The 57671-nt window shown below is 70.1% G+C and carries 45 protein-coding genes and 1 riboswitch (1 of these 46 running past the window's edge); of the genes, 27 read left to right on the plus strand and 18 right to left on the minus strand.

What is annotated here, in order from left to right; all coding sequences use genetic code 11:
- Positions 1-563: 563 nt before the first annotated feature.
- On the minus strand, positions 564-1463 hold the full coding sequence (locus KGQ19_RS05490) for an alpha/beta fold hydrolase (protein ID WP_212007965.1): 900 nt from the start codon (positions 1461-1463) through the stop codon (positions 564-566).
- A gap of 146 nt (positions 1464-1609) precedes the next feature.
- Between KGQ19_RS05490 and KGQ19_RS05495 the strand changes: the two genes are divergently transcribed.
- From KGQ19_RS05495 to KGQ19_RS05515, 5 genes are all read left to right on the plus strand, one after another.
- On the plus strand, positions 1610-2860 hold the full coding sequence (locus KGQ19_RS05495) for a GNAT family N-acetyltransferase (protein ID WP_212007966.1): 1251 nt from the start codon (positions 1610-1612) through the stop codon (positions 2858-2860).
- 17 nt (positions 2861-2877) lie between these two features.
- The gene (locus tag KGQ19_RS05500) at positions 2878-3732 is read left to right on the plus strand and encodes an enoyl-CoA hydratase/isomerase family protein (protein ID WP_212007967.1); all 855 of its coding nucleotides are present in this window, start codon (positions 2878-2880) and stop codon (positions 3730-3732) included.
- 185 nt (positions 3733-3917) lie between these two features.
- Positions 3918-3977: riboswitch (cobalamin riboswitch) on the plus strand.
- A 124-nt stretch (positions 3978-4101) separates the two neighbouring features.
- Positions 4102-5091, plus strand: a complete 990-nt coding sequence (locus KGQ19_RS05505; RefSeq protein ID WP_212007968.1) for an ABC transporter substrate-binding protein — start codon at positions 4102-4104, stop codon at positions 5089-5091.
- 339 nt (positions 5092-5430) lie between these two features.
- Positions 5431-6438 carry a FecCD family ABC transporter permease gene (locus KGQ19_RS05510; protein ID WP_212007969.1) on the plus strand — a complete coding sequence of 336 codons (1008 nt, stop codon included), beginning with the start codon at positions 5431-5433 and terminating at the stop codon, positions 6436-6438.
- A complete protein-coding gene (locus tag KGQ19_RS05515) occupies positions 6435-7220 on the plus strand; it encodes an ABC transporter ATP-binding protein (RefSeq protein WP_212007970.1) in 786 nt (261 codons plus the stop codon). The genes KGQ19_RS05510 and KGQ19_RS05515 overlap by 4 nt, the downstream gene beginning before the upstream one ends.
- On the opposite strand, the gene KGQ19_RS05520 is transcribed toward KGQ19_RS05515, so the two are convergent.
- The 6 genes from KGQ19_RS05520 to KGQ19_RS05545 form a co-directional block, all read right to left on the minus strand.
- The gene (locus KGQ19_RS05520) at positions 7217-8569 is read right to left on the minus strand and encodes an ABC transporter substrate-binding protein (protein WP_212007971.1); all 1353 of its coding nucleotides are present in this window, start codon (positions 8567-8569) and stop codon (positions 7217-7219) included. The genes KGQ19_RS05515 and KGQ19_RS05520 overlap by 4 nt on opposite strands.
- 89 nt (positions 8570-8658) lie before the next feature.
- Positions 8659-9021, minus strand: coding sequence for a hypothetical protein (locus KGQ19_RS05525; RefSeq protein WP_212007972.1), 363 nt, complete (start codon positions 9019-9021; stop codon positions 8659-8661).
- A 35-nt stretch (positions 9022-9056) separates the two neighbouring features.
- Positions 9057-9551: a SigE family RNA polymerase sigma factor gene (locus KGQ19_RS05530; RefSeq protein ID WP_212007973.1), complete on the minus strand. Its 495-nt coding sequence runs from the start codon at positions 9549-9551 to the stop codon at positions 9057-9059.
- Positions 9552-9679: 128 nt separating this feature from the next.
- A complete protein-coding gene (locus KGQ19_RS05535; protein ID WP_212007974.1) occupies positions 9680-10585 on the minus strand; it encodes a hypothetical protein in 906 nt (301 codons plus the stop codon).
- A gap of 114 nt (positions 10586-10699) precedes the next feature.
- The gene (locus KGQ19_RS05540) at positions 10700-12325 is read right to left on the minus strand and encodes a long-chain fatty acid--CoA ligase (RefSeq protein ID WP_212007975.1); all 1626 of its coding nucleotides are present in this window, start codon (positions 12323-12325) and stop codon (positions 10700-10702) included.
- 42 nt (positions 12326-12367) lie between these two features.
- Positions 12368-12940: a SigE family RNA polymerase sigma factor gene (locus KGQ19_RS05545; protein WP_212007976.1), complete on the minus strand. Its 573-nt coding sequence runs from the start codon at positions 12938-12940 to the stop codon at positions 12368-12370.
- 314 nt (positions 12941-13254) lie between these two features.
- On the opposite strand from KGQ19_RS05545, the gene KGQ19_RS05550 reads away from it, so the two are divergent.
- A complete protein-coding gene (locus KGQ19_RS05550) occupies positions 13255-15000 on the plus strand; it encodes a hypothetical protein (RefSeq protein WP_212007977.1) in 1746 nt (581 codons plus the stop codon).
- 122 nt (positions 15001-15122) lie between these two features.
- Here KGQ19_RS05550 and KGQ19_RS05555 read toward each other — a convergent pair whose 3' ends face one another.
- Positions 15123-16238, minus strand: coding sequence for a DUF1906 domain-containing protein (locus tag KGQ19_RS05555; protein WP_212007978.1), 1116 nt, complete (start codon positions 16236-16238; stop codon positions 15123-15125).
- Between the two features lie 158 nt (positions 16239-16396).
- Here KGQ19_RS05555 and KGQ19_RS05560 point away from each other — a divergent pair, with 158 nt between their 5' ends.
- A complete protein-coding gene (locus KGQ19_RS05560; protein ID WP_212007979.1) occupies positions 16397-18688 on the plus strand; it encodes a heavy metal translocating P-type ATPase in 2292 nt (763 codons plus the stop codon).
- 152 nt (positions 18689-18840) lie between these two features.
- On the opposite strand, the gene KGQ19_RS05565 is transcribed toward KGQ19_RS05560, so the two are convergent.
- Positions 18841-20775 carry a cell wall-binding repeat-containing protein gene (locus KGQ19_RS05565; protein ID WP_212007980.1) on the minus strand — a complete coding sequence of 645 codons (1935 nt, stop codon included), beginning with the start codon at positions 20773-20775 and terminating at the stop codon, positions 18841-18843.
- Between the two features lie 240 nt (positions 20776-21015).
- Here KGQ19_RS05565 and KGQ19_RS05570 point away from each other — a divergent pair, with 240 nt between their 5' ends.
- From KGQ19_RS05570 to KGQ19_RS05580, 3 genes are read left to right on the plus strand one after another with little or no spacing between them, the layout of a single operon-like run.
- Positions 21016-22104 carry a glycosyltransferase family 2 protein gene (locus KGQ19_RS05570; RefSeq protein ID WP_212007981.1) on the plus strand — a complete coding sequence of 363 codons (1089 nt, stop codon included), beginning with the start codon at positions 21016-21018 and terminating at the stop codon, positions 22102-22104.
- On the plus strand, positions 22101-25058 hold the full coding sequence (locus KGQ19_RS05575) for a YfhO family protein (protein ID WP_212007982.1): 2958 nt from the start codon (positions 22101-22103) through the stop codon (positions 25056-25058). Before KGQ19_RS05570 ends, KGQ19_RS05575 begins: the two co-directional genes overlap by 4 nt.
- Entirely contained in the window at positions 25058-25564 is a 507-nt protein-coding gene (locus KGQ19_RS05580; RefSeq protein WP_212007983.1) for a GtrA family protein, read from the plus strand. The genes KGQ19_RS05575 and KGQ19_RS05580 overlap by 1 nt, the downstream gene beginning before the upstream one ends.
- Positions 25565-25570: 6 nt before the next feature.
- On the opposite strand, the gene KGQ19_RS05585 is transcribed toward KGQ19_RS05580, so the two are convergent.
- The 3 genes from KGQ19_RS05585 to KGQ19_RS05595 all read right to left on the minus strand — a co-directional run bounded on the left by KGQ19_RS05585 (position 25571) and on the right by KGQ19_RS05595 (position 30334).
- Positions 25571-26170 carry a dihydrofolate reductase family protein gene (locus KGQ19_RS05585; RefSeq protein ID WP_212007984.1) on the minus strand — a complete coding sequence of 200 codons (600 nt, stop codon included), beginning with the start codon at positions 26168-26170 and terminating at the stop codon, positions 25571-25573.
- Positions 26171-26308: 138 nt separating this feature from the next.
- Positions 26309-28204 (minus strand): glycoside hydrolase domain-containing protein, encoded by a 1896-nt coding sequence (locus tag KGQ19_RS05590; protein WP_212007985.1) that lies wholly within the window; start codon positions 28202-28204, stop codon positions 26309-26311.
- Positions 28205-28300: 96 nt separating this feature from the next.
- Positions 28301-30334, minus strand: a complete 2034-nt coding sequence (locus KGQ19_RS05595; RefSeq protein WP_212007986.1) for a cell wall-binding repeat-containing protein — start codon at positions 30332-30334, stop codon at positions 28301-28303.
- Between the two features lie 233 nt (positions 30335-30567).
- Between KGQ19_RS05595 and KGQ19_RS05600 the strand changes: the two genes are divergently transcribed.
- Positions 30568-32958 carry an HAD-IC family P-type ATPase gene (locus tag KGQ19_RS05600; RefSeq protein WP_212007987.1) on the plus strand — a complete coding sequence of 797 codons (2391 nt, stop codon included), beginning with the start codon at positions 30568-30570 and terminating at the stop codon, positions 32956-32958.
- 121 nt (positions 32959-33079) lie between these two features.
- Here KGQ19_RS05600 and KGQ19_RS05605 read toward each other — a convergent pair whose 3' ends face one another.
- Positions 33080-33679, minus strand: coding sequence for an MTB12 C-terminal domain-containing protein (locus KGQ19_RS05605; RefSeq protein ID WP_212007988.1), 600 nt, complete (start codon positions 33677-33679; stop codon positions 33080-33082).
- A gap of 117 nt (positions 33680-33796) precedes the next feature.
- Here KGQ19_RS05605 and KGQ19_RS05610 point away from each other — a divergent pair, with 117 nt between their 5' ends.
- The 6 genes from KGQ19_RS05610 (at position 33797) to KGQ19_RS05635 (ending at position 38719) form a co-directional block, all read left to right on the plus strand.
- Complete coding sequence (locus tag KGQ19_RS05610) at positions 33797-34159, plus strand: hypothetical protein (RefSeq protein ID WP_212007989.1); 363 nt, start codon at positions 33797-33799, stop codon at positions 34157-34159.
- A 5-nt stretch (positions 34160-34164) separates the two neighbouring features.
- Positions 34165-36090: a branched-chain amino acid ABC transporter permease gene (locus KGQ19_RS05615; protein ID WP_212007990.1), complete on the plus strand. Its 1926-nt coding sequence runs from the start codon at positions 34165-34167 to the stop codon at positions 36088-36090.
- Between the two features lie 59 nt (positions 36091-36149).
- Entirely contained in the window at positions 36150-36875 is a 726-nt protein-coding gene (locus tag KGQ19_RS05620; RefSeq protein ID WP_307856349.1) for an ABC transporter ATP-binding protein, read from the plus strand.
- The gene (locus tag KGQ19_RS05625) at positions 36875-37537 is read left to right on the plus strand and encodes an ABC transporter ATP-binding protein (protein WP_212007992.1); all 663 of its coding nucleotides are present in this window, start codon (positions 36875-36877) and stop codon (positions 37535-37537) included. Before KGQ19_RS05620 ends, KGQ19_RS05625 begins: the two co-directional genes overlap by 1 nt.
- 2 nt (positions 37538-37539) lie before the next feature.
- On the plus strand, positions 37540-37944 hold the full coding sequence (locus tag KGQ19_RS05630) for a thioredoxin family protein (RefSeq protein ID WP_212007993.1): 405 nt from the start codon (positions 37540-37542) through the stop codon (positions 37942-37944).
- 109 nt (positions 37945-38053) lie between these two features.
- Positions 38054-38719 carry a Uma2 family endonuclease gene (locus KGQ19_RS05635; RefSeq protein ID WP_212007994.1) on the plus strand — a complete coding sequence of 222 codons (666 nt, stop codon included), beginning with the start codon at positions 38054-38056 and terminating at the stop codon, positions 38717-38719.
- Positions 38720-38734: 15 nt separating this feature from the next.
- Here KGQ19_RS05635 and KGQ19_RS05640 read toward each other — a convergent pair whose 3' ends face one another.
- Positions 38735-39136: an SseB family protein gene (locus KGQ19_RS05640; RefSeq protein WP_194899327.1), complete on the minus strand. Its 402-nt coding sequence runs from the start codon at positions 39134-39136 to the stop codon at positions 38735-38737.
- Between the two features lie 201 nt (positions 39137-39337).
- On the opposite strand from KGQ19_RS05640, the gene KGQ19_RS05645 reads away from it, so the two are divergent.
- The 6 genes from KGQ19_RS05645 to KGQ19_RS05670 all read left to right on the plus strand — a co-directional run bounded on the left by KGQ19_RS05645 (position 39338) and on the right by KGQ19_RS05670 (position 47074).
- Complete coding sequence (locus KGQ19_RS05645; RefSeq protein ID WP_212007995.1) at positions 39338-41167, plus strand: acyl-CoA dehydrogenase; 1830 nt, start codon at positions 39338-39340, stop codon at positions 41165-41167.
- A 105-nt stretch (positions 41168-41272) separates the two neighbouring features.
- Complete coding sequence (locus tag KGQ19_RS05650) at positions 41273-41977, plus strand: class E sortase (protein ID WP_212007996.1); 705 nt, start codon at positions 41273-41275, stop codon at positions 41975-41977.
- 77 nt (positions 41978-42054) lie between these two features.
- Positions 42055-42948: a hypothetical protein gene (locus KGQ19_RS05655; RefSeq protein ID WP_212007997.1), complete on the plus strand. Its 894-nt coding sequence runs from the start codon at positions 42055-42057 to the stop codon at positions 42946-42948.
- A gap of 378 nt (positions 42949-43326) precedes the next feature.
- Positions 43327-44964, plus strand: a complete 1638-nt coding sequence (locus KGQ19_RS05660; protein ID WP_212007998.1) for a hypothetical protein — start codon at positions 43327-43329, stop codon at positions 44962-44964.
- A 119-nt stretch (positions 44965-45083) separates the two neighbouring features.
- Positions 45084-46136, plus strand: coding sequence for a hypothetical protein (locus tag KGQ19_RS05665; protein WP_212007999.1), 1053 nt, complete (start codon positions 45084-45086; stop codon positions 46134-46136).
- Positions 46136-47074 (plus strand): hypothetical protein, encoded by a 939-nt coding sequence (locus KGQ19_RS05670; RefSeq protein WP_212008000.1) that lies wholly within the window; start codon positions 46136-46138, stop codon positions 47072-47074. Before KGQ19_RS05665 ends, KGQ19_RS05670 begins: the two co-directional genes overlap by 1 nt.
- A 20-nt stretch (positions 47075-47094) precedes the next feature.
- Here the strand turns inward: KGQ19_RS05670 and KGQ19_RS05675 are convergent, their stop codons facing one another.
- Both KGQ19_RS05675 and KGQ19_RS05680 read right to left on the minus strand, forming a co-directional pair.
- Positions 47095-47994, minus strand: coding sequence for a fructosamine kinase family protein (locus KGQ19_RS05675; RefSeq protein ID WP_194894200.1), 900 nt, complete (start codon positions 47992-47994; stop codon positions 47095-47097).
- Positions 47995-48069: 75 nt separating this feature from the next.
- Entirely contained in the window at positions 48070-48468 is a 399-nt protein-coding gene (locus KGQ19_RS05680) for a phage holin family protein (RefSeq protein WP_212008001.1), read from the minus strand.
- 393 nt (positions 48469-48861) lie between these two features.
- Between KGQ19_RS05680 and KGQ19_RS05685 the strand changes: the two genes are divergently transcribed.
- Positions 48862-49479, plus strand: coding sequence for a MarR family winged helix-turn-helix transcriptional regulator (locus KGQ19_RS05685; RefSeq protein WP_212008002.1), 618 nt, complete (start codon positions 48862-48864; stop codon positions 49477-49479).
- 411 nt (positions 49480-49890) lie between these two features.
- Positions 49891-50115, plus strand: a complete 225-nt coding sequence (locus tag KGQ19_RS05690; RefSeq protein ID WP_194894198.1) for a DUF5326 family protein — start codon at positions 49891-49893, stop codon at positions 50113-50115.
- Positions 50116-50294: 179 nt separating this feature from the next.
- Here the strand turns inward: KGQ19_RS05690 and KGQ19_RS05695 are convergent, their stop codons facing one another.
- Positions 50295-52145, minus strand: a complete 1851-nt coding sequence (locus tag KGQ19_RS05695) for an arabinofuranosyltransferase AftB family protein (protein ID WP_212008003.1) — start codon at positions 52143-52145, stop codon at positions 50295-50297.
- Between the two features lie 29 nt (positions 52146-52174).
- Positions 52175-54337, minus strand: coding sequence for a PIG-L family deacetylase (locus tag KGQ19_RS05700; RefSeq protein ID WP_212008004.1), 2163 nt, complete (start codon positions 54335-54337; stop codon positions 52175-52177).
- A 351-nt stretch (positions 54338-54688) separates the two neighbouring features.
- On the opposite strand from KGQ19_RS05700, the gene KGQ19_RS05705 reads away from it, so the two are divergent.
- Positions 54689-57493: a YfhO family protein gene (locus KGQ19_RS05705; RefSeq protein WP_212008005.1), complete on the plus strand. Its 2805-nt coding sequence runs from the start codon at positions 54689-54691 to the stop codon at positions 57491-57493.
- A protein-coding gene (locus KGQ19_RS05710) for a DUF2079 domain-containing protein (protein ID WP_212008006.1) crosses the window boundary here: on the plus strand, positions 57490-57671 show its 5' end (the start). 1495 nt of this gene lie beyond the right edge of the window; 182 of the gene's 1677 nt are visible here — the first part of the coding sequence; the start codon lies at positions 57490-57492; its stop codon lies off the right edge, out of view. Before KGQ19_RS05705 ends, KGQ19_RS05710 begins: the two co-directional genes overlap by 4 nt.

The raw sequence follows: 57671 nt of genomic DNA on the forward strand, positions 1-57671 counted from the left end.
GGAACGGACCGCACCACCTCACAAACCGCAGCCGCTGAGACTCACCCGGCCACCCGAGGGAACCGCGCTAGTTTCCCTGAGGTTGCCGAGGCCCGCCGGAGGCCCGGCTCTTCATCACAGTTTTTGATCTTGATCTTGACCTTCAGCTCTTGATCTTGCCTGTGCTGTTGATCTTGCTTTTGATCTGGCTTGTGTCCTTGCTCTGACTTGCTGGAGTTGAAGAGGCCTGAGGTGGGGCGGGGTTGTGAACGCGAAAACCGGCAGCCGACAAGCAAACCCGCCGCCCCGAACCCCGAACCGGCACAACTATGACCGAAGGCCGTAAAAAGCTTTACAACCACAGCTCAACCGCAACCCGGCCCTCTACTGCATCCAGCCAGCAATCCAGCGAAACCGCCACGCCGACGACCTCCGCCCAGGCCAAATCATCACCAGACCAAATCATCACCAGGGCGACCGTTGCCTGATACGGCACTAGCCATCGGTTGTCGGCTTCTGGCTTGCCGACTACCGACTACCGACTACCGCCTCGCCAATTCGCTGCTCGCGACCGCCACCGGCCGTCAGCTCTTCAGCCAGTCGAGCAGTTCATTCGTGAAACGCATCGGCGCCTCCTCGTGCGGGAAGTGGCCGATGCCCTCCAGCAGCCGCCAGCGGTAGGCGGCGGTGACGTAGCGCCCCGAGCCCCGGGCGACGTGCGGTAGCAGGGCGTTGTCGAGCTCGCCCTGCATGTGCAGTACCGGAACCCGCACCTCGGTGCGCATCCGCTGCGCGAACCGCATCCCGTCCGGGCGGACCAGGGACCTGATGAGCCAGCGGTAGTACTCCAGCGAGGAGTGTGCGGCGCCGGGGACGAGCATTGCGTCGCGGTAGCGCTGCGCCACGTCCAGCTCCGGCCATCCGGTCGCGCCCCATTCCGCGAGCAGCTGCTCGACCAGCATGGCCGCGTCGCGGGTCAGGGCTTTCTCCGGGGCCCACGGTCGCTGGGCGGACCACATGAAACGGGCCGCGGAGATCTGCTTGGGGTCGCTCAGCAGGCTCTGGCGCAGTCGGCGCGGATGGGCCGAACCGGTGACCGCCAGGCGGTTCACGGCTGCCGGTCGGAAGACCGCCGCGGTCCAGCCGATGAAGGCGCCCCATTCGTGGCCGACGAGTGTGGCGTTGGACTGGCCGAGTGCCCGGATCACCCCGGTGACGTCCATGGTCAGGGTGAGTGGGTCGTAGCCGCGCGGGGTCTTGTCGCTGCCGCCGTAGCCGCGCAGGTCCATCGCCACGGCGCGGTAGCCGGCGTCGGCGACCGCTGGGAGCTGGTGCCGCCAGGACCACCAGAATTCCGGGAAGCCGTGCAGGAACAGCACCAGCGGGCCCTCGCCCATCTCGGCGACGTGGAACCGGGCGCCGTTCGCGGAGATGTCGCGGTGCGTCCACGGGCCGGCCAGGCGGATCGGATCGGAATCCTGCATGGGTTCAGCCTCCCACGTGGCGCACGCTCTAGGTTGCCTCCTCCGCCGGTGCGTACGGGTGGCCGGTGGGCACGGCAGGCCGGGATCGGCGGCGGGTCGGGCGGAAATCGGCTCGCTCAGACGGGGCGGTGATGTTGCCATGGAGTATGAGCACAAACGCTGCGGCCTACCCGGTTCGTCCCATCACCAAGGGCGAGACCGAGGACTTCTACGCGCAACTCAACTTCGCCTTCCATGAGGAACCGCCGGAGGAAATGCAGGATCTGTGGCTGCGCCTGGTGTCCCGGGAGCGGACGGTCGCCGCGTTCGACGGCGACGAACTGATCGGCACCGGGGGCGACATCCCCTTCGAGCTGACGGTGCCCGGCGGGGTCACGGTGCCGACGGCCGGCGTCACGATGATCACCGTGAAGGCCACCCACCGCCGGCGCGGCATCCTGACCGGGATGATGCGGCACCAGATGACCGGCTGGCACGAGCGCGGCGACGCGGCGGTCGCGACCCTGTTCTCCTCCGAGCCCGCGATCTACGGCCGTTTCGGCTATGGGGTGGGCACGCATGCGCTCGCGCTCACCATCCCGCGGGGCGGTGAAGGGCTGTCGGCGGTGCCCGGCAGCGACGGGTTCCAGATGCGGATGGTGGATCCGCGCAAGGCGTACGACCGCTGTCAGGCGGTGTTCGACGCGGTCCGGCTGGGCCGTCCGGGCATGGTCGCCCGCATCGGCAAGGGCTGGGGCGACGTGGCGACGCTCGACAACGAGTTCACCCGGGACGACGCCGGCCCGCTGCGCTGCGTGGTCGCCGAGGACGCCGCGGGCCAGGTGGCCGGCTACGCCCGGTACCAGGTCGAGGCCGACTTCGACAATCCGGCGCGGCCCGACGGCAAGGTGCAGGTCCGGGAGGTCCACGGCCGCGACCTCGCCTCCTACATCGCCGTGTGGCGCTTCCTGACCGACATCGACCTGACCCTCGAGGTCCACGCCGAGGTGCCGACCGACGACCCGCTGATGTTCCTGCTCGCCGACCCCCGGCAGTCGGTGCCCCGGGTGGAGGACGTGCTGTATGTGCGGCTCGTGGATGTGGACCGGGCACTCGCCGGGCGGCGTTACGCGGCGCCGGTGGATGTGGTGTTCGAGCTCGCGGACCCGTTCTGCCCGTGGAACACCGGCCGGTGGCGGCTGAGCGGCGACGCCGACGGCGCGGTGTGCACGCCGACCACGGACCCGGCCGATCTGGTGCTGGGGCCGCGCGAACTCGGCACGGCCTACCTCGGTGGCCTCTCGCTCAGCGCGCTGGGCCGGGCCGGGCGGGTCGAGGAACTGCGGCCGGGCGCGCTGGCGGCGGCGTCGCGGGGATTTGTGAGCGAGGTCGCGCCGTTCGCGCCCTTCGAATTCTGATCGGTATGTTGGCGGCCATGAGCGACATTACCGAGAAGGATGCTGTGTCTGAACGGCCTTACGGCGGGGGCGGCGTACTCCTGCGGCGGCACCCGGCATCGGGCAACGGCGTGGTCGCGGAGATCGTGCTGAACCGGGTCGGGGCGATGAACGCGATCTCCACCGGGATGGCCGCGGCGATCCGGGACGTCGCGCCGGAGCTGGCCGAGGACCCGACGGTCCGCGCGGTGGTGGTGTCCTCGGCACCGCCCGCGGTCGAGGGGAAGAACCACGCGTTCTGCGTCGGCGTGGACCTGAAGGAACGCAACGAGATGAGCGACGCCGAACTGGTCGCCACCCGCCCGGCGTTCCGCCGCACCTGGGGCGCCTTCGGCTCGCTCCCGATGCCGGTCATCGCCGCGGTCTCCGGCTACGCCCTGGGCGGCGGCTGCGAGCTGGCCCTGGGCTGCGACCTCATCGTGGCCGACGACGGCGCGGTCTTCGGCCTGCCCGAGGTCTCGGTCGGCGTGATCCCCGGCGGCGGCGGCACCCAGACCCTGGTCCGCCGGGTCGGCATGAACCGCGCCGCCGACCTGATCTTCACCGCCCGCCGGATCGACGCCGACGAGGCCGACCGCTTCGGCATGGTCGACCGGCGGGTGCCGGGCACGTCGACGGCGCGCGCGGCGGCTCTGGAGCTGGCGCAGCAGATCGCGAAGAACTCGCCGATCGGCGTGCGGAACGCCAAGCACGCGCTGAAGACCGGCGCCGACCTGCCGCTGGCCGCCGGGTTGGATGTGGAGGACGGCGCGTGGCGGGCCACGGCGTTCTCGGCGGACCGGGCCGAGGGCGTGCGGGCGTTCGTGGAGAAGCGTTCTCCGGTCTGGCCGTAGCGAGCGGTGAAGGTATGCGGGTGTCTGGCTGAGTTGTCCAGATTGTCAGGCCGAGTTATACCGATTGTTCGGCTGCGTTATACAGATCACGGGTCCCGCGGCGGCTCAGGGTTAGTCGCGGGGCCCGGCGCTTGCTAGCGTCTTGGGTGACGGCGGTTCGCGCCGTCCACATCGTGTGCAGCGAAGCCGGTGGGAATCCGGCGCTGTCCCGCAACTGTGAGCTCCCCGGCGGGGAGCAAGCCAGGTCGCCTCACGCGCTGTGCCAACGTTCGGCCCTCGCGGTTCGGGGCGGTCCGGCTGTGCGCAACCACGGTCACCTGGGCCGACGCGTGCCGTGCGGGTCGCGGATCAGCCGGAGGAGCTGACCTCGTGCACTCTCGTCCGCACGCCCTGACCCGGCGGATAGCCGTCGGTGTCGTCGCGGCCTCGGCGCTGTTGGCCGCCGGCTGTTCGTCCTCGAAGTCGACGCCGGCCGGGTCCGGGTCCTCGACCATCCCGGCCACGTCCACCAGTGCCGGCGCCGCGGTGTTCCCGACCACCATCACCGCCAAGAACGGCCCGGTGAAGCTGGCGGCCGAGCCCAAGAAGATCGTGTCGTTGTCGCCCTCGGCCACCGAGGACCTGTTCCAGATCGGCGCCGGCTCCCAGGTGATCGCCGTCGACGACCAGTCGAACTACCCCGCCAACGCGCCGAAGACGACCCTGTCCGGCTACAAGCCGAACGCCGAGGCGATCGCCAAGTACAACCCGGACCTGGTCGTGGTCGCCGACGACAGCTCGCAGATCGTGGAGCAGCTGGGCAAGCTGAACGTGCCGGTCCTGTGGTTCGACGCCGCGAACAACCTCGACGACGCCTACAACCAGATCACCGAACTCGGCGCCGCCACCGGCCACGCGACCCAGGCCGCGACCGAGGTCGGCACCATGAAGCAGCAGATCAACGCGGCGATCGCCGGCGCCAAGAAGCCGGCCAGTCCGCTCAAGTACTACTACGAGGTCGGCACCCCGGGGAACTACAGCGCCACCTCCAAGACCTTCATCGGCTCGATCTTCGCCCAGTTCGGCCTCACCGACATCGCCGACCCGGCGGATAAGACCGGCGGCGGCTACCCGCAGCTGTCCGACGAGTACCTGGTCACCTCGGCCCCGGACCTGATCTTCCTGGCCGACACCAAGTGCTGCCAGCAGACGGCGGCCACCGTCGCCGCCCGCCCCGGCTGGTCGGCGATCCCCGCGGTCAAGAACGCGGCCAAGGGCACCGTGGTCGGCCTCGACGACGACATCGCCTCCCGCTGGGGCCCCCGCCTGGTGCAGCTGGTGCAGCAGATCTCGAAGGCCGTGAACCAGGCCCAGGGCTGAGCCACGACGATGGGGCGCGGAGCGGACTCGGAGACGACGCCGGGCGTGGGCGGCACCGATGCCGCGCGCCCGGGCGCCGGTCCGCTGGCGATGGCAGGTGCGGGTGAAGACGGCCTTGCCGAGATGAACGCTTCGGTGCCGAGCCCGACAGGTGCCCTGGCTGTTGATCACTCGGCGACCGATGACCTGGTGCCGGAATCGGCTGGCATCGGCGAGTCGAACAGCGATCTGTCTGCGAGTCCTGATCGTTCAGCGATCGATGGCCGGGCGACCACCATCACCAGCGCCACCTCCGCTCCACACCGTTCCCGTCGCCCGGCCCGCCCCACCATCGCGCTCTTGGCGGCGACCGCAGTCCTCCTGCTCGCGGTCCTCGTCTCCAGCCTCGGCGGCGCCGCGGGTCTGCCGGTGCTCGGCACCACCGAGGCGTTGCTCGACAAGCTCCCCTTCGTCGACATCCACACCGGGCTCGGGCCGGTGCAGCTGAGTGTGCTCAACGAGATCCGGCTGCCGCGCGTGTTGTTGGCGACGTTGGTCGGTGCGCTGCTCGCGCAGGCCGGGGCCGCGTATCAGGGCGTGTTCCGCAATCCGCTGTCCGATTCCGGGACCATCGGTGCGTCGGCCGGTGCCGGTATGGCCGCGACGCTCGTCATCGTCTACGGCGGCGGGCCCGAGCACACCGTGGCGGGCATCGGTGCGGTGCCGCTGGCTGCCTTCGTGGGGGCGCTCGGCGGAGTGCTGGCCAGCTACGTGCTCGGCACGCTCGTGGGGCGCGGGGGCACTGCCTCGCTGATCCTCGCCGGCGTCGCGGTCAGTTCGTTCGTGGGGGCGGTGCAGACCTTCGTCATGCAGCGCAGCACCGCGGATGTGCGGCAGGTGTACTCGTGGCTGTTCGGGAGCTTCGCCGCGTCCGACTGGTCCCTGGTGCGGCTGGCCCTGCCCTACGCTGTCATCAGCGTCCTGATCGTCAGTGTGCACGCCAGGCACCTGGACGTTCTGGCCCTCGGCGACGACGAGGCGGCCACGCTCGGCCTGCACCCGGTGCGCACGCGGCTGATCGTCCTGGCCGCCGCCTCGCTGGCCACCGCCACGGCCGTCGCGGTGAGCGGCATCATCGGCTTCGTCGGCCTGGTGGTGCCGCACGTCGTGCGGCGCGTCGCGGGCCCGGGCCACCGGCTGCTGCTGCCGATGAGCCTGCTGGTGGGCGGGGCGTTCCTGGTGCTGGCCGACCTGCTGGCCCGCACCGTGCTGGCCCCGGCCGAGCTGCCGATCGGCGTGGTCACCTCGTTCGTCGGCGCGCCGTTCTTCCTGGTCATCCTGCGCGCGACCCGGGAGCGCGACCGGTGAGCGCGGTCAAGGCCGCCGGGGTGCGGGTGACGCTGGACCGCAAGTCGATCCTGCGCGGCGTGGACCTCGCCGTGGCCTCCGGTTCGTGGCACGCGGTCCTCGGCCCGAACGGCGCGGGGAAGTCCACGCTGCTCAAGGCGATCGTGGGGATCCTGCCCTACCAAGGCGAGATCCAGGTCGGCGGCGAGGCGGTCGCGAAGCTGGCGGCGAAGGCCCGGGCCCGGTTGATCGCCTACGTCCCGCAGCAGCCGCAGCTCCCCGCAGACATGACCGTCGCCGAGTACGTCCTGCTCGGCCGCACCCCGCACCTGGGCTACCTCGGCGTCGAGTCCCGCACGGACCGTGCGGTCGCGGACGGCGCGCTGGAGCGCCTGGACCTCGCCGGATTCGCCGGCCGCCGGCTCGGCGCGATGTCCGGCGGCGAACGCCAGCGCGTGGTCCTGGCCCGGGCCCTGGCTCAGCAGGCCGGGGTGCTGTTGCTGGACGAGCCGACCACCGCGCTGGACCTCGGACACCAGCAACAGGTCCTGGATCTGGTCGACGAACTCCGTTCCACCGAGGGCCTGACCGTCATCAGTACCCTGCATGATCTCAGCCTCGCCGCGCAGTACGCGGATGACCTCACCCTGCTGGTCGACGGTGCGGTCGTCGCCCACGGCACGGCCCGCGAAGTCCTTACCGAGCAACGGATCGCCGAGCACTACGGAGCTCGCGTGCGAGTCTTCGACGACGGCGCGGGACGCCCCGTCATCCACCTGGTCCGCGACCGCCGACCCGGCTAAGGCGAATAAGAAACCTGAGGCACGTCATAGCAGTTCGTGTCCATATCGGGCACCCGGGTCACCCAACCGCCCTGCCCGCCGTTCGCAGAGTCCTGCCATTGCGCGACGTCGAAGCACGCGTGCGTCGTCCCGGTCGGTGCCTTCACGTCGAACTGCGCCGGCGTGATGATCCCGTGCGCGTCATAAGGCTTCCCGGAGTTCATGAACTTCTCGACGCACACCCGCGTCACATCCGCCCCGCACGAAGCCACCGCGTCGGTGAGCCACTGCGCCGAGGCCCAGCCGTCGATCTCCCACTCCGACAGCTTCCCCTGCCGATCCGGGAAGTACTTCGCCATCGCATCCCGGAACGCCTTCACCGCCGGGTTCGACGTGTCCTCGTAGTTGGCGTCGGAGGAGTTCGCGTACAACAGGTTCCGGCACTTCGGCGCGTCCTTGTACGTCGTGGCGACCGTGGCGTCCCAACTCTGCACGGTCGTGAACTTCGCCTTGATCGGCACCCCGGCGTCCTCGATCGCCTTGCACAGCCGGGCGTTCCCGTCGGTGTCGATGGTGTCGAAGACGACGTCCACACCCTTGTTCTTCATGTCCAGGGCCGCGGAGTCGAAGTCGGCCAACGCGATGTCCAGCTGCTCCGGGACGACCGTGAACCCCTCCTTGCGCAACGCCTCGGCCTCATAGGAGGCGTACCGTGCCGAGTCGGCCTGGTTGTACGAAACGAGCCCGGCGACGTGCGCGCCCAACACGGTCTTCGCATAGTGCTCGGCCTCAGTGGACGAATACAGCTTCCCCTGCCAGCCGATGGTCTTGCCGTCACGCGGATAGTCGCTGCCGTAGATCGAGTACAGGTGCGGGTACTGGTCGTACGCGTTGCTGATCGGCTCGCCGCCGATGTCCGGCACGTCCTTGGCCGAGACGTAGGACGCACCGTCGTACTGGAAGATCGAGTTCCCGGCGAACGCGAACACCTTGTCCTGGTCGATCAGCGTGTGCGCGCAGGACACGTCGGTCCCGCCGACCCCCTGGTCGTCACAGGTGACGAAGCTGATCTGCCGGCCGTTGATCCCGCCGGCCGCGTTCAGCGCCTTGAAGAACGCCTGCGCCCCGTACATCGGGCCGGAGAAGGTGTCCGGGCCGAGCAGCGAGTCCACCGAATCGATCATCCCGATCTTGATCGAGGTCGGGGTGACGCCGATATCGCCGGCCGCGTTCGCCGAGGCGGCAGCGGTCGAGCCCGTGCCCGGTGCCGCGGGGTTCTGGGAAGTGAACGCCGAATCCGGCAACCGCGTGCCGCACGCCGCGGTTCCGAGCAGCGTCAGACCCGCTCCGAGCACGAAGATCCGCCGCATCGGTCCTCCCGCGAGGTGGTACCGGACTGCCGAACCGCGTGTATCAGGACTCGATATCCCTACCGGGCCCGCGAAAAGCCTAGCTCGCCTCAGGGATCCACGCTCGTGGTCCCGGCACTGGTCCCGCTGCTGTCCACGCCGCCGCTCCCGGTCGACACCGAGGCCGCCGGCGGGGGCTGGCCGCCGCTGCCGCCGCCGCCCGGGAGCACCACGGTGCCGCTGGAGTGCGCGACCGCCGCGATCCCGGCGACCATGCCGAAGCCCGCGACGCACAGCGCCCCGGCCGCCAGGCCGGTGCGCACCCGCTGCCGGTGCCGGATGCGACCGCCGAGGACCTCCACGGTCGCGATCACATCGTCCACGTCCGGCAGCCCGGGTTCCCCGGCGGCGAAGGCGGTCCCGATCAGACCGCGCATCGCGTCCTCGCCCGCGGACGCGTCCACCGCGTTCATCCGTGTCCTCCCTTCGCCGACTCCGTGCCCATCGCTCAGACCGCCTGGTGTACAGACGAGTCGAGAAGTCCTTTGAGTTTCGCCAACGCCCGCGCGGTGTCCGACTTCACAGTGTTGGCCTTCATCCCGAGTGCCTCGGCCGTCGCCTCGACGCTCATATCGTCCCAGAACCGCAGCGCCACGACCGCCCTTTGCCGCGGCGAGAGCTGCTTGAGCGCCGCCATCAGCGCCAGCCGGGTCTCGATCTCCGGTTCCTCGGTGCCGGAGTCGGGTATCTCGGCGATGGCGACCTCGTGGTTGCGGCGCTTGCGTGACTCGTCGATGTAGGTGCGCACCAGGACCTGGCGCGCGTAGGAGTCGACGGCCTCCACCGCGCGGACCCGGGACCAGGCCACGAACAGCTTGGCGAGGGTCTGCTGCGTCAGGTCCTGTGCCTGGTGCCAGTCGCCGCACAGCAGATAGGCGGTTCGCCGCAGGGCACCCTGGCGGGCGCTGACGAACTCACGGAAGTCGTCTGTTCCCGACCGCATCCTTAATCAGTGGCCTTCACAAATGTCGGCGGCGTGCTGGGACTGCTCAGTGCCTGGACTGCTCAGGTGGTGCTGCGTCGTGCCGGTGGCGCTGATCAGACAGAAGCGAGTGCTCGGCGGCGGGTCGGTCAGTTGCCCACGAGCGAGGCGGTCAGCAGGCCGAGCACCGCCGTGGCGGCGTCGGCCGCCGGGCCGGTGTCCGGACCGGTTTCCAAGTCGTAATACCCGGCGTCGTCCTTGGCATACCCGCGAGTGTAGGTGAGCACGACATACCGGCCGCGGCGCTGTGCCACGACGGCGATCGTGGTCCCGCTGCCGGTGTCCGTATAGACGAAGACACCCTGCGAGTTGTCCCAGGACGGCGCGACCTCGCCGATGCCGCCGCCGACGATCGGCTTCTTGTCAGCGGGCCCGCCGCAGTTCGCCGCGCTCGGGTCGATCGTCCCCATGGCGTTCACGGCGGTCTGGGCGGCGTCCGCGCTCTGATAGGCGATCGCGGTGCTGACCACCCAGTGCGCGGGGTTGCCGTCGCCGGCCGGAGTGGAGTTCGAGCCGGACGGACTCGACGTCGAGGACGAGCCCTTGTGGCTGGAGCTGTGGCCGGTCGCGGGGGCCGAAGGCGTCGACGGTGCCGTCGGCGTCCCGGCCGCGCCGCCGGTCAGCTGGTCGGCCCGGAAGTAGCTGGTGACCGGCTGCAGCGTGGTCTGCTTGGTGTCGATGATGTTCTTCGTGCAGGCCCACGCCTGCTTGAGCAGCAGCTTCGACGGGTCGGCGCCGGTCCACGCCGACCAGCTGCTGTCGGTGGCGAACGAGCTGTCCAGCTCCTGCGAGGTGAGCTGCAGAGAGTTCAGGACCTGGACGTCGTTCTCGTTGGCATTGGCGTTGGCGTCCGCCTGGGACTGCGACGCCGCCGCGTTCGCCGCCGCGGACCCGCTTCCCGAGGAGGAACCGGAGCACGCTGTCATCGAGACCGCGGCCATTATCGAGGCCGCGCCCGCGGCGGCGCAGCGCGAAAACCGCCGAGATATCCGCATGTCCGCGGTGCCTCCCCAGACGAGTACTGATGTTCCAACTGATGTTCCAGCTGCTCAAGTTCTCGGCACTCTACACTGCGGACTTTTCCCTTGAAGAGACGTTCCAGGGCAGGTCTACAACACTGTGACCTCAAGGTCACCGGCGGCATACGCGCGGCGCACTTCCTTCTTGTCGAACTTACCCACCGAGGTCTTCGGAACCGCCTGGAGAAAGGTCCAACGCTCGGGAAGCTGCCATTTCGGGATCAGTCCCGACAGATACTCGCGAAGTTCGACCGGCGTCGCCTCGGCGCCCTCGCGCAGCACCACCGCGGCCAATGGGCGTTCCTGCCAGCGCGGGTCCGGGACGCCGACCACGGTCGCCTCGGCGACGGCCGGGTGCGCCATCAGGTGGTTCTCCAGCTCCACCGAGGAGATCCACTCGCCGCCGGACTTGATGACGTCCTTCTCCCGGTCGGTCAGCGTCAGGTAGCCGTCCGGGGTGATGGTGCCGACGTCGCCGGTGCGCAGCCAGCCGTCGTGGAACCGCTCGGGGTCCTCGTCCCGGTAGTACGCGCCGGTGATCCAGGGCCCGCGGACCTCCAGCTCGCCGACCGCCTCGCCGTCGTTGGGCACGATGGCGCCGTCCGGGCCGGCCAGCCGGGCCTGCACCCCGGCCGGGAAGCGGCCCTGACTCACGCGGTAGGACCAGGCCCGCTCGCCCTCGGCGCCGGCCGGCGGCTGCGAGACGCTGCCCAGCGGCGAGGTCTCGGTCATCCCCCAGGCGTGGATGATGCGCATGTCGTAGCGCTCTTCGAAGGCGCTCATCAGGGCCGGCGGCACCGCCGAGCCGCCGACCACCGCGCGCTTGAGCGTCGGGATCTTCTCGCCGGTGGCGTCCAGGTGGTTCAGCAGGTCGCTCCAGATCGTCGGCACCGCGCCGGCGAAGTCCGCCCCGGAGTCGTGGATCGCCCGCACCAGCGCCGGGGCCTGCATGAACCGGTCCGGCATGACCAGGCTCGCGCCGCTCATCAGCGCCGCGTAGGGGATGCCCCAGGCCATCGCGTGGAACATCGGGACGATGGTCAGGACCCGGTTGGCCTCGTTCAGCTGGAACGACTGCGGCATCGTGACCTGCATCGAGTGCAGGTAGATCGAGCGGTGGCTGTAGACGACGCCCTTGGGGTTGCCGGTGGTGCCGGAGGTGTAGCACATCGCGGCGGCGTCGGTCTCGGCGAAGTCCGGCCAGTCATAGCTCGTGGGTTTCCCGGCCAGGAGTTCCTCGTAGTGGTGGATCCGCTTACCGGCTTGTTCCAGCGGCGCGGTGTCCCCGGCGCCGACCACCACCACGTGCTCGACCGTCTCGAACCCCGGCAGCACCCGGGCCAGCAGCGGGATCAGGCTGCCGTCGACCAGCACCACCTTGTCCTCGGCGTGGTTGGCGATGTACGTGATCTGATCCGGGTACAAGCGGATGTTCAATGTGTGGAGCACGGCGCCCATCGACGGGACGGCGAAGTATGTCTCCAGGTGCTCCTGGTTGTTCCACATGAACGTGGCCACCCGCTGGTCGCCGCGGATCCCCAGATCGTCGTGCAGCGCGTGCGCGAGCTGCGCGGTCCGGGCGCCGACCTCGGCGAACGTGCCGGTGCGCAGCCCGTCGGCGGTGACGGTGTGCACCTTGGAGCCGGAGTAGGCGGTCGAGGCGAACCTTAGGAGCGTCGCGATGCCTAGCGGGGTCTCCTGCATGGTCGAGCGCATCGCTGGCCTCCAGAGGGATTGAGGTTACCGGGCGGTACCCCGTCAGTCTGCATCGACCTTGGCGGATTTCGGAAGAGGTTCTCCGGCAGGCGGGCGAAGCGGGGCCGGGATGGCGACCCGGGCGTCGCGCAACGCCCCGTCTGTTCGGAGCTTGGCAAGGGCGCGTGAAGCCGTTGACTTCACGGTGCCGACTGAGATCCCCATTACCGCGGCCGTCTCGGCTTCCGACAGATCCTCGTAATAGCGCAGCACCACCACCGCGCGCTGGCGGCGCGGCAGCTGGGCGAGCGAATTCCAGACCGTGGAGCGCAGTTCGATCTCCGCCGGGCCGGTGTCCTCCCAGACCTGCTCGGGGAGCTGGTCGGTGGGGTATTCCTCGACCCGGCGCTTGCGCCACCAGGAGGTCTGGGTGTTCACCAGAACGCGGCGGACGTATCCGTCGAGCGCGCCTTTGTCCTGGATGCGGTTCCACGACAGGTAGGTCTTGGCCAGCGCGGTCTGCAGCAGATCCTCGGCGTCGGCGCGGTTCCCGGTCAGGAGATAGGCGATCCGCAGCAGGGCCCCGGAGCGTTCCGTGACATAGCGAGAGAACTCCTGGTCTCTGTCCGCCGTCACGCCCCAACGTTATGCCGAGGAGACGCCGGGATGACAATCGAGGGTTGTCCCGACCGGTGTGGATCTGGAAGTTGTGGGCAGCACACAGAAATCACGGCTTGTTCTTAGTAGATGCCCTACCGCTGGGCTCCAGTATTGAGTACCGTTTGCGCAACGATCCCACCACATCAGTGGACATTGATCACGTACAGCACAGCGGACACAGCGGCATCAAGGGCCGCCTCATTTCCGAGCTTTTCGAGCCGAGGCGGGCGATACAGGGTGAATAAGAGCAGGGTTCCGGATTCGCACTCCGGAGAACGGTCAGGCAGCCGATGAGCGTCGCGTACGGCGAGCAGCAGAGGAACAGCTCGGCTCTTGGCGCGGCCGGGGCCGGTGGACCGCGGGAGCTGGAGCGCCAGTACCACGTCGTGCTGCAGGACTCCCTGGGCGTCCCGGCTCTCGGCTTCCGCGAAGGCACCTGGTTCCGCCTGACCGTGACCGGTCCGCAGCCGCTGCAACTGCGCGGTGCGATCCGGACCTGCCCGCACGCCGCCGGGTCGATCGTGCAGATCGCCTGCTGGTGGATGCGGGAGAACCCGATGCAGCCGCGGTCCCTGGACCTGGCCACCGAGCTGGCGCTGACGGTCGGCGAACTGGTGCGGGTGTGCCCGGCCGACGGCCTCGGGACCACCTCGATGGACCTGCTGCCGATGGCGATGGCCGCGGTGGCGCAGAGCGGTCCGCCGGTGCCCTCGGCCCCGGCGCTGCCGAGCGGATCGAGCGGGTACTCGGCGTCCGGTTCGGGATTCGGGTCCACGCCGGCACTGGGTTCGTCCTCGTCCTCGTCGGCGTCGAGCGACGCCTTCGGCACCAGCCCGGCGTTCGGCTCGCAGAGCGCGCTCAGCAGCTCCGGGTCCTACAGCACCGGCAGCGAGAACCTGTACGGCAGCGGATCGAGCGCGGCGTCCGGCTACGGCTCGACGAGCGGGTACGGCCAGACGGCCGGCGGCTACGGCTCGACCAGTGGCTACGATTCCGCGAACGGTTCGAGCGCCACGTCCACCGGCAGTTACAGCACGCCCAGCACCTACGGCTCCTCGTCGACTGATGCCTACGGCTCTTCGACCAGCGCGTACAGCTCCGGCACGACCGGCTATGACACGACCGGCTATGGCACGACCGGCTACGGCTCGTCCACGAGTTCGCCGACCGGCTACGACTCCACTTCGAGTTCGGCGGGCGGCTACGGCTCCGGTACGTACGCGACTGTTTCGGATCCGTTGAGCCAGCCTTCTTACGCGACGTCCGCGGACCCGCTGGGTCAGAGTTCGTACTCGTCCGCGGACCCGCTGGGTCAGACCTCGTATTCGGAGCCCAATCCTTACGCCAACTCCCCGGACCCACTGGGACAGGGCTCTTACTCGACCGGCTCCTACGCCGCCGGCAGCGCCTACGACGCGGCTCAGACCTCGTACTTGCCCGCCGCGACCGGCGCGAGCCCGGCCGACAGCGGGTGGTTCGAGTCCGCGGACGGGACCGGGACCGGCGGGTTCCCCGCGGTGCCGCCCGCCCCGGTCATGGGCCGTCCGGCGCCGAGCGCGCCGCGGCCCGCGCCGCCCGCTCCGGTCTCGGGTCAGAAGCCTTACTCGGGTGCCGGTTCCGGCTCGGGTTCGGCACGCGGCTACAACGGCGGTGCGACACAGCAGGCCGCGTTGCCGCCGGCCAACCGCGGCCGCGAGGGCAATCCCCGGGAGAAGCCGGGCGGCGCCGACTGGGAGCCGCGTGCCGCGGCACCGCGTCGGCCCGCCGCCGGCACCTCGCACCAGCCGCGCCCGCAGCAGCAGGCGGCCGCTCCGCGCCCGGTTCCGGGCGGCGCCGGCGGTGGCCAACAGCAGCAGCCGCGTCCCCGTCCCCAGCAGCCCCGCGACGGCTACGGCCGGCCCGCCGAGCCGCAGGATCCGGGCCGCTCCAGCGACCGCAACGGCGTCCCGCCGCGTCGCCCCGCTCCCAACGCGCAGCCGCGCGGGACGATGGGGCGCCGGCCTGCGAGCCGGCCCGGTCGGCCCTCGGAGCGGTAAGCACGATCATCTGACGTCCAGCGGGCCGCCGAACCGAACGGCAGCCCGTCGGCGGCGGCCCGGCGCAGACCCGGCGCTGGTCCAGCGCCGATCCAATGCCGCGTCCGACCCCGCGTCCGGGGTCAGCCCAATGCCGCGACCGGCGCGTCCAGCACGTTCAGGTCGATGTTCAGCCGCTTCCCGCCGTAGGTCTCGTTGTGGCCGCCCTGGTACTGCTTGATCCGGCGCGGCCCGGGCCAGTACTTGTCGTTGAGCGTCGGGTCGCCGAACAACCGCGGCACCTTGTCCCAGTGCGCGTACCACGCCACGTCCGCGCGATAGGCCGCCCCGCTGTCGTACACCAGCGCCATGTCCGCGATCGCCCCCTGGGAACTGCTGTAGATCCCTGAGACGAACCCGCGGGCGTGCAACTGGTCGGTCCACGCGCTCAGGAACGCCTGGACGTCCTGGGTGCAGCCGGCGTCGTTGCGCGGGTAGTACTCCATGTCGAAGTAGATCGGGCTGCCCGGGGCGATGCCGAAGTGGGCCGCGCGGTTCGCCGCGTCGTTCGCCGCCTCCTGCCCCTGCGTCCAGCGCCGGCTGCGGGCGATCAGCGCCGGGTGGCCGCCGCCGGGGTCCTTCCAGCACGGCGCCTGCAGGCCGACGTAGATCGGGAAGAACTTCCAGCCCTGTTTCGCCACCGTCTGGAGCCAGCTCGGAGTGAGGTTGCCGTCCGGGCAGGCGCGGTCGATGCCGCCGATGTAGATGCCGACCGCGTGGTACGGCGAGGCGCCGGCCCAGGCCTTCATGGCGTCCGTGGACGGGGCCGCGCAGGTGTCGAAGCCCAGCCCGTCGTACATCGCGGCGGCCTTGATCGCCCGGTCGGGGATGCGGGAGCGGGTCCGGGGCGCGGTCTCGGGCTGCTCGTCGGCGTAGTCGGCGGGGCTCTTGTAGCTCCGGGTCCGGGTCACCTTGCCGTCCGAGGCGATCCGCACGGTGTCCGTGCGGCCGACGGCGGCGGCCGGGCAGTTCTGGTCCGACCCCGGATCGCCGAGGTACACCGCGTGCCGGTCATACCGGATACAGGTATGCGGCTCGGCCGCCAGATCGTGGACCGGCCAGCTCACCGGGACCTCGACCGTGCTCCCCGCGAAGCTCACCGTCTTGACCCCGGACAGCGGCCCGACCGCGGCGTAGGCCGCATCACCGCAGCTCAGGGTCAGGACGGCGGTCAGGGCGGCGAGACGGAACAGACGCATGACGACCCGCCTACCCGCTGTTACGCAAACGATCACCCAAGGCGACCCCGGCGGCCCAATCGTCGGATCAGCTGACCGGCCGCTGGCGAAATACCCCTAGGGGGTATAGTGTTACCGACGATGAGAGACTGAAGCCCGTCTGTGAAGCGGAGGCAGCGATGGCGGAGACCACCTTGGAGGTGCCGGCCGAGTCCGGCCCCCTCAACGATGTCGAGTTGGCCATCGGCGGCATGACCTGCGCGTCCTGCGCCTCACGGATCGAACGCAAGTTGAACAAGCTGGACGGCGTCAGCGCTACCGTGAACTACGCCACCGAGAAGGCCAAGGTCAGCTTCCCGGCCGACTACCAGCCCGCGGACCTGGTCGCCGTGGTCGAGGCGGCCGGCTACACCGCCGCGCTGCCCGAGCCGCCGGCGCCCGCCGGGCCGGTCGCCGAGGACGGCGAGCCCGCCAAGAGCGTCGCCGAGCTGCAGGACGAGCGCCGGGCCGACGCGCTGCGGCAGCGCCTGACCACCGCGGTCGTGTTGTCCGTGCCGGTGGTGCTGATGGCGATGATCCCGGCCCTGCAGTTCCGGAACTGGCAGTGGGCCTCGCTGACGCTGTCCGCCCCGGTGGTCACCTACGCCGCCTGGCCGTTCCACAAGGCCGCGTGGACCAATCTGCGGCACCGCGCGGCGACCATGGACACCCTGGTGTCGGTCGGCGTCTCAGCGGCCTTCCTCTGGTCGCTGTGGGCACTGTTCTTCGGCGACGCCGGGATGCCGGGGATGAAGCACGGCTTCGACTTCGCCGTCTCCCGCACCGACGGCTCCGGGTCGATCTACCTGGAGGCGGCCTCGGGCGTGACCGCGTTCATCCTGGCCGGGCGGTACTTCGAGCACAAGGCGAAGCGGCGCTCCGGCGCGGCTCTGCGGGCCCTGATGACGCTGGGCGCGAAGGACGTCGCGGTGCTGCGCGACGGCGTCGAGGTGCGGATCCCGATCGGCGGCCTGGCCGTCGGGGACCGGTTCGTGGTGCGGCCCGCGGAGTTGGTGGCCACCGACGGGGTGGTCGAGGAGGGCCGCTCGGCGGTCGACGCCTCGATGCTCACCGGTGAGTCGGTCCCGGTGGACGTCGCCCCCGGTGACGCCGTCACCGGCGCGACCGTGAACACCGCCGGCCGGCTGGTGGTGCGGGCCACCCGGGTCGGCGCCGACACCCAGCTGTCCCGGATGGCCAAGCTGGTCGAGGAGGCGCAGAACGGCAAGGCCGCGGCCCAGCGGCTGGCGGACAAGATCTCCGCGGTCTTCGTCCCGACGGTCATCCTGCTGTCCCTGGCCACCCTCGCCTTCTGGCTGCTGCTCGGTTCCGGCGGCGTCGCGACCGCGTTCGCCGCCGCGGTCAGCGTCCTGATCATCGCCTGCCCCTGCGCCCTGGGCCTGGCCACCCCGACCGCGCTGATGGTCGGCACCGGCCGCGGTGCGCAGCTCGGCGTCCTGATCAAGGGCCCGGAGGTGCTGGAGAACACCCGCAAGGTGGACACCATCGTGCTGGACAAGACCGGCACCGTCACCACCGGCGCCATGGCGCTGGTCGGCGTGGCGGTCGCCGAGGGCGAGTCCGAGTCCGAGGCGCTGCGGCTGGCCGGGGCGCTGGAGCACGCCAGCGAGCACCCGATCGCCAAGGCGGTCGCGGCCGCCGCGGCCGAGCGGACCGGCGCGCTGCCCGAGGTCGAGGGCTTCGAGAACGTCGAGGGCCTGGGCGTGCAGGGCGTGGTGGACGGGCACGCGGTGGTCGTCGGCCGGGAGAAGCTGCTCGCCGAGTGGGCCCAGCACCTGTCCCCGGAACTGGCCGCGGCCAAGGCCGAGGCCGAGGCGGCGGGGGGCACCGCGATCGCGGTCGGCTGGGACGGCCGGGCCCGCGCGGTGCTGTCGGTGGCCGACGCGGTGAAGCCGACCAGCGCCGAGGCGATCCGCGAGCTGCGGGCCCTGGGCCTGACCCCGGTCCTGCTCACCGGCGACAACGAGACCGTGGCCCGCGCGGTGGCCGCCGAGGTCGGCATCGACGAGGTGCTGGCCGAGGTCCTGCCGGTGGGCAAGGTCGAGGCCGTCAAGCGCCTCCAGGCCGCCGGCCGGGTGGTGGCCATGGTCGGCGACGGCGTCAACGACGCGGCCGCCCTGGCCCAGGCCGACCTGGGCCTGGCCCTGGGCACCGGCACCGACGCCGCGATCGAGGCCGGCGACCTGACCCTGGTCGGCGGCGACCTGCGCACCGCCGCCACCGCGATCCGCCTGTCCCGCCGCACCCTGCGCACCATCAAGGGCAACCTGTTCTGGGCCTTCGGCTACAACGTCGCGGCCCTGCCCCTGGCCGCCGCCGGCCTGCTGAACCCGATGATCGCCGGGGCCGCGATGGCCTTCTCGTCGGTCTTCGTGGTGAGCAACAGCCTGCGCCTGCGACGGTTCCACTAGCGGTTCGCCGGTAGCCGGGCCGTAGCCGGACATGCGGAAGCCCCGCAGACCCCCCTGGTGTCTGCGGGGCTTCGCTGTGTGCGGTGTAGCTGTGTTTCGCTGTGCTGTTCGTGCGGTGTCTATTCGTGCGGTGTCTGGCCGAGCGGTGCTGATCAGGCCTTCGGGTTGTACTTGGTGTTCATCCCGGCGAGCTGGCCGCCGATCAGCGTGGCGTAGTTGTCCTGAGCGAACTGGTCGACCGCCTTGGTCCCGCCGAAGATGTAGGCGTTGTTGGCGTACGGGGCCCAGCCCGCCAGCCACTGCTGCTCCACCGGGGAGATCCCGCTGACCGGGTCCACCAGCAGCAGCGGGCCGCGGTTCTGGCCCATGAAGGCACCGCCCGACAGGGCGTCCGGCCAGGTCAGACCGGTGGCGAAGCCGACCGCGGCGGGGCTCATGCCCCACGCGCCGCTCCAGCTGTCGAAGAAGGTCTTCGCGACAAGGTAGGAAGTGTCATACCGGGTCGCCCCGACCAGGGCGGTGTGCTGGATGCCGACGCTGGTGAGCGCGGCGTCCCCCTGCCCGCCGACGCCGTACACCGGAGCCTGGTAATCCGTCTTGTCGTGAGCCTGGACCTGTGCCAGGTACGCGGCCGTGGAGGCCGGCATCTTCTTGTCGTCGGTCAGGACCACCACGCCGGCGCCGGGGGTGCCGCCCGGAATGGCCTCCGCCGCGGCACCGGCCGACAGCGCGTCGGGAGCGTTGTTCCCGGTGGCGACCAGGACCCGGTCCGGCTGGGTCCAGCCCGAGCCGCCGACAAGCCCGCTGACCGTCTCGGCGATGGCCACCGAGGTCGCGTAGCGGTCCGGTCCGGCGATCCGCTTGACCGTGTAGCCCATGCTCTTCACGGCGTTGTACACCGCCGGGGACAGCGCTTGCTCCCCGCCCAGCACATACACGGTCTTGCTGCTGCTCGCCGAGCCGAGCACCCGGGCGATCTCGGCCTTCACCGAGCTGTCCAGGCTGTTGGTCGGAGTGAGCAGCAGGGGCCCGTTGCCGGTGACGGCCAGCGTGCTGCCGCCGAGCGCGTCGGCGAACTGGTCGTCGCGGCTGAGCACCACCGAGGAGGCCGCGGTCCCGTTGCCGGCCTTGGCCGCGGCCGGCCACTTGGCTTGCGAGGTGGCGACCGCGGTACCGATCCGGTCGGCGCCGGCCAGCCGGGTGATCGTGTCCTTGTTCAGCGGCTGGTAGTCCGGCAGGCCGGGCTTGCTCGACTCCTGGCGCTGCCCGCCCCCGTTGGCGGCGATGGACTCCACGTCGTCCGGGACGCCGTTGGTGGCGGTGCGTCCCTCGTACGCGATCCGGGTGCCGTCCGGGGAGAAGGCCGGGAAGAGGTGGTCGCGGGCGTCGTTGGTGATCTGCTTCGGAGTGCCCGCCGGGGTCTGGCTGTCCTGGCCGTTCCACGCGACGGTCCAGATCTGCTCGTGGCCGGCGGAGTCCTTCCGGTCGAAGGCGATCGTCTTGCCGTCGGGGGAGATGGTCGGCCAAGTGCCGTCCGTGGCGGCCAGGATCGGCCCGCCGCTGCCGCGGCCGAAGGAGTCCTGGACCCAGATCTCGTCCTGATCGGTGGTGGCGTTGTGGTGCTGGAAGACCAGGTCCTGCCCGTCGGAGTCGGGCGCGGTCTCGGTGCCCTCGGGCATCTTCGAGGCCAGGAAGCTCAGCGGGTCGGTCTCCTTCACCGGGTCGCCGGCCGGGGTGTAGGTCGGGATCGCCGCCAGCTTCGAGACGCCGTTCACCGTCTCGGAGAACACGATGGCCGCGCCGTTGTCGAAGAAGGTCGGGTGCGAGCGCGACACCCCGGGCTTGGCCGGGTCGACGACCAGCGGCGCGCCGCCGGGGGTGTTGTGCGTGATGATCGCGCCGCTGCCGTCGGCGTAGACGTACCGGCTGCCGTCGGGGGCGAAGGACCCCATGTCCAGGGTCAGCGGCGAGTTCGCCGGTCCCTGGTAGGTGGCGTGGGCCGCGGCGCCGAACCCGACGATGCTGGCGACGGAGCTGGCGAGGACGGCCGTGGCCGCCAAGGACTTTCTGAACGACGAGCTACGCATGTGCTTCTCCCCTGGGCACGCGGGTTCTTCAGAACCCTGTCACCCCGTACGACGCGGCGCCGGTGGAACGGTTGAGCAGCGTTACCGACTCGTTACAATCCGCTGAGCATCGGCCGGTTCGGCGCTGCGTTACTGCGGCAACCGACTATCACCGCGGACGCGTCCTCACCGGTAATGCCGTCCGTCGCGGCGTGCTCGGGTAGCCTGGCCCCGCAGTCCACGTCCATAACCGGAGAACCCATGCGTCTATCCCTGGTCGTCCCGTGCTTCAACGAAGAAGCGGTTTTGGCGAGGTTCCACGAGGTAGTCCGGGAGGAGACCGCGGGGATAGCGGAAGAGGTCGAGCTGGTCTTCGTCGACGACGGCTCCCGCGACGGCACCCTTGAGCTGCTGAAGAAGATCGCGGGGCAGGACCCCGAGGCCAAGTACGTCTCGCTGAGCCGCAACTTCGGCAAGGAGTCCGCGATCCTGGCCGGCCTGAAACGGGCCAGCGGGGACGCGGTGATCATCCTGGACGCCGACCTGCAGCACCCGCCGGCGCTGCTGGGCCGCATGGTCGACCTGCACAAGCAGGGTTTCGACCAGGTCATCGCGCAGCGGGACCGGGAGGGCGACAAGAAGTTCAGGAGCCTGGTCTCCAAGACCTACTACAAGCTGATCAACCGGCTGGTCGACGTCGAGCTGGTGGACGGGGTCGGCGACTTCCGGCTGCTGTCCCGGCGTGCGGTGGATGCCCTGCTGGAGATGCCGGAGTACAACCGCTTCTCCAAGGGTCTGTTCGCCTGGATCGGCTTCGACTCGGTCACCTTCAACTACCGCAACGCGGTGCGCGAGGCCGGGGAGACCAAGTGGTCCTTCCGGCGGTTGCTGGACTACGGCGTGGACTCGCTGCTGTCGTTCAACAACAAGCCGCTGCGGATGGCGATCTACCTGGGCTTCCTGTTCTTCAGCATCTCCTTCGCCTACATGATGTGGCTCATCGTGCGGACGATGGTGAGCGGCGACACCACCCCCGGTTACGTGACCACGATCGCGGCCATCGTCGGCATCGGCGGCCTGCAGATGTTCACGGTCGGCGTGATCGGCGAGTACGTGGGCCGTATTTACTACGAGTCCAAGCAACGGCCGCACTACCTGGTCAAGGAGACCGAGTCCGGTCCGCTGCGGCACCAGAGCGACTTCCTGGCGATCTCCGGCGACCACCGTTCGGCGCCGACGCCGGTGCGGAACCCGGCGGCCGCGGCCGGGACCCCGGAGCAGCCGCCGGTGGACCAGAGCGACCCGGTCAACGGCGTCCCCGGGGCGCGTGAGCTGAACGGAATCCAGTGACCACGACCGACTCCGGTACGACCGGCGCCCGTCCGCGCCGGTCCGCGCGCAGTCTGCTCCCGCGGCCCGCCGCCATCCGTCGCCATCTGTACCTGGTCCTGGCCTTCGTGGTCCCGTCGGTGCTCTACGCCGGGATACTCGCCTCCCGCGGGATCTATCCGTTCGACCCGCACGGCTCGTACACGGTGTTCATGAGCGACCTGAACAACCAGTACGCGCAGTTCTACTCGTACTTCGACCAGGCGCTCACCGGGCACGGCTCGCTGCTGTTCACCTGGCGCGCCGACGGCGGCATGAACTTCTGGCCGATCGTCGCCTACTACCTGACCAGCCCGTTCGGTCTGCTGACGCTGTTCGCCTCGGACCACCGGCTGCCGATAATGATCGCGTTCGCCACGGTGCTGAAGCTCGGTGCGGCCGGGCTCGGGATGGCGCTGTTCCTGCGCAAGTTCCGGGGCGAGCTGGACCGGGGGCACAGCTCGGCGGTGAACAAGGCCGTGATCGTGGCGCTGTCCACGTCCTATGCCCTGGGTGCCTGGTCGCTGATCTACGCCTTCAATATCATGTGGCTGGACGCGCTGTATCTGCTGCCCTGGGCACTGCTCGGCGTGGAACGGCTGCTGACCAAGGGCCGGATCACCTCGCTGGCCATCGCCGTCGGGCTGAACCTGATCATCGACTTCTACACCGGCGCGATGATCGTCGTGTTCGTCTGTATGTACGCGCTGGCCCGCTACGTCGGGGTGCGGGAGCGTTTCGAGCGTGCCGACTTCCTGCGCACCGCGGGGAAGTTCGTCCTGGCCGGGGTGATCGGCGGTCTGTTGGCCGCCGCGTTCATCCTGCCGACGTATCTCGGCGGCCTGACCCAGAAGACCAAGCTGCACGCCGTCTCCTCGGGCGCCGAACCGCCGATCTCGCTCCTGGCGGTGCTCGTGCGGTTCCTGGGCGGCGCCGCGGACGTCAACCAGGCCACGCCCAGTGTCGGGGCCGCGACGCTGGTGCTGGTGCTGGTGCCGCTGTTCTTCATGGTGAAGAGCATCAAGCGGGCCGAGCGGATCGCCTTCGGCGTCATACTGGCGTTCCTCCTCCTGGCGACGGAAGTCAAGCCGCTGTACCTCGTGATGCACGGCGGCCAGATGCCGAACGCCTTCCCCTGGCGGTTCGCGTTCCTGATCACCGCGCTGCTGACCTTCCTCGCGTTCCGCGCCTGGGTCGGCGTCGACTCGGTGAAGCAGATCAAGTGGCTCGGCGTCAGCGCGGTCTTCTGGTTCGTGGTCCTCTACTGGGGCCGCCAGGAGTACCCGTGGATCATCCGGCCGCAGGTGGCGCAGTTCGACACGCTGATCCTGGTCGGCGGTACCGCGTTGCTGGCCTTCGCGCTGTACCTGCGGGTGCGGCCGGCCGACGAGCCGCTGTCCAAGCGCCTGGCCTGGATGCCCAAGCGGCTGGCCACCCCGAAGGCCGCCGCCGTGGTCGCCGTGGCGGTGCTGGCCGTGGACGCCTCCGGCTCGGCCGAACTGATCGGTCAGAAGTCGATCGGCAAGCTGGGCTCCAGCAACAGCTCGGCGACCTGGTCCAACTGGTACAGCTCGCCCACGACGTCCTACGGGACCGCGCTGTCCTCGCTCCAGCCGACCAACGACCAGTTCTTCCGGGCCGAGGGCTACGACCAGAACCTGCGCAGCACCAACGACAGCCTGCGCTACGGCAACTTCGGCTTCACCCACTTCTCCTCGCTGTCCTCCGGCAAGCTGCACGAGACGATGCAGGACCTGGGCTTCGCGCACCACGAAGCCGACGTCTGGTCCGCGCACACCGGCGCCACGCTGTTCACCGACGCGCTGCTGGGCTACCAGTACCTGGTCGGCACCACGCGCGAGACGACCGACGGCACCATCGACCGCCTCGACTCGACGCTGCAGAAGACGTACGACAACACCGCCCCGGCCAAGCCGGGCAAGACGGTGACGCCGGACGTCACCACGGTCTACAAGATCAACAGCACGTTGCCGGTCGGCTTCCGGCTCACCGGCTCGGACCTGACGGACTTCACGGCGCCGCTGCCGCAGAACTCGCCGTTCGCCGCGCAGGAGCAGGCGTTCGGTATGCCCGGCGCGTTCCAGTCGATGTGCGGCAGCCCGACCATCACCGCCAGCCCGGGGGTGACGGCCACGCCCGGCGGCGACGGCACCGTCTCGATCAAGATCCCGGCCAAGGCCCGCGCCGACAAGAAGCTCTACAGCGACAAGATCGTGTGGCAGTGCCAGGCCTCGGGCCCGCGCCAGGTCTACCTGTACGCACCGAACGCCATGCCGACCGGCCTGTCCTACGCCCGGCTCGACAGCTCGGACCGGCCGGCCCCGCTGAACCTCTCGGACCCCTCGAAGGACAAGACGAACATCGCCTACCCCGGCGGCTTCGACAACGGCTTCCAGGACCTCGGCAGCGTCCAGTCCGGCAGCTTCACGGTGACGATGCTCAGCGACGCGCTGCCGTACGGGAACACCTACAAGGTCCCCGCCAACCCGATCCGCGGCCTGGATCCGACGGCCGTGGACGCGAAGCTGGCGCAGCTGCGCAGCGGCGGCGTGACCGACGTGCACTGGAACAGCACCGGCATCGCGGCCACGACCACCGGCGACAGCGCTGCGACCGTGTTCCTGTCGGTCCCGACCATCCCGGGCTGGTCGGTCACGGTCGACGGCAAGTCGGTGAAGACCACCGAACTGCTCGGCTCCTTCACGGGCGTCCCGGTCCCGGCCGGCAACCACCGGATCTCGATGTCCTTCTCCCCGCCGGGGCTCTACGCGGGTATCGGCGGCAGCACCGTGGGTCTGCTGGCCCTGGGCGGCGTCTGGTGGTTCCAGCGGCGTCGCTCGGCCCTGCAGAGCGCGGCCACGCCCGCTGCGGGCGAGGGCGCCGGTGAGTCGGTTCCCCAGGATGTGCTGTCGTGATGGGGCTCATCAGGACCCTGGCGAAGAACACCTACGTCCGCTACGCCTTCAGCGGCGGCTCGGCGCTGGTGACCGAGGAGGTCGTGCTGTACCTGACGCACGGCCTGGCGAAGTTCCCGCTGTGGCTGGCCACGGGACTGGCGTACCTGATCTCGTTCGGCGTCAACTTCTCCATCAACCGGATGCTGACGTTCGCCGAGCACGGCGCGCGCGAGGGCGCGGTGCGCAAGCAGACCGTGCGCTTCGCGCTGCTGGTCGCCATGAACCTGGGCGTCACCCAGGTGCTGATGTACTCGCTGACCGGGATCGGCGTGAACTACCTGATCGCCAAGCCGCTGTCCACGCTGGTCATCACGCTGTACAACTTCCGGCTGTACAAGCGCTGGGTGTTCAAGGCGGAGAACGAGGGGACCCCGACGGAGCAGGCCGAGCCCGTTGCGGGAATCGGGGCTCGGCCCACGGACGCCTCGCCGAGCGGCGCGCCGGCCTCGGAGATCGGCGCTTGAGCCGCGTCAGGGCTTGACCACCCGGTAGGCCAGGTGCGTCACGCCGTTGCCGGGGCGCACCGACGTCTGCTCCAGCTCGTACGGGGCACCTTTCAGGTTGTCGAAGAACCGTGTGCCCGCGCCGAGCATCGCGGCCACCAGGTCCACGGTCAGCTCGTCCAGCAGGCCCTCGTTCAGCGCCTGCTGGGTCAGGTCTGCGCTACCGATGACCACGGTCCGCCCGCCGCCGAGCTCGCGGCCCCTGGCGATCGCGGCGGCGATCCCGCCCTCGGTGACGAAGTGGACCGAGCGGCCCGCGTACTCCCAGTCCCGCGGGGCGCTGTGGGTCAGCACCACCACCGGTACGCCGAGCGGGTGGGTGCCGTGCCAGCCCTCGGCCGCGTCGAAGGACCGGCGGCCGTAGACGATGGCGCCGATCGAGTCCTTGGCGCCTTGCAGGTCCTGCGCTTCGCTGGCGTCGGTCTTGAACTCCCAGTCGTGGTCGCCGTCGGTCCCGGTGACCACCTCACCCCGGCTGTACCAGCGGAACAGCGTGTCGACGCCGTCGGTGGGGTGGTTGACGAAACCGTCGAGGGACATGGACATGTTGGCGGTGACCGTGCTCATCGGTGACTCCTCTTTGGACGCTTCGGACTGTCTTCAGGAAAGCGTCGAGCGGGCCGCGTCGCATTCGACACGGCCCGCTCGGTTTCTCTGAACTTTCTTTCCGCGGCGCTCAGACCTGCGGTTTTGTCAGGCCGCTGGTCAGTGGACGGTCACCAGGTCCCACTGCCCCGGATAGCTGAAGCTGTTGCCCAGCGCCGTCGCCGCGGCCGGCGAGATCGCCGCCGTGCCGCCGACCAGGGTCGCGGTGGTGATCGGGCTGTTCTTGCCGCCGAGGTAGTAGCCGGTCGGCCCGGGGAGCACCTTCGGGTCGGTCAGCAGGAGCGGCACGCCGCGGTGCGCGGCCATCGCGCCGCCGGAGAGCGCGTCCGGCCAGTTGGCGCCGGAGGCGACGACCACCGAGGTCGGCAGGTACGAGAACCGGCCGGCGACCGCCGCCGCGGTGCCGTAGCGGTCCGCGCCGAACAGCGGGATGAAGTCCTGCCCGTTCTGCCAGGACGGGAACGCGGTGTGCACCGCGGTCACGGCCTTGCCGCCGATGCCGTACATCTTGGTGGTGTTCGGGTCCAGGCCGTCCAGGTAGTCCCGGGTGGCCTGCGGAAGGCTCGAGCCGTTGCTCAGGACCACCACGGCGCCGTCGTGCGAGATGTCACCGGGCTGCGGGGCCGGCGCACCAGGGACGACGGTCTGCGCGCTGATGCCGAGCGCACCGGCCGCCGCCCCGGCCGCCAGGGCGTCGGGGAAGTCGGTGCCGGTGGCCACCAGGACGCTGGAGGGCGGACCGTCGGGCGAGATGGCGTGCGCGATGCTCACGGCCGTGCCGAACCGGTCGTAGCCGGCGATCCGGCGCGGGACGAATCCGTTGGCGGCGATGGCGTTCTGCACGGCCGGGGACAACGCCTGCGTCCCGCCGAGCAGATACACCGTCGAGCCCGGTGTCAGGATCCTGTGGAGCTCCTTCATCGTGCTCGGGTTCATCGCCTTGGTCCCGGTCAGCAGCAGCGGACCGTCGGCCTGGGCGGCCAGCGCCGAGCCGCCGAGCGCGTCGGCGAAGGTGTCGTCCCGGCTCAGGACCGCGGCCTTGGCCTGGTCCCGGCCGGGCGTGGCACAGCCGTGGCAGTCGAAGGTGCGCACGCTGGCCAGTACCGCGGTGATGTCCCGGTCGAACCCGGCCAGCCGCTCGACCGTGCCCCGGCTGGCCTGGCCGACGTCGAACCAGTCGGTGTCGATGTTCAGGGTGACGCCGCCGTAGCTCTCGTCGTGGCCGCCCTGCGTCTGGTGCACCCGCTGGTGGTTCGCCCACTGGGACGGCTTCACGTTGGGGTCGTCGGTGGTGTTGGTGTTGTCCCAGGCCGCGATGTCGATGACGTCCGGGGAACTGGCGCCGTAGGCCGCCGACTGGTCCTTGATGCCGGTGCTGGAGCTGGAGTACCACCCCGCGCGGAAGCCGTTGCGGTGCAGTTCCTGCGTCCAGCCCTGCGAGTAGGCGATGACCAGCTGGGTGTAGGTGGAGTCGTAGTTCTCCATGTCGTCATAGAGCACTGACGCCGGCGGGAAACCGAGGCCCCGCGCCAGATTCGCGGCGTCGTCGGCCTCGGCCGAGCCGAGCGCGAAGGCGCTGCCCGTGTTGAGCGTGGTGAAGTCGCTCTGGTAGTTGCCGCTCGCGTCTTTGTACTCCGCCTGGCTTCCCACATACAGCGGCAGGAAGCGCCAGCCGTTCGCGGCCTGGCGGCCCACCCATTGCTTGGTCAGGTTCGCGGTGTTCTGCGGCTTGCAGCCCGGCGCGTACCGCAGACCCCCGAGATAGATGCCGACCGCGCGATAGGGCGACTGCAGCCAGGCGTCCATCGAGGCGTTGTCAGGAGCCCAGCACGGATCGAAGCCGGCGCCGGAGTAGACGGTGCTGGGCACCGCCTGCGGCACCGGCGGGCTCGCGGTCGCGGTGAGCAGCCAGGCGGCCAGTCCCGCCATGGCCAATGCGGCCGCACAGACCGCCGCGGTGACCCGTTTGGGCCACCGATGGAACAACGCAGACACCTGACTTACACCCCACCCTTGGTTGTGCGAAGCAAACGGCGCGGGCTCGAACGAGCCCGCGCCGCTGACATCGGCTTGTTGCGGCCCTAGGAGGCCTCAGACCGCCGGATTCGACGGATAGTCCACCCCGCCGGCTCCGGCGATCAAACCGCCCACCGCCTTATCGACGCTTCCGGGCACCGCGGCCGTTCCACCGAAGATGCCGACCGTCGTGAACTGGCCGTTGTTCTGGTTCAGCCACTGGGCGACCTCCGGGGTGACCCCGGTCTTCGGGTTCACCAGCATCAGCGGGCCGTCCAGCTGGCCCATCTCGGCGCCGCCGGACAGGGCGTCGGCCCAGTTCATACCGGTGGCCAGCCCGGCGGCGTCGGCCCCGCCGAAGAAGTACCGGGCGACGAAGTACGAGGTCTCATACCGGTCCAGGCCCGACAGGCCGAGGAACGAGCCGGCCTGGTACCCGGCCGGGATCCAGTGCGACCCCAGCGCCGTGGTGGCCTGCCCGCCGATGCTGTCCAGCTCGATGAAGTTCGCCGGCTTGGAGTGGTCCGCGTTCAGGTTGGTGCGGGCCAGCAGCGGCGCCAGGTAGTCGGTCGTCGCCTTCGGCATCACCTTGTCGTCGGTGAGCAGCACGACCGCGTTCTTGCCCTGGTGCGCGTTGATCGCACCGGCCGCCGCGCCCGCGGACAGCGGGTCGGCGTAGCCCTCGCCGGTGGCCACCAGGACGTAGTCGGGGGCGGCACCGCCGGTGATGGTGTTCGCGATGTCGACGGCGGTCGAGAACCGGTCGTCGCCGCCGACCCGCTGCACCTTGTAGTGCAGGGCGGTCAGAGCGTTCGCCACGGCCGGGGAGAGCGCCTTGACGCCGCCGAGCACGTAGACGGTCTTGGTGCCGTCGCCGCGGCCCAGCACCCGCTGGATCTCGGCCTGGACCGCGCCGTTCAGGCCGGCGGTCTGGGTCAGCAGCAGCGGTCCGCCGACCTTCGCCGCCAGCGCCGAACCGCCCAGGGCGTCGGCGAACTGGTCGGAGCGGGACAGCACCACCGCGTTCGCGTGCGGGCCCGCGGCGCCGGGGGCCGCCCACGCCGACTGGGAGGCCTTGATCGCGGTGCCCAGCCGGTCGGTGCCGGCCAGCCGGATCACGTGGTCCTTGACGTTCGGCTGGAACGCCGGCTCGCCGGCGCTCTTGGCACCGGCGACGATCGGGGTGAAGGTGGTGGTCGCGGCCGCGTTGGCCGGGACGGACATCGTGTCCCAGCTGCCGGGGGAGCCGTACTGGAACACCAGGCTGCCGCCGTCCGGCGTCCAGACCGCGTTCTGCAGGACCGGTCCGCCTCCGGTGCGCCCGGTCACCTGGTGCGGGGCGGCCGGGGTCGCCGCGGTGGCGCTGGGCACGGTGAAGAGGTTCGTCGACGGCTGGGTGTTGGGGGCGGTGGTGCTGTTGACGAAGGCGACCGTGGCGCCGTTCGGCGACAGCGACGGGCCCCAGCCCGTGGCGATGGTGTACGGCGAGGTTCCGGCCGCCGACAGGTCCCAGCCGCGGATCAGCGACGCCTGCCCGGCCGGGTCCTGCTCGAAGACCAGGGTCGCGCCGACGGCGTCGGGGTGGACCAGGTCCGCGTTCGGGACCGCCAGGAGCTGGCGGACCGCGGGTCCGCCGCTGCTGTCGGTCTGCAGGCCGTCGCCGTAGGCCGCCTTCAGCACGGCGAAGCCGCCGTTGGCGCCCGCGGACTTCTCCGACCAGACCACCTGCGACCCGCCGTCGATCCACGCCGGGTGGCTGCGGGTGGTGCCGTTCGGCGCCGCCGGGGCGATCATCTGCGCGGCCCCGCCGGGGACGCCGGCCATGACCGCGCCGTCGGTCTGGTCGATCCAGGCCGCCCGGGCCCCGGTCGGCGACCAGGCCAGGTCGGTGGCCTTCGGGGCGCTGCTGACCGCGTACTTGGTCCCGCCGACGTTCGCGGTGCCGCCGGCGGTCCCGCCCCAGTTGCCGGACAAGGTCAGGTTCGCGGTCCCGTTCGGGCTCGCCGTGGTGGCGTGCGCCGCCGGGGCGAACATCGAGGCCGCGGCAGCCACCGAGGTGGCTATCGTCGCGGTCAGCGCCAGCGGCCGGCGCGCGGAAGAGTCAGACATGGGTGGCTCCTTGGCCTGTCGTCAGCGCGGCCTGCACCCGCCTACCGGGCACCTCCCCTGAGCCCGCAGACCAGGCATGTCCCCGGCTACGGCATGCCGCAGCGATGAGAGTAGGCCATGTGAGCGAATGCGTGCTCTTATCCGGCGACGATACGTAGACAGAAATCGTCATTCCGCCCCGGACAGATTCTCCGATTTGCGGCCAACTGGTGGTTCAGGTTGTGATGGGACGCATGACGCATCCTGGGACAGCCGTGACCGAGCCGCTCTCCGGCCTCACGTCAGCCCAGGTCGCGCAGCGGGTGGCGGCCGGTGAGGTGAACGATGTCCCGGCCAGGACCTCGCGTTCGATGTCCGAGATCGTGCGTTCGAACGTGCTCACGCCGTTCAACGCCATCATCGGCGCGCTGTTCGTGATCGAGCTGGCGGTCGGGCCGATCCAGGACGCGCTGTTCGGCTTCGTCATCGTCGCCAACTCCGCGATCGGCATCCTGCAGGAGTGGCGGGCCAAGCAGACCCTGGACTCGCTGGCCGTGGTCGGCGAGGCCCGGCCCCGGGTCCTGCGCGACGGTGCCGAGCAGGAGATCGAGGCCGGGCAGATCGTGCTGGGCGATGTGATCGTGCTCGGCCCCGGCGACCGCGTGGTGGTGGACGGCAAGGTGGTGCGCGCCGACGCCCTGGAAGTGGACGAGTCGCTGCTCACCGGCGAGTCCGACTCGGTGCTCAAGCACGGCCGGGACGCGGTGATGTCCGGCTCGTTCGTGGTGGCCGGCAGCGGGGCCTTCGAGGCCACCAAGGTCGGGCACGAGGCCTACGCCGCCAAGCTGGCCGAGGAGGCGCAGAAGTTCACCCTGGTCAACTCCGAGCTGCGCTCCGGCATCAACAACATCCTGAAGTACATGACCTGGCTGATGATCCCGGCCGGGATCCTGCAGGTGGTGACCCAGCTGCACCGGGCCGGCGGGGTCAAGTCCGGGATCAGCCGCAGCATCGCCGGGCTGGTGCCGATGGTCCCGGAGGGCCTGGTGCTGCTGACCTCGGTGGCGTTCGCGGTCGGGGTGATCCGGCTGGGCCAGAAGAACTGCCTGGTGCAGGAGCTGCCGGCGATCGAGGGCCTGGCCCGGGTGGACACCGTGTGCCTGGACAAGACCGGGACGCTGACCGAGGGCGGCATGGCCTTCGACGAGATCCAGGAGCTGCCGGGCGCGGCCGGCGCGGGCGCGGACGTGCCGACGGTGCTGGCCGCCCTGGGAGCGGCCGAGGAACGGCCGAACGCCACGATGCAGGCGGTGATCGAGCGGTTCCCCGATCCGGTCGCCGGCTGGACCCCGGCGCAGATCGCGCCGTTCTCCTCGGCCCGCAAGTGGTCCGGGGTCACGTTCGCCGACGGCAAGGGCAGCTGGCTGCTCGGCGCGCCGGACGTCCTGGGCCGCGGCACCCCGGCCGCCGACGAGGCGGAGAAGCTGGGCGCCACCGGCTTGCGGGTCCTGATGCTGGCCCGGGCCGACGGGCCGGTGGACGCCGTGGTCGACGGCTCGATCGCCCCGGTCGCGCTGATCACCCTGCGCCAGCGCATCCGCTCCGACGCCCGCTCCACGCTGGACTACTTCGAGAAGCAGAACGTCGCGCTGAAGGTGATCTCCGGCGACAACGCGGTCTCGGTCGGCGCGGTCGCGGCCTCGCTGAAGCTGCCCGGCGCCGCCGATCCGATGGACGCCCGCACGCTGCCCGAGGGCCAGGCCAACGCCGACGCCTTCGCCGAAGACGTCGCCGCGCACTCGGTGTTCGGCCGGGTCACCCCGCAGCAGAAGCGGGAGATGGTGAAGGCGCTGCAATCGCGCGGCCACACGGTCGCGATGACCGGCGACGGCGTGAACGACGTGCTGGCCCTGAAGGACGCCGACATCGGCGTCGCGATGGGCTCCGGCGCCGGGGCCACCAAGGCGGTCGCCCAGATCGTGCTGCTGGACGACCGGTTCGCCACCCTGCCGGAGGTGGTCGCCGAGGGCCGCCGGGTGATCGGCAACATCGAGCGGGTCGCGAATCTGTTCCTGGTGAAGTCGGTCTACTCCTTCGTGCTGGTGATCCTGGTCGGCGTCTTCCAGCTCGAATACCCCTTCCTGCCCCGGCACACCACCCTGATCGCCGCGCTGACCATCGGCATCCCGGCCTTCTTCCTGGCCCTGGCGCCCAACTACGAGCGCGCCAGGCCCGGCTTCGTGCGCCGGGTGCTGCGCTTCGCGATCCCGGCGGGCCTGGTGGCCGGGATCGAGGTGTTCGTCGCGTACTGGGTGGCGCGCGGGGAGTCGGACACGTTGGGGGAGGCTCAGACCACTGCGATGGTGTCGCTGTTCGCGTGCAGCCTGTACATCGTGCAGTTGGTGGCGCGGCCGATCGTGTGGTGGAAGATCGTGCTCATCGCCTCGATGGCCTTGTTGTTCGTGCTCTGCGTCGCGGTCCCCTACGGTCGGCACTTCTTCGACCTGCACTTCGGTCCCTGGTACCAGTGGACGACCGGGTTGGTGATCGCGGCGGTGGCCTGCGTCGCGCTGGAGGTGCTGTGGCGATATCTGAGTGCGCACAGCACCGCCGCGGCGGCGGCACGGGCGGCCGAGGCGGAGTAGCCGCGCCGTTTTTCCACAGCACCACAAGTGATTCCGGCCGGCCCGGGACCATTGTCGGACGTCGCCCGGACCGTACTGTCGATACCGCCGGGCGGCGTCCCCGGTACAGCCGGCGGAAGCGTCAGCTACATCCGGCGGCCTTCATCGCGGCGGGGCTGACACCCGGCGCGATCCCGGCGAGCTTGCACAGCGTGGTGTCGGAGACCTGCCAGTTGCCCGAGGACGCGTCGTAGACCGCGTCGCCGCTGGCGTGCGGCAGCGCCGGCTGGCCGTTGAGCAGGATCGCGAAGTCGACGTTGGCGTGCGTGGGGCTGTCGAAGGTCACGGTGTTGACCTGGATCGACGACTTCTCGCCGCCGGCCGCCGCGGCCAGCGCCGTGAGCAGCGCCTGGACCTGCGCCGCGTTCTGGACCATGGAGGCCTTGGTCGCGGTGCTGATGGTGTTGTCGAAGAACTTGTTGTACGCGTCCTTGACCTGCTGGGTCGCGGCCGCGGGGTCGCTGGGCTGGCCGCCGGCCGGCGCACTGCTGGAACTACTGGAACTACTGGAACTGCTGGAACTGCTGCCGGTGGTCGAGCTCATACTGGCCGAGTTGCCGGCGGACGTGCCGCCGCTGCCCGCCGACGGCGAGGATTTGCTGGACGAACAGCCGGCGGCGAGTAGTGCCGCGACGGCGAGGGTGGTGCCGGTTCGGATGAGCCTTGTGTGTCGAGATGTCACGGAGGATCACGCTCCTGAAGAGTATTCCCGGCCTCTTCCACCTGACATACCATCATCTCCAGTAAGGGTCCACAGACACACGAGCCTCATTCGTCGCCGCCGGGAGGTGTGGTGAAGATGTCCCGCCTCGACGATCTTGACCGGCGGAGCCGGGCGGCCCTCGGCGCGGCGCTGGCGTTCGTCGGGGTGTTGTTGCTGGTCGTGGGCTGGTATCTGATCTCCGGCGAGGCGATCGCGGGCAAGCAGCTGCCGTATCTGGCCTCTGCTTCGCTACCCGGCGCGGTGTTGGTTGTCTGCGGTTTCGTCTTGGCGGTCTCCGGTACTACGGACCCTGATACGGCGCGGAAGATAGCCGAACTGCACGCGCTGCTGACCGAGGCCGTGGACGAGGACCCGGCCGCGACCGATCCTGACCCGGCCGCGACCGAGCCGACCGAGCCTGAGCCGATGGAGCCCGAGCCGACCGGATCCGAGGAGTAGGCGCGATGTTCTACGCCGGTCTCGCGCTCAACGGACTGGCGATCGGGTGTGTGGCGGCGCTGGCCGCTGTCGGGTTGCTCGCCACCTACCGGGTGACCGGCGTGTTCAACATCGCCTTCGGATCCAACGCGGTGTTCTGCGCCTATGTCATGTGGCAGTGCGTGCGGGTGTGGCACCTGCCGCTGGCCGTGGCGGCCTTGCTGGTGCTGGGGATCGTGGCGCCGGGGGTCGGTCTGGTGCTGGAACGGTTCGTGTACCGGCCGTTGCGGCGCAGCGGCGCGTCCGGGTTGCTGGTGGCGACGCTCGGCGTGCTGGTCCTCCAGCTCGGGCTGGTCTTCCTGTTGTGGGGCGGGCGCTCCTACGTCGACGCGCCGTCGTTGCTGCCCGCCGGATCGGTGCGGCTGCCGGGGTCGTTGACCCTCCCCTACGCCACCATCGTCGAACTCTGCGTCGTCGCGTTGATCGCGGTGCTGCTGACGTTCCTGCTGCGGGCCACGCGGGTCGGGCTGATGGTGCGGGCCGTGGTCGACGACCGGGATCTGGCCTCCGCGCTGGTCCCCGCCGACCGGCTCGCCGCCGGGGGCTGGGCGTTCGGCTCGTTCCTGGCGGGGGTCGCGGGCGTGCTCTGGGCGCCGATCTACCACCTGGACCCGTACAGCCTGACGCTGACCGTGCTGGAGACGATGGGCGTCGCGGTGCTGGCCCGGCTGACGTCCCTGCCGATCGCGGTGGTGGCGGCGCTGGCGATCGGGATCGGGCAGACCGAGCTGACGGCGGTGCATCCGGCGGCGCGGTGGCAGGGCTTGGTGGACGCGTTCCACACGAACCTGTTCGTGTTGGTGCTGTTCGCGGCACTGATGGTGGTGCCCCGCTTGGGGATCCGGGATTCCGGTGCGGCCGGCGGGGGACTGCATCGCCAGGGCGCGCGCCGCACGTCCCGCGTCGATCACATCAGCAGGCTGCCACTCGGTGCGCTGTCCTTGGTGCTGGCGCTGCCGCTGTTCTTCGACCCGGCGGATCTGCGGGCCTCGCTGGCCGTCCCGGCACTGGCCGTGGTCTTCGTGTCGTTGGTGGTCGCCACCGGGTACGCGGGCCAGATCTCGTTGGGTCAGGCCGGATACGCCGGGCTCGGGGCGCTGTTCATGGCGAAGCTGGCCGGAGCCGGGGTGCCGTGGCTGCTGGCGCTGTTCCTCGGCCCACTGTTGGTGGTCCCCCTGGGCTGGCTCACCGGTTACCCCGCCATCCATCGGCGTGGGCTCTACTTGGCGTTGACGACCTTCGCCACGGCCGCCGTGGTCGCGCGCTTCGTGTTCGCGCAACCGGTGTTCGTCGGCGCCCTGGTGGTCTCCCGCCCGCGCGGCTTCACCGACGACCACTGGTTCTACGCCCTCGAACTCGCCTGCCTGCTCCTCGCGCTGCTGCTGGTCCGCTCCCTGCACACCGGGCCGATGGGGCGCGCGTTGGTGGCGATGCGCGACTCGGAGACGGCGGCCGTGTCCGCGGGCATCGACGTGCGGCGGATGAAGGTGTTCGTGTTCGCCTGCGCGGCGGGCCTGGCCGGGCTCGGCGGTGCGTTGACGACGTCGGCGGCGCAGGCGTTCAACCCCACCGACTTCGACCCGGTGCAGGGCCTGGTGTGGTTCGCGGCGGTCGCGGTGTGGGGCGTGGACTCGGCGCTGGGCGCGGTGGTCGGGGCCGCGGCGCTGGTGGCGGTGGACGTCGGGACGGTGTCGGGGGTGTCGAGCCTGCTGATCGGGATCGGCGCGGTGCTGTTGGGGCGGTTCCCCGGCGGGATCGGCGCGGCGGTGCGGCGGGCGGGGGACTGGGCGGTGCGGCCGGTCGAGCGTCCGCTGACCAGGCGGCTGAGTCCGGCCGGGCGTGCGGTGGCGCGTGCGGCGGCCGCGCGGGCGCGGGAACGGCCGGTGTCATGAGCGGCGGGCCCCGGTTCAGGGGGGTGCGGATCAGAGGATTGCGACGCCGGTTCGGCGGCGTGACGGCGGTCGACGACGTGGATCTGGACGTGCCGGCCGGCGCGGTCACGGCGCTGATCGGGCCGAACGGCGCGGGGAAGACGACGTTGTTCCACTGCGTCACGGGCCTGGACGCGGCCGATGCCGGGACGGTGACGCTGGCTCCTCAACCGGATCGTCCGGCCGTCCTTCTCAGCGGCCTGCCACCACACGCCCGGGCCCGTGCCGGCGTCGCCTGGACCTTCCAACGCATCGAACTGTTCGCCGGCCTCACCGTGGCTGAGAACATCCGCGTCGGCGCCGAGAACCGTAGCGGCCGTCCGCTCCTGTCCGGACTCCTGGGCCTTCCCGACCCCCGCCGCGCCGCCGTCCGTGCCGTCACCGGCGCCGTCCTCGAACGCCTCGGCCTGACCGCGCTTGCCGACGTCTCCGCCGGCTCGCTCCCCACCGGCACCATGCGCCTGGTCGAACTCGGCCGCGCGCTGGCCGCCGAGCCCACCGCACTGCTGCTGGACGAGCCCGCCTCCGGCCTGGACGACCACCAGATCGTGCGCCTGGCCGAGGTCCTGCGCGCCCTCGCCGCCGACGGCCTGGCGATTCTCCTTGTGGAGCACGACATTCGCTTCGTCACCGCCGTCGCCGATCGTGCGTACCTCATGGTGGCCGGCCGTGTACTGCTCTCCGGCACCCCTGACGAGGTGTTCGCCTCCGACTTGGCCCGCGAAATCTATATCGGTGAGTCTTGATGCTCGTCCTCGACGCGCTGCGCGTCCGCTACGGCCCGCTTGAGGCCCTGCACGGTGTCAGCCTCACCTTCGCGCAGGGCGAGGTGACGGCCGTCCTGGGCCGCAACGGCGCCGGCAAGTCGACGCTCCTGCGCGCGGTCGCCGGCTACCTGCGCGCGTCCTCCGGCCGGATCCACTGGCAGGGCTCTGACATCACCCGCGCCCCGGTCCGCCGCCGCGCCGACGCCGGCGTGATGCTGATCCCCGACGAGGGCGGCGTCTTCCGCACTCTGACCGTCCGCGAGAACCTGGACCTGTTCGCCGCGGGCCGCGAGCTCACACCCGCCCTCGACGCGTTCCCCGATCTCAGGACTCTGTCGCGTCGCCGCGTCACGCTGCTGTCCGGCGGCGAACAACAGATGCTGGCCCTGTCCCGCGCCCTGCTCGCGCCCTGGCGACTGCTCCTTGTCGACGAGCTCTCGCACGGCCTCGCCCCGGTCCTGGCCACCCGCCTCTACGACGTCCTCGCTGCTCTCGCCGCCGCACACCCCGACCGCGCGGTAGTCCTCGCCGAACCCGACCCCCGCGAGGCCCTCGCCCTGGCCGACCGCGTCCACGTCCTGCGCCGCGGCGAACTGGCGGCCACGGGTTCCCCCGCCGACTTCGACCCGGCTACCTTGTGACCATGGAGCCGGAGCTGTTCGACCCGTCCCGCGACCCCCACGCCGACCTGGCAGCGGCCCGCACGGCGGCCGCCGCCGACGGCAAGGACATCCTCCTGGCCCTCGGCGCCCGCTGGTGCCCGGACTGCACCGCCTTCGAGGACTGGACCCACGACCCCGAAGTCGCCGAACTCCTCCAGCGCAAGTACCACCTGGTCACCGTCAGCGTCGGCACTGACCGGGGCCAACGCGACCAGAACAACGACATCGACGCCGACTTCAACCACCCCATAGCCGGCGGCATCCCGTCCCTGTCGGTCCTCAACCCCGAGGGCAAGATCCGCTTCGACTCCGCCGACGGCGAGTTCGCCCGCGCGCGCAAGATGAAGCCCGCGGACCTGCTGGAATTCCTGCGCTTCGGACGCTGACCAGGGCATTAGGCCGAACAGGTGATTGAAGTACATTCGCCTGCGATGCCCGACTGGCTACGCTGAACATATGGAGTCAGATCGAGTTCCTTCAGAAGGTTGGTCTCCCGTGAGCATCGCTTTTGTGGAGTATCCCCCGCTCCCGGACTCGCCGTTTGCGATGTGGGTCAGCGGCGAGCTCGAGGATCATCTCGGCCTGCCGGAGGGCTTTCGCGTCGAGATCATCGAGGGGGACATCGTCGTGTCGCCTGCACCGCGTTTCGCTCACAACAGGATCGCCACGCGTATCGCCAACGCGTTCGCGCTAGCCGCTGACATGGACCCGGGGTTCCCGTGGGAAGCGATTGTCGGTACCGGCGTCGGAGAACAGGAGTCCAGGGGCTGGATCCCCGATGTGGCGATCGTGGACAAGGCGCGCAGTGACGAAGTGGCTGAGGCCGGCTTGGTGATCATCGGCCCAAACGACATGACGATGGCAGTTGAGGTCACCTCGCCGTCCAACGCCGACCACGATCGCGAGCCGGGTCCCCAGCACCGCCAGAAGAACGGGAACCGCATCAAGACCAAGTGGGCCGACTACGCCGCTGCCGGTGTCGAGTTCTACCTGCTGGTGGACTGTGACCCGCGCGTTTCGCGAGCGATCCTCTACTCGGAGCCGAACCCTTCCGCGTCCCGATACGAGGCTGCTATCGCGTGGGACCTGGGCGCCCCGATCGTCCTGCCCGAGCGGTTCGGGCTGACTGTCGACACCGCCGACTGGAAAGCCTGGTCCTGACGTCCGGTCAGGCGGTCACGCCCCGTACAACCGCTGCATCGCATAAGCGGTCATCTGCTCAATAGCCTTCGCATCGAAGACGATCCGATGCTCCCCCTCGATGTCCAGCACGATCCCGTACCCGGTCGGCAGCAGGTCCAGCACCTCGCCCCCGGTCACCGTGAAGTACCGGGACTCCTCCCCCGAGTAAGCCCGCAGTTCCTCCAGCGAGCTGAACATCGGGATCACCGGCTCCGGGGTGTCGTGCAGGGCCAGGAACCCCGGTTGCTCGCCGCGCGGGCAGTAGATCTTCGCGCTGTTGAATACCGTGTAGAAGTCCTCGGGGCCCATCACGCCGCCGGTGAAGGCCCGGATGGCGTCGCTCAACGCGGCGTTGGCCACCTGGGACGGTGGGGGCTCCTGGGGATAGCCGTACACGTCATGAGAGCCTACCCGGCGCTTACGCTCCGGTGCACCGCGCTCGCGTGATCCACCTCACCGCCCCGGCGCCGAGATCGGGGGAGGTCCGGGCTTGCGGCTAGTTACCGGTGGGTAGCATCCTTGGAGAGAGCTTATTACTCTTCAGTACGACCGGAACGTAAACCCTGAGCCGGTCCGGGATCATGGGAGCCAACGGCGATGAGCCACTACAAGTCGAACCTGCGCGACATCGAGTTCAACCTCTTCGAGGTGTTCGGCCGCGGCGAGGTGTACGGGACCGGCGAGTACGCCGACATGGACGTCGACACCGCCAAGTCGATCCTGGCCGAGGTCGAGCGGCTGGCGGTGGAGGAGCTGGCGCCGAGCCTGCTCGACTCCGACCGCAACCCGCCGATCTTCGACCCGGAGACCAACTCCGCCACCCTGCCGGAGAGCTTCAAGCGCTCCTACAAGCAGTTCATGGACGCCGAGTGGTGGCGCCTGGGCCTGCCGGTCGAGCTCGGCGGCACCCCGACCCCGCGCACCCTGCGCTGGTCGGTGGCCGAGCTGGTGCTGGGTGCGAACCCGGCGATCTGGATGTACTCCTCCGGCGCCGACTTCGCGACCGTGGTCTGGAACCTGGGCACCGAGGAGCAGCGCAAGGTCGCCCGGCAGATGGTCGAGGGCCAGTGGGGCTCCACCATGGTGCTCACCGAGCCGGATGCCGGCTCCGACGTGGGCGCCGGCCGCACCAAGGCGATCCAGCAGCCGGACGGCACCTGGCACATCGAGGGCGTGAAGCGGTTCATCACCTCCGGTGAGCACGACCTCAGCGACAACATCATCCACCTGGTGCTGGCCCGCCCCGAGGGCGCCGGCCCCGGCACCAAGGGCCTGTCGCTGTTCATCGTGCCGAAGTTCGACTTCGACTGGGACAGCGGTGAGCTCGGCGAGCGCAACGGCGCCTTCGTCACCAACGTCGAGCACAAGATGGGCCTGAAGGCCTCCACCACCTGCGAGGTCACCTTCGGCCAGGCCGGTGTCCCGGCCAAGGGCTGGCTGCTCGGCGAGGTGCACAACGGCATCGCGCAGATGTTCAACATCATCGAGTTCGCGCGCATGATGGTCGGCACCAAGGCCATCTCCACGCTGTCCACCGGCTACCTGAACGCGCTGGAGTACGCCAAGCAGCGCGTGCAGGGCTCGGACCTGACCGCCCCGGGCAAGGACGCGCCGCGCGTCACCATCACCCACCACCCGGACGTGCGCCGCTCGCTGATGACGCAGAAGGCCTACGTCGAGGGCATGCGCTCGCTGGTGCTCTACACCGCGACCTTCCAGGACGCGATCGAGCAGGCCCGCGCCGCCGGGGTGGAGGACAAGCACGCCGAGCGGATGAACGACCTGCTGCTGCCGATCGTGAAGGGCTACGGCTCGGAGAAGTCCTACGAGCAGCTGGCGCAGGCCCTGCAGATCTTCGGCGGCTCCGGCTTCCTGCAGGAGTACCCGCTGGAGCAGTACATCCGCGACGCCAAGATCGACTCGCTCTACGAGGGCACCACCGCGATCCAGTCCCTGGACCTGCTCTTCCGCAAGGTCGTGAAGGACGGCGGGGTCGCCATCAACACCCTGAACGAGGAGATCACCAAGTTCCTGGCCGGCAGCCCCGGCGGTGCGGACCTGGCCCGCGAGCGCCAGCTGCTGGCCGCCGCGCAGGGCGAGGTCGGCGCGATGCTCAAGGCGATGCTGGACAAGGCCGGCGAGTCCCTGTCGGACCCCAAGCAGCTGTACGTGGTGGCGCAGAACACCGTGCGCTTCCTGTTCGCGCTCGGCGACGTCATCGTCTCCTGGCTGCTGCTGCGCGGCGCCACGGTCGCGCAAGAGGCGCTGGCCGACGGTGCGGCCGGCCGGGACGAGGCGTTCTACACCGGCAAGATCGCGGCGGCGCAGTTCTTCCTGCGCAACACCCTGCCGCTGCTGGCCGCGCAGCGCGCCATCGTCGAGGCCACGGACAACTCGCTGATGGACGTGCCGGAGGAGGCCTTCTAAGCCTTCTGAGGCAGTGGGTCCGGCAACGGGTCCGGAGCCGGAAGAGTCCATCCGGGCTCGAACGACTCTTCGCATTTCACGCAGTCGCCCCTACTCTGCGCCACTATGGCGAGAGCAGGGGCGATTGTGCGTGTGACGGTGCGGACGACCGGCGAACTGCTGGTCACGTTCTCGGTGTTGCTGGTGCTGTTCATGGTGTATCAGCTCTATTACACGAACGTGCTCGGCCGGGACGCGATGAACCACGAAGTCAGCTCGATGCAGCGGCAGTGGTCGGCCACCGCGCCGGCGAGCCCGGCCGCCCCGGCGCCGCACGGCCAGTCCGCCCCGGTGGTGCTGCCGCCGCCGCAGCCGCTGCGCAACGGTGACGACGTCGCGATCCTGCGCATCCCGCGCCTGGGTTCCAGCTTCGGCGACACCGGGGTCCCGGTGCTGGAGGGGGTCGGCCTGGACATCCTGAACCGCGCGACCGGCCACTACCCCGGCACCGCGCTGCCCGGCCAGATCGGCAACTTCGCCGTGGCCGGGCACCGCAAGACGCACGGCGAGCCGTTCCGGCACCTGGACGAGATCCGGGCCGGCGATCTGGTCTACGTCGACACCGAGGCCGCCACGTACACCTACCAGATCGACACGGACCCGGTGATCGTGCAGCCCACCGATCTCGGTGTCGTGGATCCGGTGCCGGGCAAGCCCGGAGTACCGCCGACCCAGCGTCTCATCACCCTGACGACCTGCAATCCCTGGTGGTCCTCCACCCAGCGGATGATCGTGACCGGCCACTTGATCTCGGTGACTGCTCGCAGATGACTATTGACACTTCGTCAGATTCCTCCGTCAATGCCTAGGCACCTCTTCGATCTGCCGTTCGATGTCAGGAGGCATCCATGAGTGGTCATCAGATCCTTATCAAGCGCGCGACCTGGCGCGCGACCGCGTTCGGGGGCGCGGTGACGGCCGCCGCGGTATCGCTGGCGGTGTTCGCGCCGACCGCCAGCGCGGGCACCGTGAGCGTCGGCTACGGCAGCTGTACCAGCAGCAACACCGCGCTCACCCCGCCGCCGCCGGACTACACCTCGCAGGTGACGCTGACCCCGCAGGGTTCTTCGTTCCAGGTGGGCAAGGCGATCACGATCACCTGGCACTACTCGACCTCCACCGCGCCCCCGCCCGGCATCCCGCTGGCGAACGTGGCCTCCGCGAAGGCGAAGATCGTGATCGGCGGCGCGGCGAGCTCGACCATCAGCACCGGCTCGTCGGCGAACTTCCCGCCGGCCCCGGTCGCCACCGGCGGGACGTTCCAGATCCCTGATATGACCGCGACGTTCACGCCGACCGCGGCCGGGACCTACACGCTGACCCCCGGCGACAACGAGCAGGACATCACGCAGTTCAGCCTGGTCGTGGCCTGTAAGGCCTCTGCGTCCGGTCCGGCGGCCACGATCACCGTGGCTCCGGGCTCCGGCGGCGGCACCAGCTCCTCCCCGTCCAGCAGCTCGCACTCCTCCAGCAGCACGGGTACTTCGTCGGCGTCGGGTTCGAAGTCGTCCTCGGGCTCCTCGGGCACCTCGTCCTCCTCGACGTCGGCCGCCGGCACCGAGGGCTCCTCGACGGCGGGCGACACCGGATCGACGCCCGCCCCGACCAGTTCCTCGACCGCCGGCGAGCTGCCGCACACCGGCTTCGACGGCCGCTGGCTGTTCGGCGGCGCGGTGCTCGCGGCGGTCCTGGGCGGCACCGGTCTGTACGCCACCCGGCGCCGGCCCGGAAACCACGGCTGAGCCGAAGCGCTTGCGCGAATCGGCGGCCGGGCGGGCTGAGCGGCCTCGGAGAACCAGCCCCGGCGAGTTTTCCGTGCGCCGCGGCGGCTGTGTCGCCTGAGCCGGACCGGCCGCCAATCCGCGCATGTTCTAAGAACCCTGCTCTAAGAACCCTGATCCATCTGCCCTGGCGTGTCGCGGCGGCGGCGCGAGCGCTCGAACGTGTGTATTGACTTCGCGACCGAGCTGTCGGTGAATATCTGACACTCCATCAGAACCGGTGTACGACAACCCACCCTGCGGGCCGCCGGCCCGTGGGTTTGTCACCCCCTCAAAGAGAGGGCACCACTCGTGAGACAAGGGTTCAGAGATCGACACCGAACCAGATCCGGCCGGGCCATGGCTCTGGCCGGGACGCTCGCGGTGGCCTTGGCCACCGTGACCGCCCTGGCCCCCGCCGCCTCGGCCGGTACGACGACCGTGGACTTCGGGAGCTGCACCAGCAGCAACCCGGCGCTCGCGGCGCCGCCGCCGGACTACAGCAGCCAGGTGACCCTGACCCCGTCGGCGGCTTCCGTCGCCGTCGGGTCGCCGGTGACCATCACCTGGCACTACTCGCTGTCCACGGCACCCTCGCCCGGCATTCCGATCGCCGACGCGGCCACCGCCAAGGCGGCGATCGTGGTCGGCGGGGCGGCCAGTACCACCCTTTCGGCCGGGCCTTCGGCGGCGTTCCCGCCGGCCCCGGTCGCCACCGGCGGGACGTTCCAGATCCCGGACTTCACCGCCACCTTCACCCCCACGACCGCCGGCACCTACACGTTCACGCCCGGGAACAACGAGCAGGACGTGGCGCAGTTCGGCATCGTGATCCAGTGCGCGGCCAGCGGCGCGAGCGCGGCGGCCACCGTCACCGCGACCAACGCCTCGGCGTCCGTGGGCAGCGCGTACGTGCGGCCCGGCGGCACGGTCGGCTTCACCGGCGCGGGCTGGATCGCCGGGGAGACCGTCACCCCGTCGTTCAAGGACAGCGCGGGCACCGCGACCACCGGAACGGCGATCACCGTCCCGGCCGGCGGCGCCGTCTCCGGTTCCCTCGCGGTTCCGGCCGCGGCGGCAACAGGTGCCGGTTCCCTGGTGCTCACAGGGAGCACGAGTGGAGCGGTCCCCACCGCGGTCACCGTGTTGGGCGCGCCGACGCTGAGCGCGTCGCCGTCGTCCGGCGGCCCGGGCACCGTGGTCGGTCTGTCCGGCGGTAACTGGGATCCCGGCGCGACCGTGGCCGTCAGCGGCGTGGACGCGTCCTCCAACCCGGTCGGCAGCAGCACGACGCTGACCGCGGACGCCTCCGGCCACCTGTCCGGCAGCTACACGGTGCCGGGCACCGCGATCGCCGCCATCGGGGCCGCGGAACTGGTCGGCGGCGCGCCGAGCACGACGTTGCGCGCGGCGGCGGCTTTCACCTTCGCCGGTAACGCCTGTACCGCGGACGCGGCCGGTGCGCCGGTCTCCGCGACCGGTACATGCTCGGTGCCGCAGAGCGCCAACGTGACCGTCAGCGGCGGTCCGTTGCAGCTGAAGGAGAACACCGGGGCGGTGACGTTCCCGGGCGTGACCCTGGACGGCACCGCGCACAACCAGGCCGGGTCGCTCCAACAGGTCGAGGTCCAGGACTTCCGCGGCACCACCGACGGCTGGGTCCTGAACGCGACCATGTCCGATCTGGCGCTCACCGGCGGCCCGTACGCCAACTCCGGCGCCGCGCCGATCCCGGCCGGCGACGTCTCGGCGAGCGCTCTGAAATGCGCCGGAAACCCGGCCGGGACGACGCCGTATCCGTCGACCCCGACAGCCGGCTCCGGCGGTGCGTTGAGTCCCACCACGGCGATCACCCTGTGCTCGCAGGCGGCGGGCGGGACCAACCCGCCGACCGTCACCGGCGGGGACTTCCTCGTCGACGCCGGGCTGAACCTGTCGGTCCCCGCGTATCTCCTGCAGGGCACCTACACCGGCACGGTGACCATCACCCTGCAGTAACGCGCGCAGCGCCGATCTGATGGGGAGCAAGGGGCTTTCCGGTGGGGCGAGGTCCATTCGCCCCACCGGAAAGCCACAGCCATGAGTACCACACCGGCCCGTTTGCCGAGGAGATCGTTGTGGAGAGCAGTAGAGAGAACGCGGTGGTCCGTCGTGGTCTACGGGCCCGTGCTGTGGCGGTGTTCTTGGCCGCGACGCTACTTGTCGGCGTCTCCGTCGGTTCCGGGAGCGGAACCGCTGAGGCGGACAGCGGATCCTGGTCGGTACAGCCCGCGCCGAAGCCGGGTTCGCCGGCCGGCGCGCGCCAGTACTTCATCCTGGAGGGCCGCCCCGGTACGACACTGCAGGACGGCCTCGCTCTGTCGAATTACACCTCCCACCCGATGACGTACTACGTCTACGGCGCCGACGGCTACAACACCCCCGGGGACGGCCAGTTCGCGCTGCGGGACCACGGCTACCCGATGACCGGCGTCGGCTCGTGGGTGCGCGCCGCGTTCCCCACGATTACCGTCCCGGCGCGGACGTCCACTGTTGTGCCGATCTCTATAGCGATTCCCGCGAACGCCTCCCCGGGCGACCATGTCGGCGGCGTCTCAGGGATGGATACCGCCGTGGAGAGCGTGCAGCAGCAGGGCGACATCCGGGTCGGTATCAAACGTGTGGTCGCGGCCCGACTCTATGTGCATGTCGACGGCCCCGCGCTCGGCGGGCTGACGGTCACGGATCTGAAAGTCTCGGGTTCTGCGTCATTCCCGGCCTATGTGAGTGACAGTGACGGGACGGTTACTGCGACGGTCACTAATAGCGGCAACTTGCTGGAGTCCCCTAAAGCGCATCTCCGTGCGACGGGAATCTTCGGGACGCTGATAGACCGGACGGTTCAGCTTCCACAGATCCTGCCGGGACAGAGCATCCATTTTTCCCAGTCGTGGAAGAACATGCCGCCCTTTGAGATCGGCACTCTGCATCTCGCCGTCACGGACGACTCCGCTTCTGCTCCGGTGACATCAGCGGCGGCCCTGTCGCTGGTGCTGATTCCGTGGCTCACGCTGCTGGTCCTCGTGCTCGCGGGGCTCGCGGTCCTGGTGGGGCTGGTGTTCTGGCGGCGCCGGAAGGGCCCGGTGCGGGTCCGCGTCCGGCCCGAGCCGACGAAGGCCGCGGCACCCTGATGCGCAGGCTGACCGCAGCCGCCGTGGTGGTACTCCTGGCCGTCCTCTGCGCCGGGTCTGCGGCGGCTCATGCGACCGCTGACGGTCCCACCCTGGCGTTGTCCCAGGACACGGCGAAGCTGGGGGACCACATCGGGGTGACCGGGAGTGGGTTCCCTATAGGGACGCAGCTACAGGTCGAGATATGCGGGATCGGGGGATCGTCGAACTCCTGCGCCATCGCGGCGGCGGTGGACGCGACGGCGGACGTCCACGGCGGCTTCCACCAGACCCTGCCGGTGGTGGAGCCGCCGACGCCGTGCCCGTGCACTGTGCATGCGGCGCCCTACGCGGGTACCGCCGCGGATCCTGTAGACGTCCCGATCAGCATCCCAGGCCTGCGCTACCTGCCGCAGGCGGCACCGGCCGTGGCCGGGACGGCGCAGCTGACGGACGCCACCGCCGTCCCCGACTCCCCGTTCCTGACCCAGCTCGGAGCGGACGGCTCGGCGCGCGTCACGCTGACCTTCGCCGACCTCGGCGGCGGTCCGGCCCCTGATCCCGGCGTCACGCTGACACTGTCGCGCGGCGGTGCGCAGGTCGGACGGTATCCGGTGACCTGGACCGGCGGCGCCCTGGCGCCGGGCGGACGCAGATCACTGGTGTACGAGGTCTCGCTGCCCGGCGGCTGGTTCCGCGACTACGAGATCGGGGTCGCGCTCGGTTCCACGGCCGGCGGGGTCACCGTGCGCACCCTGTCAGCGGCCGTACGGCCCTGGGGCGAGGTCCTGGCGCCGTTGCTGCTGCTCTGCGGTCTCGGGTGCCTGTTCGGCGCCCGCAGGCGCGGTACGGCCGTCCCAGAGCCCTTCCCGGCCGAGCCGGGGATCCCGCCAGCGGCCCCAGAACCCGAAAACGCGACGGCTGAGACGCCTGAGACTGTTGAGAACGGACCCTCATAACCGTGGCGGCCGGGTCCAGGTCAGCGCAGCCGCTCGGCCAGTTCCCGGGCCACGGACGCCGCACGCGTCCCATAGTCGGATCCGTACAGCGCCGCGTGCACCAGCAGCGGGTGCAGCTGGTGCAACGGCACCCGCTCCTGCCAGCCGTCGGCCAGCGGGTGCACCTCGTCGTAGGCCGCGATGATCCGGTCCAGATACGGGGGCGGGAACAGCGCCAGCATCGCCAGGTCGGTCTCGCGGTGGCCGCCGTGCGCCGCCGGGTCGATGAACCAGCCCTCGCCCCGGCCGTCCCACAAGATGTTTCCGCTCCAGGCGTCGCCGTGGATCCGCGAGGGCCGCTCCTCCTCGCCGGCGAGGAAGTCGATGCGGGTGCACACCTCCTCGATCACCTGTGCGCCCTCGGCGTCCAGGTGGCCGCGGTCGCGGGCCAGGCGCACGTAGGGGAGCACCCGGCGCTCGACGTAGAAGGTGGCCCAGTCGTCGTCGCCGCCGTTGTCCAAGGGGAGGACCGCGATGTAGCCCGGCCAGTCGGCGCCGAAGCCGTGGGCGCCGCGCGCGTGCAGGGAGGCCAGCCGCCGGCCGAACTCCTCGGCGCCGTCGGGCGTCGGCCGCCCGGGCGCGATCCACGACGTCACCAGGATGTCCTCGGCCACACCCAGCACTTCGGGTACCCGTACACCGCCGGAGGCCCCGTCGGCGGCGACCGCCTCCCGCAACCAGCGCAGCCCGGCCGCCTCGGCGTCGAAGTACCCCGGACCTGCCACCTTCTCCGCGTGCTCCAGCGTCTTGACGAACGCCGCCCCGCCGCTGAAGAACTGTATGCGGTACGTCTTCCCGAAGGAGCCGCCTCCGACTGCGGCCACGCCGAGCACGGCCCTGTTCAGCAGGGCGGCCACGCGGTCCGCGACAGTACTCGCCATATGGCGATCGTAGCCGCAGGTGGCGCCGTTGGACGTAGCCCGCCACCACTGTTTGCGGCAGGCCCCGCCGGTTTCTCAGCGCTTGACGTCGTCCGGGAGCATCGCGTGCAGGGCGATCGAGACCACGCTGATCACCAGCGCGCCGATCAGCGCCGAACCGATGCCGTCCACGTGGAAGCGCACGTGGTAGTGGTCGCAGATCTTCGAGGTGAGCAACAGCATGAGTGCGTTGATCACGAAGGTGATCAAGCCCAGGGTGAGGATGAACAACCCGAACGTGGCGATCTGCACCAGTGGCTTCACCAGCGTGTTCACCGCGGCGAAGACGATCGCCACGATCAGCACGGTGATCACTTTCTGCTTGGTGGCGTCCGGGGCGTTCGGATCGACCACGATCTTCACCCCGGACACCACCAGGGTCGTGACCCACAGGGCGACGCCATTGATACCGATCTTCAGGAGCAGCTTCTTCACGGCGGCATGCTCGCACGGTCCGATATCGACAGTCGAGGGGTTGACACGGAGCCGATCTTCATCAAGAACGGAAGATGAAAGCACACATCGTCCGGCCCGCTCGGACACCCTCCGCGTTCTTCGGTGCGCTCACTGTGGCGCAAGGAGGACTTCAGGAGGACTCGTGGGCTTGCCGAGGTCACAGCTTTCTAAGAAATCGACCACGGATGCTCCGCACATTCGCGTGTACCCGTACTCTGGCAAGAGAGACGTTGACTGGAATCCGTCATCGTCCACTGATGTCGCCTGATCGGCGGATGCAGAAGGCTGGTTTCACGCCTGGCTATCAGGGTCGGTATCCCACGAACGGCCCTGAATTGGTTCATGAAGGGTTTTGCCGGATATGCTCACACCATGACTGCGGTGGAACAGCGGCTCGGCCACAAGGTCAAGAGCCTCGAACAGGAACTCAGCGGGGCCAAGGACGCCGTGCTTCGGCCGATGGGCGTGACGGTCCCCCAGTACACGGCCTTGCTCGTCATTAATGACGAGCCCGGCATCAGCGGCGCGGAGTTGGCTCGGCGATGCCTGGTCACTCCCCAGACGATGACCACGGTCCTGGGAAACCTGACCCTCAAGGGCTACATCGAGCGTCGCTCGGTGCCCGGCCAGGGTCGGGCGATGGAGACCACGATCACCACGGCCGGCAAGCGGATCCTGGCCAAGGCGGACAAGGAGGTGCTGGCTGTCGAGAAGACACTGGCCGGCACCATGGCCGTCAAGGACCAGGCGACGTTCGCCAAGCTGCTGGACCAGGCGCGTGCCCCCTTCACCAAGGAGGAGGTCGCCCCGAAGCCGGCGGTGAAGCGGGCGGTGCGGACCACGGCCAAGACGACGGCGAAGAAGGCCCCGGCCAAGAAGACCGCGGCGGCCAAGGCCGCCCCGGCCAAGAAGGCGGCGGCCAAGAAGACCGTGAAGAAGGCGGCCGCGAAGAAGACCGCCAAGAAGACGGCCAAGAAGACCGCACGCTGAGCCACCCGGCTCAGGCGCGGCGACAATCGGCAAGATCCCTGCTAGTAGGGCCCGGCGCGAAAGCGCCGGGCCCGAAGGATTGCAGGGGTCTTTTTTCGTGTCCGGACGCTTGGGGAGCGGGCCGCGCGGGCACGCACATCAGTGCACTGTCCACACATCAGTACTTTGAGCAACATCGGCACCGGGTATCTCAACATCCTCAAAAACATCTGTCGTACCACTAGCACCACCCGCCTCATCCGTCCCAGCGCCCGCCCGGCCCGGTCCGGACGGGACGGAACCGGCGGCCTTAGTAGCTTGCCAACGCGACATATCGCGTGGTTACCTGGGAACTAGAACCATCAGCCACGACGTTGAGTGGTACAGGACCTTCGGTTCTGGAGAAAACGACAAGGACAAGGTGGGGTCGCAATGCCCTTCTGGCTCAAATGGGTCGCACTACCGATCGCGGGCATCGTGGTCAGTTTCTGGATCATCAGCGCGATCGTGGGCTTCATCCTGCACGGCATCGTGACCCTGGTCATCGCCGCCGCTGTCGTCGGCGCGCTGTACTGGGGATACCACAAGGTCATGATGGAGATTCCGGCCTACCGCCGGAAGAAGCTGCGCGACAAGCAGCGCAAGGGTCTGTACTAGAAGACCCGTGGCCGGCGACGCCGGCACGTCAGAGGGGTGTGGTGTGTCCAGTGCGACCCATGTGACGAACGCCGCTCTCCGCGCCTCGGGGGAAGTCCTGAGGTTCGAGTGAGCCGATGGAACTGGTGAGACCCGCATCACGCGGGTCTCACTGTCGTTCCTTCCCTCTGGCAGGGCTTTTACTCGCGGCGCCGGCCCACGCCCGGGCCGCAGAACTTCTTCTCGGCGGCGAACGGATCGGCCGGGATCACCAGCGTGGTGTTGCCGAACGAGTCGCCCAGATTGCCGAGGAACCGGCCGAACGACATCGGCTCGCGTGCGTCGTCGAGCGCCCGCTTCAACGCCCCGCAGGACATCGCGTGCCGGGCCGCGCGCACCATCTCCGGCGTCGCCGCGGGCAGCACCTCCTGATTCGCGACGATCTGGCTGTCCACATACGCCGGGTCGCCGAACGCGGCCAGCACCCACGCCGTCGGCAGCGACTTCTCGTGCCCGGTCAGTCCCGGGGCGGTCACCGTGATCCGCGAGCCGATCGGGTTGGCCAGCCCGAGGAAGTCCACCACCTGGTCGTCCAGCGAGATCGCGGCGCCGACCGAGCCGAGCCGGCCGGCCTCCACCGCGTGCCGGAACGGCAGGCCCGGGGCCAGCGGCGCGGTCCCGGCCGCGTCCAGCAGGATCAGGGTCCTGCCAGAGCTGTCGGATTCCTGGACCGCCGCGAGGATCAGGCTTTGTTCGGCGACATAGGCAGCGCTGCTGTCCGGGTTGTGGTTGTGGGTGAACTGCTGGTAGCTCGCGCGTTCGTCGCCCGCAAACAGGCTGCTCTGGCCCACCTGGTACGGCTGGTGGTGGGTGGTGACCAGGCAGAGCACGGACCAGGCCGTGACCAGGGCCGCGTACGGCGCCAGTGAGCGCCCCACGGGAACGCAGAGCACTGGCAACAGCACCAGGAGCACGGCCGGCAGGCACATCCGCGCCAACATGAAGTCGCCGCCGACCTTGACCACATAGCAGGCCTGGAACACACCGGCGGCGATCGGGGTGAAGATCCGGACCCGGTCGGCTCCGCTCACGTCCCGGCCCAGGAGCTTGCCCAGCAGGATCGCGATCACCAGCAGCGGCACATAGATCAGATAGCCGCCGAAGAACCATTCGAAGTACTGCAGGCCGCGGGTCCACTGCGAGCTGGACGCCGACTTGGCCAGCGCCGGCATCGGCACCAGCGTCGCGTAGTAGCCGGCGCGGAAGATCTCGTAGGCCAGCGGCAGTGCGACGCCGGCCGCGCACAGCATCAGGGTCCTGCGCCAGCCCGGTCGGAGAACCAACCACAGTCCCACGGCGAAGACCACGGTGATCAGCGCGAAGTCCGGACGGACCAGCGGACCCAGGCCCATCAGCATCGCGGCGCCGATCAGCGAGCGCCGCCCGGAGTCCGGCCCGACGCGGGTGATCATGAACCAGAGTCCTGCGATCCAGGCGGTCTCCAGCCCGGTCTCCAGGCCGGAGGTCGCGAAGTCCCAGAACGGCGAGACCACCAGGAGCACCAGGAAACCCAGCGGCAACACCAGTCGCGGGCCGTCGGGACCGCCGAGGCGGAGCTGGAAGCGCCGGGTGGTGAACAGTGCGAGTCCGGCCCCGGCCACGGACAGGACCAGCCCGAGCCAGACCGCGGTGCGGGCCACGTCCCCGCCGGCGATCCAGCCGACCAGCGCGAGCAGGTAGGTCCACAGCGTGCTGGTGTCGGCTTCGGTCCGCTCGAACTGGTTGAACACCGGGCCGTGGGCGGCCAGCAGCTGCCGGACGGTGCGGACGGTGATCAGGCCGTCGTCGGTGATCCAGCGCCGGTGGTAGGCGAGCAAGGCGAAGGCCGCCAGGGCGGCGGACAGGACCGCGATCGAGAGCCGGCCGGCGGTGATCCGTGTCGCGATCGCGGCCAGCCGGGCTGGTGCGGGTTCTGCTGCCTCTGCTGTGTCGTTGGATTCCGCGGGTTGTGCGGGTTCTGCGATACCGCCGTCGGCGGTCAGATCCGCCATGTGGATCCCCCCTGTTGGAGTCGGTCCCGTCAGCTCCCCACTGAACGGAACCCCGAATACGCGATCCCCGGCCCAGGACGCGGCTGGCAGGCCACGGCCAGGCGGCCGTCGAGCCCCAGCCCGGCGATCATGACCCGGCCGGACAGATCGGCGGCCAGCGCGGGCGGACCCGGCCAGCAGCCTCCCAGGTCCTGCCAGGTCGCGGGGAACGAGGCGTCGATCCCCTGCTGGAAGACGCCGATCCCGAAGCTCTGGGTGCCGACCGCGACGTGCAGCCGGGCCCCGGCCACGGCCGGCGCGGCGAGCGCGGCGATCGGACCGGAGCCGCCGGTCGCGGCCAACTGCTGGGCCGGGCCCCAGGTGCCGTCCGGATCGCTGGTGAGCATCCCGGTCCCGGCGGTGTCCGGGAATTGGTACAGCACACGCGGCGTCCCGTCCTGATCGAGCACCGCGACCGGGGCACCGGCGCTCTGGTACGCCGGGAACCAGGCGTCGGGGGCCGGCGCGGCGCCGACGGCCAGCTGGACCCAGCGGAACAACCGGGCCGCCGCGGGCTCTCTGCGGTCCGCGGGCTCGACCATCGCCGTGGCGTAGACCTGGGCCAGGCCGTCGGTCCCGACGACCGCGCTGATGCCGTCCAGCGCGAACCGCCCTTCGAGCCGGCCCCACGGCAGCCAGGTGCGGCCGTTCGCGATCAGGGTCCGTACATACACCATCGCGTCGGCGCCCCGGACGAACAGATGGACCTGGCCGTCCGCGGTCGCGACCGCGGTCGGCTGGCCGAGCGCGTCGCCGTGCAGGATCGCGGCCGAGACCGCGCCCCCGGCGGTGGGCAACGGGTTCTGCGGGTCGGACCAGGGCCCGAACCCGCCGCCGGGGGAGTCCTGGACGCTGGTGACGATCCCGCTGACCCCGGCCATGGCGTCGACTTGGAGCGCGAACAGACGGATGCGGCCGTCGAGCTGGGTGACGGCGTCCAGCGCGCGGACCCCGGTGCCGCCCAGCGGGAAGGGGCCGGACCAGGCTTGGGTGATGTCGGTGCACGTCCACTGCACGACTTGCTGGTCCGCGACGCCGAAGACGGTGACGCCGGTGCCGGTGGGCAGGGCGCGCAGGCTGCCCGGGGTCCAGCGGTGGTAGCGGCGGTGTTGGTAGGGGGCGTAGGCGTCGGCGAAGTGGCGGAGGTCGGTGTCGTGGGCGCAGTAGGCCTGGAAGGCGGCGGTTTTGGACTTGACCTGGGGCGGGGACAGGTTCGGGGCCAGGCCGGTCATGCCGTAGCCGACGTAGTTCACGACGGCCAGGCGGCAGGGCTGGGCCTGCGATGTCTGTGCCGCCGCCGGCGGCCGGGACGCCCTCGATGGTGGTGCCGGCTGCGATGCCGGGGCCTGGGATGCCGGCTTGGCGGCCAGATACTGCCGGAGGGCCAGATCGGCCCACCGCCCCGCGGCGATGTGGTCCGGGTGATCGCCGCCGACGTTGGTCGCCCCGCGCCAGCGCTGCTCGACGAACATCGGGTCCTGGGCGCGCAGCACCGTCGGCTGGTACTCGTCCAGGAACCCGGTCAGCGCGGCCAGCAGCGACTGCTTGGTGTGCCGATACGAAGCGGTGACCGGCCCGGTGTCCGGCACGATCGTCGGGACGTCCGACCGCTGGCCGAGCAGCAGCCCGCTCAACGCCATGCCCCGCGGGACACCGGCGATGTCCGGTACCGCCGCGGTGTCGTCCCCGTCCGGCAGGTTCAGGAACCACAATCGGACATGGCCGACCCCCGGCGGCGTCGCCAACTCCGCGACCTGTCCGCCCGGCAACGTGACCGCCTGCCGGTTCCACGCCCCGGCGACACCGAGCATCTGCCCGTACGCCGCCCGCGCCGCGTCCTGCCGATCCGAGGCGAACTGCGTCCGCGAACGGCTGTGGTCGAAGGCCCCCATCCCCTCACCCGCGGTCAGGTACACCGTGGTCGTGGGAACCCCGGCGGCCAGCGCGACAGCCAGATCCGGATTCATGAACTGCACGTCGTCGTCCTGATGCGCGACGATCTGCAGGATCGACGCGGCATGGCCGGCCCCGAGCACCTGATGCCGCGCCCGACCACTGGAGCGCGCGGCACACGCGACGGGGACGGCGGCCACCACCCCCACTAGGCCGAGACTCGACAGGAGCCTGCGGCGGTTCAGCATGGTGCGCTCCACCTGGGCGCCCCTCCCCCTGGTCGCACGTGTTGGCGGTCGACACACTTTAGTGAGGGGACGGGGTCGGCGACAGCCACGGGTCTCGGGCCGGTTCGGTGGTCAGCCGATGGCGCGGCCGGTTTGCGGCCTTCAACCCCGACTCGCACCCCCGTTCGGCCCGTCCCAAAGCCCGCGGAGCGGCTACGGCCCTCCACAACAGCAGCGTTACAATCTGGCCCGAGCGGCCCTGAGCTCAGAGATCGAGTCTCTAGTCTGTAGCCTGCAAGTCCACAACGGCTGTTCTGCGCTGTTCCGCGAGTCTTTACGCCCAATTCGGGTGTGGCGCGCGCTCGAGTGAATACGGGTCTATACATGGAGTGGTCGGCGGCGCTGGCACGTCGGCTGCGGTCGGGGGCGACCTCTTACCTCGCCGTGGCGTTCGGGGCAGCCGTGTTGCTGTATGGCACGGTGCTGGCGGGTAGTCGTATCTACCCGTTCGGATCGAAATCGATCCTGATGTACGACATGGGCAACCAGTACTCGGTGTTCCATGCGTACTACCAGCAGGTGCTGCACGGCCACGCCTCGTTGTTGTTCACCTGGCGCAGCGACCTCGGGCTGAACTTCCTGCCGCTGTTCGCGTACTACCTGGCCAGCCCGTTCAGCTTGCTGGTGGCCTTCTTCCCGGAGCAGTACATACCGGAGGCGATGGTCCTCATCATCCTGCTCAAGGTGGGGACCGGGGCTTCGGCGATGGCGTGCTACCTGCACCGGATGACGCCCAGCGGGAGTCGGCGGCTGGCCGCCGGGTTCGCGGTGCCGTACGCGGTGAGCGCGTGGACCGTGTCGTACTCGTTCAACATCATGTGGCTCGACGCGCTGTATCTGCTGCCGTTGCTGATGATCGCCTCGGAGTCGTTGCTGCGGCGGGGGCGGGTGTTCCCGCTGGCGGCGCTGGCCGGTGCGGCGGCGCTGATCAACTACTACATGTTCGGCATCATGGTGCCGTTCCTCGCGTGCTACCTGGCGATTCGCTATGTGGGCGGCGACCGGGTGGTCCGGCGGACCGGGGCCGGGCGGTTCGCGGTCAAGTGCGGGGCGGCGCTCGGGGTCGGGATCGCGATCGCCGGCGTGCTGTTGTTGCCGACCTACTACGGGCTGGTCAACGGGCGGACGAATGTGCTGGGGCAGGACCCGATACCGGTGCCGCTGCCGTGGTCGACGCAGGCCGCGCGGTTGTTCGGCGGGACCTTCGACTGGTTCCAGGGCAGTCCCAACCTGGCGGCCGGGACGGCGGTCCTGGTGGCCGCCTCGCTCTTCCCGTTCCTGCGCCGAATACCGAGGCGGGAGCGGCTCGGCTTCGTGGCGTTGGCCGCGCTGTTGATGGCCGCCTCCCAGAACCAGATCGTCTACCTGCTCTTCCACGACGGTGAGCGGCCCAACGCCTTCCCGTTCCGTTACGGCTTCATGGTCGCCGCGCTGTTGGTGATGCTCGGCTATCGGTCGGTGACCGAACTGCGCCAGACCGAGGCCGCCACCGCGGGACGCCTGTTGTTCCGGGTGACGGTGTTCTGGCTCGGGGCGCTGATCGTGGTGGTGCACTTCGAGCGCAGTCTGATGACGCCGTATCTGGCCGGTACCGCGGCGCTGGGCCTGGTGCTCGGCGCGGTCGGCATCGGGTTGGCCACCGGACTGCGGCGGGTGCCGCGCCGGGTCATGGCCCGGGCGACCGCGTTGCTGGCCGTCATCATGGTGGTGGACTGCGGGGTGGCCGCCGCGGAGGAGTCCTCGGGGATGCAGTATCCGGGGCGCGGGACGTGGAACGTCCATCCGACGCCCGACTGGAACACCGCGATGAAGTCCACGGCCCCGCCGTCCGGGCAGTTCTTCCGTTCCGACGGCCTCTACGTCAACTTCCTGAACGGTCTGGAGCGGTCGCAGAACGAGTCACTGCGCGACGGCAACTTCGCCCAGAACCACTTCAGCTCGCTGAGCAGCGGCATGCTCCACGACGCCGAGTTCGACCTGGGCTTCACCGAGCACATCTACCGGGTCTGGGCCGACCACACCGGCTCCACCCTGCTCACCGACGCGCTGCTGGACTTCAAGTACCTGGTCACCACCTCGCCGGGGCTGGACCGCGCCGACACGCAGCTGGTCCACAGCTGGCCCACCGCCGACGTCTACGAGAACACCGCGACGCTGCCGGTCGGCTTCCTGGCGCCGGCCACGATGCCGCGCGAGCTGAACCACGACGACCCGTTCACCGCGCAGGAGCAGCTGTTCGACATGCCGGGGGCGTTCGCCGACCCGTGCCAGCCGGTCCCGACGGTCACCGGGGCGACCCAGGACGTCTCGCCGACCGGCGAGCTGATGTACACCAAGCGGCAGGGGCAGCAGAAGGTCACGGTCACCTGGCACTGCCACGCCACCGACGCCCAGGAGCTGTACGTCTGGTCCAAGCGGATGCCGTGGGCCGGGCAGTATCCGGGCTCCGGGATCTTCAACCTCCAGGTCGACGGCGGCAAGCCGGTCGACTACCCCAACGTCTACGACAACGGGATCCACGACCTGGGCACCCGCGCCGACACCGACTTCACGGTGACGCTGACCACCAAGCTGGGCCTGTTCACGGTGCCCGAGCACTTCGTCCGCGGGCTGGACGTGGCGCAGGTGAACGCGAAGGTCGCCGAGCTGGCCCAGCACGGGCTCTACGACGTGCACACCACGGACACCTCGCTGTCCGGCAGCATCGACGCCGACCGGGCCGGGACGGTGTTCATGTCGGTGCCGGCCATCAAGGGCTGGGGCGATGTGAAGGTGGACGGCAAGCCGGTGTCGGCGACCATCCTCGCCTCGGCGTTCCTCGGGATCCCGGTGCCCGCCGGGCATCACACGATCACCATGTCGTTCAGCCCGCCCGGTCTGCACATGGGCATGGGGCTGACGGCGGTCGGCCTGGTGATGCTGTTCGGGCTCTACAAACGCGATCAGCGCGGACGCGAGCGCGGCGCTCCGCCCGGGGGCAGGGTCAGGGCACTGATACAGCGGGTCGACGTCCACCGGACGGCGCCGGTGTCCGGTGTCCCGTCGCCCCGTTTCGTGCCGCCTCAAGAGGATCCTGTGGAGCCGGTGCCGGTGGCCATCGCCGACGAGACCGAGGAGGTGCAGGCGTGAGCAGCGTGGCCGAGACGTCGGCACCGGCCGCCGCGACGGCGCCATCGACGCTGGGCGAGCGGGCCGAGCGGTGGGCGCTGGACCTGCCCGGCCGGATCAGGGCCCTGCCTTACTTCGCGCCGCTCGCGGTGGTGGCGGTGACGTTCCTGGTGAACGTCGGCATCGTCCTGGTGATGTG

The sequence above is a fragment of the Catenulispora pinistramenti genome, from assembly GCF_018274385.1.
GTDB classification, from domain to species: Bacteria; Actinomycetota; Actinomycetes; order Streptomycetales; family Catenulisporaceae; genus Catenulispora; species Catenulispora pinistramenti.

What these genes read in the sequence shown, in the direction of transcription:
- KGQ19_RS05490 (WP_212007965.1), bottom strand. Translation starts at nt 1,463, where the DNA reads ATGCAGGATTCCGATCCGATCCGCCTGGCCGGCCCGTGGACGCACCGC.
- KGQ19_RS05495 (WP_212007966.1), top strand. Translation starts at nt 1,610, where the DNA reads ATGAGCACAAACGCTGCGGCCTACCCGGTTCGTCCCATCACCAAGGGC.
- KGQ19_RS05500 (WP_212007967.1), top strand. Translation starts at nt 2,878, where the DNA reads ATGAGCGACATTACCGAGAAGGATGCTGTGTCTGAACGGCCTTACGGC.
- KGQ19_RS05520 (WP_212007971.1), bottom strand. Translation starts at nt 8,569, where the DNA reads ATGCGGCGGATCTTCGTGCTCGGAGCGGGTCTGACGCTGCTCGGAACC.
- KGQ19_RS05525 (WP_212007972.1), bottom strand. Translation starts at nt 9,021, where the DNA reads ATGAACGCGGTGGACGCGTCCGCGGGCGAGGACGCGATGCGCGGTCTG.
- KGQ19_RS05530 (WP_212007973.1), bottom strand. Translation starts at nt 9,551, where the DNA reads ATGCGGTCGGGAACAGACGACTTCCGTGAGTTCGTCAGCGCCCGCCAG.
- KGQ19_RS05535 (WP_212007974.1), bottom strand. Translation starts at nt 10,585, where the DNA reads ATGCGGATATCTCGGCGGTTTTCGCGCTGCGCCGCCGCGGGCGCGGCC.
- KGQ19_RS05540 (WP_212007975.1), bottom strand. Translation starts at nt 12,325, where the DNA reads ATGCGCTCGACCATGCAGGAGACCCCGCTAGGCATCGCGACGCTCCTA.
- KGQ19_RS05550 (WP_212007977.1), top strand. Translation starts at nt 13,255, where the DNA reads ATGAGCGTCGCGTACGGCGAGCAGCAGAGGAACAGCTCGGCTCTTGGC.
- KGQ19_RS05555 (WP_212007978.1), bottom strand. Translation starts at nt 16,238, where the DNA reads ATGCGTCTGTTCCGTCTCGCCGCCCTGACCGCCGTCCTGACCCTGAGC.
- KGQ19_RS05560 (WP_212007979.1), top strand. Translation starts at nt 16,397, where the DNA reads ATGGCGGAGACCACCTTGGAGGTGCCGGCCGAGTCCGGCCCCCTCAAC.
- KGQ19_RS05565 (WP_212007980.1), bottom strand. Translation starts at nt 20,775, where the DNA reads ATGCGTAGCTCGTCGTTCAGAAAGTCCTTGGCGGCCACGGCCGTCCTC.
- KGQ19_RS05570 (WP_212007981.1), top strand. Translation starts at nt 21,016, where the DNA reads ATGCGTCTATCCCTGGTCGTCCCGTGCTTCAACGAAGAAGCGGTTTTG.
- KGQ19_RS05580 (WP_212007983.1), top strand. Translation starts at nt 25,058, where the DNA reads ATGGGGCTCATCAGGACCCTGGCGAAGAACACCTACGTCCGCTACGCC.
- KGQ19_RS05585 (WP_212007984.1), bottom strand. Translation starts at nt 26,170, where the DNA reads ATGAGCACGGTCACCGCCAACATGTCCATGTCCCTCGACGGTTTCGTC.
- KGQ19_RS05595 (WP_212007986.1), bottom strand. Translation starts at nt 30,334, where the DNA reads ATGTCTGACTCTTCCGCGCGCCGGCCGCTGGCGCTGACCGCGACGATA.
- KGQ19_RS05600 (WP_212007987.1), top strand. Translation starts at nt 30,568, where the DNA reads ATGACGCATCCTGGGACAGCCGTGACCGAGCCGCTCTCCGGCCTCACG.
- KGQ19_RS05610 (WP_212007989.1), top strand. Translation starts at nt 33,797, where the DNA reads ATGTCCCGCCTCGACGATCTTGACCGGCGGAGCCGGGCGGCCCTCGGC.
- KGQ19_RS05615 (WP_212007990.1), top strand. Translation starts at nt 34,165, where the DNA reads ATGTTCTACGCCGGTCTCGCGCTCAACGGACTGGCGATCGGGTGTGTG.
- KGQ19_RS05625 (WP_212007992.1), top strand. Translation starts at nt 36,875, where the DNA reads ATGCTCGTCCTCGACGCGCTGCGCGTCCGCTACGGCCCGCTTGAGGCC.
- KGQ19_RS05630 (WP_212007993.1), top strand. Translation starts at nt 37,540, where the DNA reads ATGGAGCCGGAGCTGTTCGACCCGTCCCGCGACCCCCACGCCGACCTG.
- KGQ19_RS05645 (WP_212007995.1), top strand. Translation starts at nt 39,338, where the DNA reads ATGAGCCACTACAAGTCGAACCTGCGCGACATCGAGTTCAACCTCTTC.
- KGQ19_RS05650 (WP_212007996.1), top strand. Translation starts at nt 41,273, where the DNA reads ATGGCGAGAGCAGGGGCGATTGTGCGTGTGACGGTGCGGACGACCGGC.
- KGQ19_RS05655 (WP_212007997.1), top strand. Translation starts at nt 42,055, where the DNA reads ATGAGTGGTCATCAGATCCTTATCAAGCGCGCGACCTGGCGCGCGACC.
- KGQ19_RS05660 (WP_212007998.1), top strand. Translation starts at nt 43,327, where the DNA reads ATGGCTCTGGCCGGGACGCTCGCGGTGGCCTTGGCCACCGTGACCGCC.
- KGQ19_RS05670 (WP_212008000.1), top strand. Translation starts at nt 46,136, where the DNA reads ATGCGCAGGCTGACCGCAGCCGCCGTGGTGGTACTCCTGGCCGTCCTC.
- KGQ19_RS05675 (WP_194894200.1), bottom strand. Translation starts at nt 47,994, where the DNA reads ATGGCGAGTACTGTCGCGGACCGCGTGGCCGCCCTGCTGAACAGGGCC.
- KGQ19_RS05685 (WP_212008002.1), top strand. Translation starts at nt 48,862, where the DNA reads ATGACTGCGGTGGAACAGCGGCTCGGCCACAAGGTCAAGAGCCTCGAA.
- KGQ19_RS05690 (WP_194894198.1), top strand. Translation starts at nt 49,891, where the DNA reads ATGCCCTTCTGGCTCAAATGGGTCGCACTACCGATCGCGGGCATCGTG.
- KGQ19_RS05695 (WP_212008003.1), bottom strand. Translation starts at nt 52,145, where the DNA reads ATGGCGGATCTGACCGCCGACGGCGGTATCGCAGAACCCGCACAACCC.
- KGQ19_RS05705 (WP_212008005.1), top strand. Translation starts at nt 54,689, where the DNA reads ATGGAGTGGTCGGCGGCGCTGGCACGTCGGCTGCGGTCGGGGGCGACC.